Annotated in this window: 60 protein-coding genes and 2 pseudogenes (2 of these 62 only partly in view); 28 read left to right on the forward strand and 34 right to left on the reverse strand. The window is 63.7% G+C overall.

The annotated features are described in order from the left end of the window. Window positions 1–95, forward strand: partial view of a hypothetical protein gene (locus FJ941_RS08980; RefSeq protein ID WP_140504876.1) — the 3' portion only. It extends 184 nt beyond the left edge of the window; only the last 95 of its 279 coding nucleotides appear in the window; its start codon lies beyond the left edge, outside the window; its stop codon occupies window positions 93–95. A 23-nt stretch (window positions 96–118) separates the two neighbouring features. Here FJ941_RS08980 and FJ941_RS08985 read toward each other — a convergent pair whose 3' ends face one another. Both FJ941_RS08985 and FJ941_RS08990 read right to left on the reverse strand, forming a co-directional pair. Further along, complete coding sequence (locus FJ941_RS08985; RefSeq protein ID WP_140504878.1) at window positions 119–1528, reverse strand: ATP-binding protein; 1410 nt, start codon at window positions 1526–1528, stop codon at window positions 119–121. Beyond that, on the reverse strand, window positions 1525–2241 hold the full coding sequence (locus FJ941_RS08990) for a response regulator transcription factor (RefSeq protein ID WP_140504880.1): 717 nt from the start codon (window positions 2239–2241) through the stop codon (window positions 1525–1527). The genes FJ941_RS08985 and FJ941_RS08990 overlap by 4 nt, the downstream gene beginning before the upstream one ends. A gap of 280 nt (window positions 2242–2521) precedes the next feature. Here FJ941_RS08990 and FJ941_RS08995 point away from each other — a divergent pair, with 280 nt between their 5' ends. The 4 genes from FJ941_RS08995 to clpS all read left to right on the forward strand — a co-directional run bounded on the left by FJ941_RS08995 (window position 2522) and on the right by clpS (window position 4063). Beyond that, the gene (locus tag FJ941_RS08995) at window positions 2522–2821 is read left to right on the forward strand and encodes a hypothetical protein (RefSeq protein ID WP_015316050.1); all 300 of its coding nucleotides are present in this window, start codon (window positions 2522–2524) and stop codon (window positions 2819–2821) included. Between the two features lie 38 nt (window positions 2822–2859). After that, complete coding sequence (locus FJ941_RS09000; RefSeq protein ID WP_140504882.1) at window positions 2860–3150, forward strand: hypothetical protein; 291 nt, start codon at window positions 2860–2862, stop codon at window positions 3148–3150. A 163-nt stretch (window positions 3151–3313) separates the two neighbouring features. Next, entirely contained in the window at window positions 3314–3628 is a 315-nt protein-coding gene (locus FJ941_RS09005) for a hypothetical protein (RefSeq protein ID WP_140504884.1), read from the forward strand. A 129-nt stretch (window positions 3629–3757) separates the two neighbouring features. After that, a complete protein-coding gene (gene clpS / locus FJ941_RS09010) occupies window positions 3758–4063 on the forward strand; it encodes an ATP-dependent Clp protease adapter ClpS (RefSeq protein WP_027143390.1) in 306 nt (101 codons plus the stop codon). Between the two features lie 130 nt (window positions 4064–4193). On the opposite strand, the gene FJ941_RS09015 is transcribed toward clpS, so the two are convergent. The 4 genes from FJ941_RS09015 to FJ941_RS09030 form a co-directional block, all read right to left on the reverse strand. Next, entirely contained in the window at window positions 4194–6266 is a 2073-nt protein-coding gene (locus tag FJ941_RS09015; RefSeq protein ID WP_140504886.1) for a hypothetical protein, read from the reverse strand. 60 nt (window positions 6267–6326) lie between these two features. Then, window positions 6327–9149 (reverse strand): DUF4159 domain-containing protein, encoded by a 2823-nt coding sequence (locus tag FJ941_RS09020; RefSeq protein ID WP_140504888.1) that lies wholly within the window; start codon window positions 9147–9149, stop codon window positions 6327–6329. Next, on the reverse strand, window positions 9146–10228 hold the full coding sequence (locus FJ941_RS09025) for a DUF58 domain-containing protein (RefSeq protein WP_348640741.1): 1083 nt from the start codon (window positions 10226–10228) through the stop codon (window positions 9146–9148). Before FJ941_RS09025 ends, FJ941_RS09020 begins: the two co-directional genes overlap by 4 nt. Before the next feature lie 265 nt (window positions 10229–10493). After that, window positions 10494–11498: a MoxR family ATPase gene (locus FJ941_RS09030; RefSeq protein WP_027143386.1), complete on the reverse strand. Its 1005-nt coding sequence runs from the start codon at window positions 11496–11498 to the stop codon at window positions 10494–10496. 157 nt (window positions 11499–11655) lie between these two features. Here FJ941_RS09030 and FJ941_RS09035 point away from each other — a divergent pair, with 157 nt between their 5' ends. Genes FJ941_RS09035 through FJ941_RS09045 form a run of 3 tightly spaced genes read left to right on the forward strand, consistent with a single transcriptional unit; the run spans window position 11656 to window position 14176 of the window. Further along, window positions 11656–12285, forward strand: coding sequence for a DUF1285 domain-containing protein (locus tag FJ941_RS09035; RefSeq protein ID WP_140505185.1), 630 nt, complete (start codon window positions 11656–11658; stop codon window positions 12283–12285). Then, window positions 12285–12917, forward strand: a complete 633-nt coding sequence (locus FJ941_RS09040; protein WP_140505187.1) for a CoA pyrophosphatase — start codon at window positions 12285–12287, stop codon at window positions 12915–12917. Before FJ941_RS09035 ends, FJ941_RS09040 begins: the two co-directional genes overlap by 1 nt. Next, complete coding sequence (locus FJ941_RS09045; protein WP_140504890.1) at window positions 12914–14176, forward strand: CCA tRNA nucleotidyltransferase; 1263 nt, start codon at window positions 12914–12916, stop codon at window positions 14174–14176. The genes FJ941_RS09040 and FJ941_RS09045 overlap by 4 nt, the downstream gene beginning before the upstream one ends. Before the next feature lie 48 nt (window positions 14177–14224). Here the strand turns inward: FJ941_RS09045 and FJ941_RS09050 are convergent, their stop codons facing one another. The 5 genes from FJ941_RS09050 to hemF all read right to left on the reverse strand — a co-directional run bounded on the left by FJ941_RS09050 (window position 14225) and on the right by hemF (window position 18000). Beyond that, entirely contained in the window at window positions 14225–15022 is a 798-nt protein-coding gene (locus tag FJ941_RS09050) for a S8 family serine peptidase (RefSeq protein WP_246673755.1), read from the reverse strand. A gap of 276 nt (window positions 15023–15298) precedes the next feature. Next, window positions 15299–15877 carry a hypothetical protein gene (locus FJ941_RS09055; RefSeq protein ID WP_140504893.1) on the reverse strand — a complete coding sequence of 193 codons (579 nt, stop codon included), beginning with the start codon at window positions 15875–15877 and terminating at the stop codon, window positions 15299–15301. 245 nt (window positions 15878–16122) lie between these two features. Continuing rightward, a complete protein-coding gene (locus FJ941_RS09060; protein WP_140504895.1) occupies window positions 16123–16308 on the reverse strand; it encodes a DUF1059 domain-containing protein in 186 nt (61 codons plus the stop codon). A gap of 214 nt (window positions 16309–16522) precedes the next feature. Further along, window positions 16523–16783 (reverse strand): DUF1344 domain-containing protein, encoded by a 261-nt coding sequence (locus FJ941_RS09065; protein WP_140504897.1) that lies wholly within the window; start codon window positions 16781–16783, stop codon window positions 16523–16525. Between the two features lie 302 nt (window positions 16784–17085). After that, a complete protein-coding gene (hemF, locus tag FJ941_RS09070; protein WP_140504899.1) occupies window positions 17086–18000 on the reverse strand; it encodes an oxygen-dependent coproporphyrinogen oxidase in 915 nt (304 codons plus the stop codon). 168 nt (window positions 18001–18168) lie between these two features. Here hemF and FJ941_RS09075 point away from each other — a divergent pair, with 168 nt between their 5' ends. Beyond that, window positions 18169–18426 (forward strand): hypothetical protein, encoded by a 258-nt coding sequence (locus tag FJ941_RS09075; RefSeq protein WP_023770299.1) that lies wholly within the window; start codon window positions 18169–18171, stop codon window positions 18424–18426. Between the two features lie 94 nt (window positions 18427–18520). On the opposite strand, the gene soxR is transcribed toward FJ941_RS09075, so the two are convergent. Both soxR and FJ941_RS09085 read right to left on the reverse strand, forming a co-directional pair. Next, on the reverse strand, window positions 18521–18991 hold the full coding sequence (gene soxR, locus FJ941_RS09080; protein ID WP_140504901.1) for a redox-sensitive transcriptional activator SoxR: 471 nt from the start codon (window positions 18989–18991) through the stop codon (window positions 18521–18523). Between the two features lie 129 nt (window positions 18992–19120). Further along, window positions 19121–19579 carry a tRNA (cytidine(34)-2'-O)-methyltransferase gene (locus tag FJ941_RS09085; RefSeq protein WP_140504903.1) on the reverse strand — a complete coding sequence of 153 codons (459 nt, stop codon included), beginning with the start codon at window positions 19577–19579 and terminating at the stop codon, window positions 19121–19123. Window positions 19580–19862: 283 nt separating this feature from the next. On the opposite strand from FJ941_RS09085, the gene FJ941_RS09090 reads away from it, so the two are divergent. The 5 genes from FJ941_RS09090 to FJ941_RS09110 are packed head-to-tail and all read left to right on the forward strand — an operon-like array spanning window position 19863 to window position 25002. Beyond that, entirely contained in the window at window positions 19863–20384 is a 522-nt protein-coding gene (locus FJ941_RS09090; RefSeq protein WP_181166045.1) for a hypothetical protein, read from the forward strand. Between the two features lie 28 nt (window positions 20385–20412). Then, entirely contained in the window at window positions 20413–22299 is a 1887-nt protein-coding gene (locus FJ941_RS09095) for an ABC transporter ATP-binding protein (protein ID WP_140504905.1), read from the forward strand. 10 nt (window positions 22300–22309) lie between these two features. Then, a complete protein-coding gene (locus tag FJ941_RS09100) occupies window positions 22310–24193 on the forward strand; it encodes an ABC transporter ATP-binding protein (protein ID WP_140504907.1) in 1884 nt (627 codons plus the stop codon). Between the two features lie 4 nt (window positions 24194–24197). Next, a complete protein-coding gene (locus tag FJ941_RS09105; RefSeq protein ID WP_140504908.1) occupies window positions 24198–24689 on the forward strand; it encodes a GNAT family N-acetyltransferase in 492 nt (163 codons plus the stop codon). A 1-nt stretch (window position 24690) separates the two neighbouring features. Further along, window positions 24691–25002 carry a DUF6665 family protein gene (locus FJ941_RS09110; RefSeq protein WP_140504910.1) on the forward strand — a complete coding sequence of 104 codons (312 nt, stop codon included), beginning with the start codon at window positions 24691–24693 and terminating at the stop codon, window positions 25000–25002. Here FJ941_RS09110 and FJ941_RS09115 read toward each other — a convergent pair. Further along, a complete protein-coding gene (locus FJ941_RS09115; RefSeq protein WP_140504912.1) occupies window positions 24983–25867 on the reverse strand; it encodes an alpha/beta hydrolase in 885 nt (294 codons plus the stop codon). The genes FJ941_RS09110 and FJ941_RS09115 overlap by 20 nt on opposite strands. Before the next feature lie 83 nt (window positions 25868–25950). Continuing rightward, a complete protein-coding gene (locus FJ941_RS09120; RefSeq protein WP_140504914.1) occupies window positions 25951–26295 on the reverse strand; it encodes a cupin domain-containing protein in 345 nt (114 codons plus the stop codon). 313 nt (window positions 26296–26608) lie between these two features. Here FJ941_RS09120 and petA point away from each other — a divergent pair, with 313 nt between their 5' ends. The 5 genes from petA to FJ941_RS09145 all read left to right on the forward strand — a co-directional run bounded on the left by petA (window position 26609) and on the right by FJ941_RS09145 (window position 31004). Then, complete coding sequence (gene petA, locus FJ941_RS09125) at window positions 26609–27169, forward strand: ubiquinol-cytochrome c reductase iron-sulfur subunit (protein ID WP_015316073.1); 561 nt, start codon at window positions 26609–26611, stop codon at window positions 27167–27169. A 16-nt stretch (window positions 27170–27185) separates the two neighbouring features. Then, the gene (locus tag FJ941_RS09130) at window positions 27186–28487 is read left to right on the forward strand and encodes a cytochrome b N-terminal domain-containing protein (protein ID WP_140504915.1); all 1302 of its coding nucleotides are present in this window, start codon (window positions 27186–27188) and stop codon (window positions 28485–28487) included. Window positions 28488–28514: 27 nt separating this feature from the next. Continuing rightward, complete coding sequence (locus FJ941_RS09135) at window positions 28515–29387, forward strand: cytochrome c1 (protein WP_140504917.1); 873 nt, start codon at window positions 28515–28517, stop codon at window positions 29385–29387. A gap of 148 nt (window positions 29388–29535) precedes the next feature. Next, entirely contained in the window at window positions 29536–30231 is a 696-nt protein-coding gene (locus FJ941_RS09140) for a phosphatase PAP2 family protein (RefSeq protein ID WP_140504919.1), read from the forward strand. Window positions 30232–30458: 227 nt separating this feature from the next. Beyond that, a complete protein-coding gene (locus tag FJ941_RS09145; protein WP_027143364.1) occupies window positions 30459–31004 on the forward strand; it encodes an adenine phosphoribosyltransferase in 546 nt (181 codons plus the stop codon). Between the two features lie 51 nt (window positions 31005–31055). On the opposite strand, the gene FJ941_RS09150 is transcribed toward FJ941_RS09145, so the two are convergent. From FJ941_RS09150 to FJ941_RS09180, 7 genes and pseudogenes are all read right to left on the reverse strand, one after another. Then, a complete protein-coding gene (locus FJ941_RS09150; protein ID WP_140504920.1) occupies window positions 31056–31514 on the reverse strand; it encodes a MaoC family dehydratase in 459 nt (152 codons plus the stop codon). Further along, a complete protein-coding gene (locus tag FJ941_RS09155; RefSeq protein WP_140504922.1) occupies window positions 31511–31981 on the reverse strand; it encodes a MaoC family dehydratase in 471 nt (156 codons plus the stop codon). Before FJ941_RS09155 ends, FJ941_RS09150 begins: the two co-directional genes overlap by 4 nt. Before the next feature lie 200 nt (window positions 31982–32181). After that, a pseudogene (locus tag FJ941_RS09160) lies at window positions 32182–32552 on the reverse strand (helix-turn-helix transcriptional regulator). Window positions 32553–32639: 87 nt separating this feature from the next. Next, complete coding sequence (gene ychF / locus FJ941_RS09165) at window positions 32640–33743, reverse strand: redox-regulated ATPase YchF (RefSeq protein WP_140504923.1); 1104 nt, start codon at window positions 33741–33743, stop codon at window positions 32640–32642. A gap of 98 nt (window positions 33744–33841) precedes the next feature. Continuing rightward, window positions 33842–34582, reverse strand: a complete 741-nt coding sequence (pth, locus tag FJ941_RS09170; protein WP_140504925.1) for an aminoacyl-tRNA hydrolase — start codon at window positions 34580–34582, stop codon at window positions 33842–33844. Window positions 34583–34606: 24 nt separating this feature from the next. Beyond that, on the reverse strand, window positions 34607–35248 hold the full coding sequence (locus FJ941_RS09175; RefSeq protein WP_027143359.1) for a 50S ribosomal protein L25/general stress protein Ctc: 642 nt from the start codon (window positions 35246–35248) through the stop codon (window positions 34607–34609). A 237-nt stretch (window positions 35249–35485) separates the two neighbouring features. Then, a complete protein-coding gene (locus tag FJ941_RS09180) occupies window positions 35486–35914 on the reverse strand; it encodes a MarR family transcriptional regulator (RefSeq protein ID WP_140504926.1) in 429 nt (142 codons plus the stop codon). A gap of 152 nt (window positions 35915–36066) precedes the next feature. Here FJ941_RS09180 and FJ941_RS09185 point away from each other — a divergent pair, with 152 nt between their 5' ends. Beyond that, entirely contained in the window at window positions 36067–36924 is an 858-nt protein-coding gene (locus FJ941_RS09185) for an alpha/beta hydrolase (RefSeq protein WP_140504928.1), read from the forward strand. A 73-nt stretch (window positions 36925–36997) separates the two neighbouring features. Here the strand turns inward: FJ941_RS09185 and FJ941_RS09190 are convergent, their stop codons facing one another. Next, window positions 36998–38239: an MFS transporter gene (locus FJ941_RS09190; protein ID WP_181166047.1), complete on the reverse strand. Its 1242-nt coding sequence runs from the start codon at window positions 38237–38239 to the stop codon at window positions 36998–37000. Window positions 38240–38377: 138 nt separating this feature from the next. Here FJ941_RS09190 and FJ941_RS09195 point away from each other — a divergent pair, with 138 nt between their 5' ends. Then, window positions 38378–39274, forward strand: coding sequence for a helix-turn-helix transcriptional regulator (locus tag FJ941_RS09195; RefSeq protein ID WP_140504931.1), 897 nt, complete (start codon window positions 38378–38380; stop codon window positions 39272–39274). Window positions 39275–39281: 7 nt separating this feature from the next. Here the strand turns inward: FJ941_RS09195 and FJ941_RS09200 are convergent, their stop codons facing one another. From FJ941_RS09200 to FJ941_RS09230, 7 genes are all read right to left on the reverse strand, one after another. Further along, window positions 39282–40217: a ribose-phosphate pyrophosphokinase gene (locus FJ941_RS09200; RefSeq protein ID WP_019860650.1), complete on the reverse strand. Its 936-nt coding sequence runs from the start codon at window positions 40215–40217 to the stop codon at window positions 39282–39284. Between the two features lie 237 nt (window positions 40218–40454). Then, window positions 40455–41084: a hypothetical protein gene (locus FJ941_RS09205; protein ID WP_140504933.1), complete on the reverse strand. Its 630-nt coding sequence runs from the start codon at window positions 41082–41084 to the stop codon at window positions 40455–40457. 43 nt (window positions 41085–41127) lie between these two features. After that, a complete protein-coding gene (locus FJ941_RS09210) occupies window positions 41128–42279 on the reverse strand; it encodes a Xaa-Pro peptidase family protein (protein WP_140504935.1) in 1152 nt (383 codons plus the stop codon). Beyond that, complete coding sequence (pgeF, locus tag FJ941_RS09215) at window positions 42279–43073, reverse strand: peptidoglycan editing factor PgeF (RefSeq protein WP_140504937.1); 795 nt, start codon at window positions 43071–43073, stop codon at window positions 42279–42281. The genes FJ941_RS09210 and pgeF overlap by 1 nt, the downstream gene beginning before the upstream one ends. 102 nt (window positions 43074–43175) lie before the next feature. Then, window positions 43176–44264: a class I SAM-dependent methyltransferase gene (locus tag FJ941_RS09220; RefSeq protein ID WP_140504939.1), complete on the reverse strand. Its 1089-nt coding sequence runs from the start codon at window positions 44262–44264 to the stop codon at window positions 43176–43178. Continuing rightward, window positions 44261–45121: a prolipoprotein diacylglyceryl transferase gene (gene lgt, locus FJ941_RS09225; protein ID WP_140504940.1), complete on the reverse strand. Its 861-nt coding sequence runs from the start codon at window positions 45119–45121 to the stop codon at window positions 44261–44263. Before lgt ends, FJ941_RS09220 begins: the two co-directional genes overlap by 4 nt. A 127-nt stretch (window positions 45122–45248) precedes the next feature. Beyond that, window positions 45249–45491 (reverse strand): BrnA antitoxin family protein, encoded by a 243-nt coding sequence (locus FJ941_RS09230; RefSeq protein WP_027143349.1) that lies wholly within the window; start codon window positions 45489–45491, stop codon window positions 45249–45251. Window positions 45492–45714: 223 nt separating this feature from the next. On the opposite strand from FJ941_RS09230, the gene FJ941_RS09235 reads away from it, so the two are divergent. From FJ941_RS09235 to FJ941_RS09255, 4 genes and pseudogenes are all read left to right on the forward strand, one after another. After that, window positions 45715–46017 (forward strand): accessory factor UbiK family protein, encoded by a 303-nt coding sequence (locus tag FJ941_RS09235; RefSeq protein ID WP_027143348.1) that lies wholly within the window; start codon window positions 45715–45717, stop codon window positions 46015–46017. A gap of 319 nt (window positions 46018–46336) precedes the next feature. Next, a complete protein-coding gene (locus tag FJ941_RS09240; protein WP_027143347.1) occupies window positions 46337–46837 on the forward strand; it encodes a YbjN domain-containing protein in 501 nt (166 codons plus the stop codon). 16 nt (window positions 46838–46853) lie between these two features. After that, a complete protein-coding gene (locus FJ941_RS09245) occupies window positions 46854–47213 on the forward strand; it encodes a tRNA-binding protein (protein ID WP_140504942.1) in 360 nt (119 codons plus the stop codon). Window positions 47214–47437: 224 nt separating this feature from the next. Then, window positions 47438–47592 (forward strand): annotated as a pseudogene (locus tag FJ941_RS09255) (integrase core domain-containing protein); the annotation flags it as partial. A gap of 58 nt (window positions 47593–47650) precedes the next feature. Here the strand turns inward: FJ941_RS09255 and FJ941_RS09260 are convergent. The 4 genes from FJ941_RS09260 to FJ941_RS09275 form a co-directional block, all read right to left on the reverse strand. Continuing rightward, entirely contained in the window at window positions 47651–48673 is a 1023-nt protein-coding gene (locus FJ941_RS09260; RefSeq protein ID WP_140504944.1) for a glycosyltransferase family 1 protein, read from the reverse strand. A 259-nt stretch (window positions 48674–48932) separates the two neighbouring features. Further along, window positions 48933–50348, reverse strand: coding sequence for an ATP-binding protein (locus FJ941_RS09265; RefSeq protein WP_140504945.1), 1416 nt, complete (start codon window positions 50346–50348; stop codon window positions 48933–48935). Between the two features lie 146 nt (window positions 50349–50494). Continuing rightward, on the reverse strand, window positions 50495–51214 hold the full coding sequence (locus tag FJ941_RS09270; RefSeq protein WP_140504947.1) for a response regulator transcription factor: 720 nt from the start codon (window positions 51212–51214) through the stop codon (window positions 50495–50497). Then, window positions 51201–51734: a MarR family transcriptional regulator gene (locus FJ941_RS09275; RefSeq protein ID WP_181166050.1), complete on the reverse strand. Its 534-nt coding sequence runs from the start codon at window positions 51732–51734 to the stop codon at window positions 51201–51203. Before FJ941_RS09275 ends, FJ941_RS09270 begins: the two co-directional genes overlap by 14 nt. A gap of 263 nt (window positions 51735–51997) precedes the next feature. On the opposite strand from FJ941_RS09275, the gene FJ941_RS09280 reads away from it, so the two are divergent. From FJ941_RS09280 to FJ941_RS09290, 3 genes are all read left to right on the forward strand, one after another. Next, on the forward strand, window positions 51998–52891 hold the full coding sequence (locus tag FJ941_RS09280) for a branched-chain amino acid aminotransferase (protein WP_140504948.1): 894 nt from the start codon (window positions 51998–52000) through the stop codon (window positions 52889–52891). 147 nt (window positions 52892–53038) lie between these two features. Then, window positions 53039–53353: a hypothetical protein gene (locus tag FJ941_RS09285; protein WP_140504950.1), complete on the forward strand. Its 315-nt coding sequence runs from the start codon at window positions 53039–53041 to the stop codon at window positions 53351–53353. 136 nt (window positions 53354–53489) lie between these two features. Beyond that, window positions 53490–54086 carry the 5' portion of an MBL fold metallo-hydrolase gene (locus FJ941_RS09290; RefSeq protein ID WP_140504951.1) on the forward strand. 42 nt of this gene lie beyond the right edge of the window, so 597 of the gene's 639 nt are visible here — the first part of the coding sequence; it begins with the start codon at window positions 53490–53492; the stop codon falls past the right edge of the window.

The following is a 54086-nucleotide window of genomic DNA, read 5'->3' on the forward strand; positions in this document are numbered from 1 at the left end:
TTCTGCATGCGTTCGGGCGGCATCGCTGGGCAACAATGCTCGCGGTGGCGGTCATCATCGCGCTGTTGGCCTGGAAGATCATCGCGACAAGTTGACGTTCGATGCGGCCTGATCAGTCTCAAACCGCCAGCGGCAGGCGCAGCTCCGTCAGCAGGCCGCCGTCAGGATGGTTGGACAGGCGGACTTCGCCGCCCGCGGCACGCGCGATGTTGCGGGCGATGGTCAGCCCGAGCCCGAGGCCGCCGGTCTGGCGGTTGCGGGACTGTTCGAGGCGCACGAAGGAGCCGAACACGGCGTCGATCTGGGCCTGGGGTATGCCCGGCCCTTCGTCGCGGATGGCGAGCGTGATCGTGCCGTCGGAGCGGCGCAGGCTGAGATGCGCCTTCTTGCCATAGGTGACGGCGTTCTGTACCAGATTGGTGACGCAGCGCTTCAGCGCCACCGGTCGCGCCATGCAGATCAGGCCGCGTGAGCGGGTGTCGTCATTGTCGAACGAGACGTCCGGATAGGCGTCGGCGATCGATTCCACGAGCGACCAGAAGTCGATGCGTTCGCTCTTTTCCTCGTTCACCTCGAAGGTGGCGAAGTCGATCACCGAACTGGCGATGCTCTCGACATCGGCGAGATCATGCGCCAGCGCCTCGCGAACCGCCGATTTGCGCAACAGCTCCAGGCGCAGCCGCATGCGCGTCATCGGCGTGCGCAGATCATGCGCGAGTGCGGCGGCAAGATGTTCACGGTCCTCGACATATTCGCGCAGCCTGGTCTGCATGGCGTTGATCGCCCTGGCGGCAGCACGCACCTCACGGCTGCCGCTCTCGGCGATCGGCGGGCTCTTCAGGTCCTTGCCGATCCGGTTGACGGCGGTTTCCATCATCCGGTAGGGCGCGGTCAGCCGGCGCAGCGACCAGATCGACATGATCACCACCAGCCCCGCGATCAGCGCATAGAGCGGCAGACTGTCGACGCTCAGGATCGGGCCGACGGGGGTGATCGGTTCGGTGAAGTTCAGCCATTGGCCGTCGGCGAAGCGCAGCGAGGCCGTCAGCTTGTCGCTCTGGGCGAAATTGGCGGCCAGCACCAGAAGGTCCCGCTCGACCTGGCCGATATCGGGCGCCGGCGCCGCGCCGTTGGCATCGTCGGCTTCGCGCGTCGCCGGATCGCGGCGCACGCGCGCGTCGGTGATGCCGAACTTCGACAGCCGGCCGACGAGGATGTCCTCGAGCTCGGCCAGTTCATCGTCGCCGGCGATCGAGGAGGTGACGGCGGGCGTGTCCGAGACGGTGAGCGCGTATGTCGAGTTGAACAGGCCTGCGGCGGTCGCCTTGCGCTCCTCCGGCGAGGCGCCACTCATCAACTGTACGAGCGAGAAGGCGCGGTCGTTGAGACGGTAGAGGTCGACCACGTCATTGGCGGCGGCGCGGTCGCGCGACACGATGTAAAGCGTCGCGACCTGGCTGATCAGCAGGCCGGCAATGACGATCAGCAGCACCCAGACAGGCAAGGTCTGCGGCAGGAAACGTCTCATTCGGAGGTCGTCTCGGGCAGGAACTGGTAGCCGCCGCTGCGCACGGTGAGGATCAGTTTGGGCGTCTTGGGGTCATCTTCCATCTTGCGCCGCAACCGGCTGACCAGGATGTCGATGCTACGGTCGAAGGAATAGTCGCTGTCGCCGCCGGACAGTTCGATGAGCTGGTCGCGGGTCAGCACGCGCTGAGCGCTCTTGACGAAGGTCTGCAAGAGGTTGAACTCGGCCATGGTCAGTTCGACCCTGACGTCGTCGGGCGCGGTCAGCCGGCGGCGCGAACAATCCATGGTCCAGCCGGCGAAACGGTAGATCTGCTTTGTGGTGGCGCGCTTCGGCTCGGCGGCGCCGTTGCGCCGCAGCACGGCGCGGATGCGCGCCAGCAACTCGCGCGGGTCGAAGGGCTTGGGCACATAGTCGTCGGCGCCCATCTCGAGGCCGACGACACGGTCCGTTGTCTCGGTGACGGCGGTCAGCATGATGATAGGCGTCGTATACTGGGCGCGCAGGTCGCGGCACAGTTCCAGCCCGCTCCTGCCGGGCAGCATCACGTCGAGCACGATGAGATCCACCTGGGAACGGCGCAGGACGGCCTCCATCTCGGCGCCGTCGGCGGCAACCGAGGTGTGCAGGCCCCGCTTCTGGAAGAACTCCTGAAGCAGGTCGCGGATGCCCTTGTCGTCGTCGACGATCAGTATGTGTGTCTCGGATTTCACAGGTGCTCTGTCCCGGTTGCCGGCCAAGCCATGATTGGCTGGTGAGCCACACGATAGAATTCGGGCCATATGTTGGCCAGTACCTTGCTTTTCAAGGGAGAATTAATTCCGCCTTCCCCACATGGAAAGCGACGGCAGCTTAGCGTGGCCTGGCCAGACACAATCCAGAAACAAAATTCTACAATCGGGAAAAACTCCTGAAAAAGTAGGCCGGCATAACGGTGCCGTGGCGGTCAGGTCATCGGCTGCGACGCTAGTCTCCGGGTTTGCGGATAAACCAATGCCAAGATTGTCGATCAGTTTGTTGGGAGTTCTGCTGGGCCTTGGCCTGCTCACTGCCGCTGTCGACCAATCGGATGCAAAGGCGCCGCTCACCCGGAGCGAACGGTGCGCCAATCTCAGCCACCAATTTGATGAAGCCCTCGAAACCCATGCCACGGCAACGCAGGTCACCGCGGCAAAGGCACTTCAGAGAAAGGGCAACCGGTACTGCGCCGCCAAGAAACAGGCGCAGGGCATCCGGATGCTCGCCAATGCTTTGAAGCTGCTTGGAGTGACACCGAACGACCCGGTCCAGTGACACTCAAAAACGACCCGCAGAAAAAAGGAAATGAAGCCATGAACAAGTCCATCCTGTCCGCCCTTGGTCTCGCCGTCGCTCTCGCCTTCTCGATGCCGGTTCTCGGCAACGCAGCCGCCACCACGACCGCTGCCCCGGCTGCCGCCACCACGACCACCGCTCCGGCTGCTGCCGCGACCACCGCTCCGGCCAAGGCTGCTCCGAAGAAGGTCGCCAAGAAGACCGTCTGCAAGGTGACCACGAAGCACAAGTGCCCGGTCAAGAAGGCTCCCGCGATGGCTGCTCCCGCGAAGGCGGCCCCTGCGAAGGCTGCTCCCAAGAAGCCCTGATCAGCTTCGAGGTTAGTTCAACCAAGGCCGCCCCAGCCGCAAACCGGCTGGGGCGGCCTTCTGCCAAGGGCACGGTCGATAAGCTGAACACCCGGCGGCTTCCAGCCACGCATCTCGATCGTGCTCAACCCGTTTGCAATGCCGGCCCTGTAGGACAATCCGCATGAAGAAGCGGCTTTCGGCCATTTTTCGCTCCATGGTGATCGGCGGCCTGGTTGCCACCGGCGTCGCCAGAGTGCTGATTCTGCTCACCGCCAGCCCCGTGCCGGACCCTGCAAGCGGGCGCACCGAGCCTTCGCTGTTCGCGCCGGCGATTTCCAGCAACTGGGATTACATCACGCCCGTGCAGGCGTGGCTTTTGATCGTGCTCGCCGGCGTGACGCTGATCTGCGTTGCCGGATGGCCGATCGCGGCATGGCTGGAACGCCGGGCGGATGCCGACGCAAGTCGCCGGATCTTCGGCCGTCAGGGCCGTTGAACCGCGACAGACCATTTCCCACATGATCGTGAAGGACCGGGCGTGCCCGCCGACGGTCCGCAAATGGACGGTCGCTGCCACCCGTGGCAAAATGCGGGCTTAAGTTTGATCGCGAAACAGTCGGTTCGAATGCCTGAAATCACCACAAAACCGCGCGTCAAGGTGAAGCCGCAGACAGAGCGGCCGAAGCTCTACAAGGTCATCCTCATCAATGACGATTTCACCCCGCGCGAATTCGTCGTGACGGTGCTGAAGGGCGAGTTCAAGCTCAGTGAGGACCAGGCGCACCGGGTCATGATCACCGCGCACCAGCGCGGCGTCTGCGTGGTCGCGGTCTTCACCAGGGATGTCGCCGAGACCAAGGCGACACGGGCCACCGACGCCGGCAAGGCCAAGGGCTATCCGCTGTTGTTCACGACGGAACCGGAGGAGTGAGGAGCGGTCGCCCGCAGGGCGATTAGTCGACAACGATTTGTCGACTAAAGCGACGAACGCCCGGAGCCATAGCGGAGGGCAGGAGCAGGGCGCTTTTTCCTTCTCCCACAAGGAAGGGAACAACGCCCCGCTACCGTCCCTCGCGGTACCACATCGAGCCCATTGCCAGAAGCAGCAGGCCGAGGCCGAGGAAGCCGCCGAACAGCGGTACGCGCGACACGGCCTTCAAGACGCTGTCGTCGGTGGTGCGCAGGCCGATCCAGTCGCTGCCCGACGCTTCGCCGGCCGAACGCACCGGTACGATGGAGGGCAGCGTCAGGTCGCTGGCCGTGGACGGGGCCAGCCGGCGCACGCTGCCGCCGGTGGCTTCCGCCGGCGCCTTCAGCCGCTCCTGCGTGGAGACGACGTCGGCGAATTCCGGCGCGTTGACCGGTCCGACATGGGCGAGCGCGGTGAGATCGCCATTGGCAACCTGGAAGAGGCCGATCTCGCTGGTCTGGACGCTGCCGAGGAAGACGCCGGGTTCGGATTTGTCGAGCTTTACGGCGAGTGTCTTGCCGGACGGGGTGATGATCTGCGCCGGGCCGGGATCGTCGGCCATCGTCTGGCGGCGGATCTCCAGCACCATGCCGCGCCCCTCGGCGGTCAGCCGTTCTTCCTCGAGCTCGGGCTCTTTCATCAGCCAGTGGGCAATGCGCCGGTAGAGCTGGACATGCGGACCGCCGCCCTCGAAGCCGCGCGCCCACAGCCAGCCCTGATCGGACAGAAGCATGCCGACGCGGCCTTCGCCCTTGCGGTCGAGCAGCAGCAGCGGCCGGTTGTCGGCACCTTTCATCACCACTTCGCCTTGCGGGTTCTGCACGCCGATGGTGCGGAACCAGCGGCTCCAGTGCGGTGGCTCGGTGGCCGAACCCTCGAGGCCGCGCGTCACCGGATGACGCTGGCCGAGTTCGGTCAGGCGCGGGTAGAACGCCTTGTCGACCACTTCGCCCGTCGGCATGGCCGGCAGGGCCGACATCAGCGGCGTGCGCGCGATCGAAGCCTCGCCGGCATATTCGGGGCCGGCGGCGATCAGCAGCGCGCCGCCCTTTTCGACATACTCGGAGATGTAATCGTAATAGAGGATCGGCAGCACGTCGCGGTGCTGGTAGCGGTCGAAGATGATGAGGTCGAAATCCTTGATCTTCTCGACGAACAGCTCGCGGGTGGGGAAGGCGATCAGCGACAATTCATTGATCGGCGTGCCGTCCTGCTTCTCCGGCGGCCGCAGGATGGTGAAATGGACGAGATCGACCGAGGCGTCGGATTTCAGCAGATTGCGCCACGTGCGCTCGCCCGCATGCGGTTCACCCGATACGAGCAGCACGCGCAGGTTTTCGCGGATGCCGTCGACCAGCGCGATGGCGCGGTTGTTGGCATCGGTCAGTTCGCCCGGTTCGCGGTCGATGGCGAGTTCGATGATGTTGCGGCCGGCACTCGGGATGGTCACCTGCAGCGGCATGGTCTGGCCGACGGTGGCATGCTCGACCGAAACCTGCTCGCCGTTGACGGAGACGCGGACATCGACCGGCCCGGTTTCGTTTTCGGTCGAGATGACGCGGTATGTCATGTCGAGCGGCTTGCCGACAAGGCCGAAACGCGGCGCGTTCTCGAAACGTATGCGGCGGTCCTTCTCATGCTCGTTGCCGGTGATGAGGGCATGCAGCGGGGCGTTGAAATCGGGCGTGCCCGAAGGCGTGTCATGCACCTCGCCGTCAGTGATCATGATGGCGCCACCGATACGCGAGGGCGGCACGTCGCGGAAGGCGCCTTCCAGCGCGCCGAACAGCCGCGTTTCGGTGCGCTCCTCGGCGGCGTCGGACTTGCCGGCCTCGACGACGCGGACATCGAACTGCTTGAAGCGGCCAAGACGCTGCTGCAGCCCGGCCACGGCCTCGTCGGTCTGTTTGGTGCGGTCGCCAATGTCCTGGCTCTGGCTACGGTCGACGATCAGCGCGACGACGCTCTTTAGTGGCTCGCGCTCCTCATTGAGGAACACCGGGTTGAAGAGGGCGGCGGCGAGCGCCAGCAGGGCGACGAAGCGCAGGACCGCGCCGCGCTGGCGAAACCCAAGGCCGACAAGCGCGAGCAACGCCAAGGGCACCAGCACCAGGGCCAACAGCGGCCAGGACAAAAGCGGTTCGAAGGAGATCGACCAGTTCATGCCTTATCCTCCCGCATCAGGACAGGGTCGATCGGCGTGGGTGCAAGAAAGAGCATCATCCTACTGCCCTAACCGTTCGAGCAGGATGGGAACATGCACCTGGTCGGATTTGTAGTTGCCGGTCAGCATGTACATCATGATGTTGACGCCGGCGCGCAGCGCGTAGACCCGCTGCATCGGGTCGGCCGGCACGGTCGGCAGCAGCGGATCGCCATTCTCGTCGACCGCCCAGGCGCCGGCGAAATCATTGGCGGTGATCATGATCGGCGACACGCCGTCGCCGGTGCGCACCGGCCGGTTGTCGGCATTGCTGGCGTCGAGGGATGCCTCGACCCAGAGCGGGCTGCCGGCGAAACGGCCGGGAAATTCGGGCAGGATGAAGAAGGACTTGGTCAGCACATGGTCCGACGGCACCGGCTCCAGCGGCGGTACGTTGAGGTTGCCGAGGATGTCGCGCAGCCGCTCGGTCGCCGGGCTGGTGGAATCGGCGCCGATGCCGTTGGCGAACTGGTCGCGCGTGTCGAACAGCACAGTGCCGCCCTGCTGCATATAGGCGTCGATGCGGGCGATCGCGGCCTGGCTCGGCATCGGTGCCGATGGGTCGATCGGCCAGTAGATCAGCGGATAGAAGGACAGCTCGTCCTTCGAAATGTCGACGCCGGCCGGCGCGCCCGGTTCGAGCGCCGTCTTCTCGATCAGGAAACGGGTCAGGCCCTCGAGCCCGGCGCGGCTGATCGAATCGACGCCCGGCACGCCGGTCAGCACATAGGCGATGCGGGTTTTTGAAATCGCCTCGATAGCGACCTGGTCACCCGGCTTGGCATCGTCGGCGCGCGCGACATCGGCATGGCCGAACAGTGCGCCAAGCCCGATCAATACAGCGGCGGTGGTTGCAGCGGCACCGGCCCGGCGCGGCCGGCGCGAAAACAGGCCGCCCATCCACAACACCGCCAGCGTGTCGAGCAGCATCAGCAGCAGAGCCGCCGCGACCAGCGCACCCTTCAGGTTGCGCGATTCATCAAAGGCATACTGGACCGTGGTGACCGGCACCGACACTCGCGGGCGCGCCAGCGGCTCGAACGTGCTTGCGGCGTCGAGCAGATTGTGGGCGTAGACGCCGGTCTCCGAGCCATAGAGGCCGGGCGGGTTCTCGAAGGTGACCGGCAGTGCCCCGGCGCCCGGCACCAGCGGCCGCGCATCCGGTGTCGGCGGCACCAGCGAACCGTCGGCCGCGATCATGCGATAGGGTGCCAGCGACGTGGCGGCGGCTTCGGCATTGGCGATCGCCGCGCCCTGGTTGCGGGACAATTGCACGATGCGGCGCAGCATCTCGACGAAGCTGCCCGAGATCGGCAGGTTCGACCATGTCGCCTCGGGCGTGACATGGAACAGCACCAGCGTCCCCTTGCCCTTCTTCAGCCCGGTGACCAGCGGCGTGCCGTCGGCAAGGGCTGCCCAGGTGCGCTCGACGATGTCGGGTGTCGGCTCGGCCAGCACCTGCCTGGTCACCGTGACCTCGGTCGGCGGCGCCAGGTCAGCGAAAGGGCCGGCTTTGGGAAATTCGGTGACCGGCTGCGGCGAGGTCCATGACAGCGCGCCGCCGAGCGAGCGCTCGCCGGTGCGCAGGCGGACCGGCAGCAAATCGTCGTCATTGCCGGCGGCCGCCAGCCGTGAGCCGGCGAAACGCACCAGCGTGCCGCCATTGTCGACCCAGTCGACCAGCCTTTGCCGAACCTGCGCGGGAATGGTGCCGATATCGGCCATGACGATCATCGCCGGCTTCTGGTCGAGGATCTGCGGGATGGCGTCGGCGAGATCGGCGCTGGAGGGCTCGACCAGATCGGCGAAGGGCTGTAACGCGCGCCTGATGTAGTAGAGCGGCGACAGAAGCGGCTGCGCCTGGTCGGCCTCGGCTTGCGACAGCAACCCGACGCGGCGGCGTTTGGAGCTTTCGTCGAGCACGCGCACCGCACCCGCATGGCGTTCGCCATCGAGCGCGATCGAGGCGAAGTCGTTGCGCAATTCGAACGGCACCGCCATGGTGCCGGTGGCCGTGGCCTCGCCCGGCGCGAAGGTCAGGGTCGCATCGGCGATGCGGCGGCCCTTGTCGTCGAAGGCGCCGGCGGTGACCTGCGCCGGGGCGGGATCGCCGGGCGCGCGGACGGCGGTCAGACCAAAGCCGTCGACCTGGTTTTCAGCTGATCTCAGGCCGGTCAGGGAAAGCCGGTCGGCCACCGCCCATACAACGCGGGCGGCATTTTTGGACAACAGCGTGTTGAAAGCGGCCTCGTCGCCCTTGGCCGCCAGGCCATCCGCCAGCACGGCGACGCTGGCGCCGGGCAAGCTCTCCAGCACACCAGCGACGCGGGCATAGACGGCCGGCCGGTCGGTTGGGATCGGCCGCGGCTTGGCGGCGCGCAGCCGGTCGAGCGCGGCGGCGGCGTCAAAAGGGCCGATCTCCGCATTGGGCTTTTCGGCGGTGAAGGCGATGATAACAGGCACGCCGTTCGAGCCGGCGTCGTTGATCAGCCGCTCGGCGGTGGCGATGCGCTTGTTCCAGTCGGCGGCGCTGGCCCAGTCATTGTCGATGACCAGCGCAAGGGCGGCGCCCTCGGCCGGTAGCTTTTCGCGCGGGTTGAACACAGGTTCGGCCAATGCCGCGACGACGAGGGCCGCCATCAGCAGCCTGAGCAGCGTCAGCCACCAAGGGCTACGCTGCGGTGTTTCCTCCCGTCTCAGCACACGGGCCAGGATCTTCAGTGGCGGGAACACCTCGGTTTGCGGCTTGGGCGGCGTCAACCTCAGCAGCCACCAGATCACCGGCAGCGCCAGCAGGCCCCACAGCACCATGGGAGCGCCGAAGGAGAGCGGCAGCCAGCTCATGCGGCGGTCTTCCCAGGCTTGCCGCCACCGGCGGTAATGTCAGGCTTACCGCCACCGGCGGTAATGTCAGGCTTACCGCCACCGGCGGCAATGTCAGGCTGATTGTCACCGGCAATCATGCCGGGAGTGGCGCTCGGCCCGGCATGACCAGAGGTCAGCCCGGCATGACCGGAGGTCAGCCCGGCATGACCGCCATCGGCGGTCATTGCCATGTGCAGGCGAACCAGTGCGTCGGAAGCCAGCCGGTCGGTGTGGTTGACGGTAAAGCTCCAGCCGAGCCGCTTGCACCAACTGGCCAGTTCCTGGCGGCGGGCGGTGTAGAGCAAGCGGTATTCGTCGGCCAACACCTCGGCTCGGCCGGCGGTCAGCTTGTCGCCGGTCTCTGGATCGGTGAACTCGGTGCGGCCGGCATAGGGGAAAGTTTCCTCGGCCGGGTCGGCGACCTCGATCAGATGCGCGCGCACACCGTGGCGGGCGAGCACGTCGAGCCAGGCCATGGTTTCCTCGACAGGATCGAGGAAATCGCTGGCGATGACGATGTCGCAGAAGCGCCTGATGTCGGACAGATCGGGTTTTGCCGGCATCTCGCCGGCATGCATGAGTTGGGCCGCGATGCGCTCGGCGCCATTGCGGGCAGTGAACGGATCGGTCAGCCCCGGCCAGGCGATGCGCTCGCCGCTGCGTGACAGGAGCTCGGCCATGGCCAATGTCAGCACCAGCGCGCGCGATTGCTTGGAAACGCCGGCACCCGTCGATTTGTAGAGCATGGACGGCGAGGGGTCGGCCCACAACCAGACTGTATGAGCGGCTTCCCACTCGCGATCCCGCACATAGGTGTGATCGTCGCGGGCCGAGCGGCGCCAGTCGATGCGCGAGGAATCGCCTTCGACATAGGGCCGGAACTGCCAGAAATTCTCGCCGATGCCGCGCTTGCGACGGCCATGCCAGCCGGCGATCACGGTGTTGACGATACGGCGCGCCTCGACCAGCAGGTCGGGGACAAGCGAAGCCCGCAACCGGCCGCGGGCGAGCGCGTCGCGCGTCGCTGCCGGAGCCTGGACTTCGCCGATACGCGCCATTAGGGTCTGGACCCGCTAATATGATCTAAATGGTGTGAGGCCATCTGTTCGGATACGCGGAGCGAAGGCGCAGGAAGCCATTCGGCTTTCAAGTCCTTCGCGACAAAGTAGGCGGGCAGATGGACCACATCCTCCGGACGCCGAAATGGCTGCAAGCTGCGTCGTCGAACCGCTTGGCCGGGGGAAAGACCCCGACCTTCGCGGTTCTCCTCGCATTTTTTTGCCATTTCAGGCGCCATTTCGATCATATTAGCGGGTCCCGACCCTAAACGCCTTTCACGAGTTTCGCCACGACGTCGCGCACGCTGGTGCCCTCGGCACGGGCGGCGAAGGTCAGCGCCATGCGATGCTGCAGCACCGGCTCGGCCAGTGCCCTGACATCGTCGACCGAGGGCGCCAGCCGTCCGTCGTAGAGCGCGCGTGCCCTGGTGCACAGCATCAGCGCTTGGCTGGCGCGCGGACCCGGGCCCCAGGCGACATGCTTGTCGGTGTCGGCATTGCCCTGGCCCGGACGCGCCGAACGCACCAGGGTGAGGATCGCCTCAACGACGCTTTCGGGCACCGGCATTCGGCGGATCAGCGTCTGGATCTCCTTCAGCCGTGCCGGCTGCAGCACGTTCTGGGCTTTCGCGTCCTCGACGCCGGTGGTTTCCAGAAGGATGCGGCGCTCGGCCTCGATTTCGGGGTAGAGGATGTCGACCTGCATCAGGAAGCGGTCGAGCTGGGCTTCGGGCAGCGGATAGGTGCCTTCCTGCTCCAGCGGGTTCTGCGTCGCCAGCACATGGAAGGGCGAGGGCAGATCGTAGCGCGCGCCGGCAATGGTGACATGATATTCCTGCATCGCCTGCAGCAGCGCCGACTGCGTACGCGGCGAGGCGCGGTTGATCTCGTCGGCCATCAGCAGCTGGGCAAAGATCGGGCCGGAGATGAAGCGGAAGGAGCGCTTGCCGGTTTCGTCCTGCTCCATGACCTCGGAGCCGAGGATGTCGGACGGCATCAGGTCCGGCGTGAACTGGATGCGGCGTGAATCAAGCCCGAGCACGACACCCAGCGTCTCGACCAGCTTGGTCTTGGCCAGGCCCGGCACGCCGACCAGCAGCGCATGTCCGCCGGCCAGCAGCGCCACCAGCGTGCGCTCGACGACGTTTTCCTGGCCGAAGATCACCCGGCCAACCCCGTCGCGGATCCTGGAGATGTCGGCAAGCGCCTTCTCGGCCTCGGCGATCATGTCCGTTTCGCTGATCGGGCTTTCCTTGACCATCACGCTCATGCCGCATCGATCCCTTTGGTTAGAATGTCATGGTTTGGAAATACTGGTCCGCACCATACCATAGACCGCCGCGATTCGGCCTCGCGGAGCGCCTATGGTTGAACTTAAATCACAGACTTAGGCTGACAAGCGGAACAACAGTGACTATTTCGTGACGATGACGGAACACCACGAACATCGCCAACAAAGCCTTACGCAGGCCACCGAGGCTCGAGGCCTCGAGGCGCTGATCTCGCGCGCGGCCCGTGCCGGCAAGGGCGCGGCGCCGGTCGAGCGCTGGAATCCCGACTTTTGCGGCGATCTCGACATGGAGATCAGGGCCGACGGTACCTGGTTCTACCTGGGCACGCCGATCGGCCGCATGCCGCTGGTACAGCTTTTCTCCTCCGTGCTGCGCAAGGACGCCGACGGCAGGACCTATCTGGTGACGCCGGTGGAAAAGGTCGGCATCCGCGTCGCCGATGCGCCGTTCATCGCCGTCGAGATGGATGTTTCGGGCGAAGGCGAGGATCAGGTCATCACCTTCCGCACCAATGTCGGCGACGTGGTCGAGGCCGGACCGGAGCGGCCGCTGCGCTTCGTCGACGAGAACGAGACCGGCGGTTTGAAGCCCTATCTGCTGGTGCGCGGCAGGCTGGAGGCGCTGGTGGCGCGGCCGGTCATGTACGAACTGGTCGGGCACGGCGAGGAGATCGAGATCGACGGCAGGGCGATGTTTTCGGTGCGCTCGAAGAACGCCGTTTTTCCGATCATGCCGGCGGATCAGTTGGAGCGGTTGAGCGCATGATGGACCAGGTGTCGCCGGCACCGTTCTCATCGGCGGATTTTCGCGCGCGCTTTGCCGCGCAGCCGGACGCGCATGCCGGCGACGACTATGGCGATCACCGCTTCAATCCCGGCCACCCGCGCCTCAACCCAGGCAAGCCGCTCCGCAACGCGGCGGTGCTGATCCCGGTGGTCGACCATGACGGCGAGGCGACGGTTCTCCTGACCAAACGGGCCGAGAAGCTGCGCAATCATTCCGGCCAAGTGGCTTTCCCGGGCGGCACGATCGATGCGACCGACGCGAGCCCGGAGGCGGCGGCGCTGCGCGAGACCTTCGAGGAGATCGGTCTTGCCCCGGATCGCATCGAGATCATCGGCCGCATGCCCGATTACGTCGCCGGCAGCGGCTATCGCATCGCGCCGGTGCTCGGCATCGTGCGGCCGGGTTTCCAATTGGCTTTGAACGTCGACGAGGTCGATGCCGCCTTCGAAGTGCCGCTGCGCTTTCTGATGGACACCGCCAATCACAAGCGCGACAGCCGCATGTGGAACGATCTCGAATGGTTCTTCTACGACATGCCCTATGGCGACCGGCGTATCTGGGGCGTCACCGCCGGTATCATCCGTACGCTCTATGAAAGGCTCTATGCGTGAGTGTTTCGATCGCGGGCAGGGCCGACTGGCTCTCCGACAAGCATTTGCAGCGCCTGCTGGGTGTGCTTACCGACGGCGGTGAAGAGGCACGCATCGCCGGCGGCGCCGTGCGCAACGTGCTGATGGGCCAGCCTGTCACCGACATCGACATCGCCACCTCTTGCCTGCCGCAGGAAACCATTCGTCGCGCCGTGGCGGAAGGCTTCAAGGCGGTGCCGACCGGTATCGAGCACGGCACCATCACGGTGGTCGCCGGCGGCAAACCCTACGAAATCACCACCTTGCGCGCCGATGTGGAGACCGATGGCCGCCGCGCCAAGGTGTCGTTCGGACGCGACTGGAAGCTCGACGCCGAGCGGCGCGATTTCACCATCAACGCGCTCTACGCGGAGGCCGACGGACGGGTTGTCGACCTTGTCGGCGGCATTGCCGACATCGAGGCGCGCCGGCTGCGCTTCATCGGCGATCCGGAGGCCCGCATCCGCGAGGATTATCTGCGCATCCTGCGCTTCTTCCGTTTCTTTGCCTGGTATGGCGATGGCCGGCCGGACGCCGAGGGACTGAAGGCCTGCGCCCGGCTGAAGGAGGGCCTCGGCCAACTCTCGGCGGAACGCATCTGGTCCGAACTGAAGAAGCTCTTGTCGGCCCCCGATCCTTCGCGGGCGCTGCTCTGGATGCGGCAGGCCGGTGTCCTGACCGCCGCGCTGTCGGAAAGCGAGAAATGGGGCATCGACGCGATCCACGGGTTGACCAAGGCCGAGAAGGACCTGAGCTGGGCGGTGGATCCGATGCTGCGGCTGGAGGCAATCGTGCCGCCGGATGCGGCGCGCATGAAGACGCTGGCCGAGAGGCTCAGGTTCTCGACCGCCGAAGCCGACCGCATGCTGCACTGGGCGCTCTCCACGGCCATCGAGCCGAAGACGACCGAGGGCGAACTGGCGAAAAAACTCTATCGCGGCGACCGGCAAGGGTTTGTCGACCGCCTGCGGCTTGCGCTTGCCGCGGCGCGGGTGCGCGCTGTCGAGGACAATAATGCATTGCTTCAAGCGGGCGGCTTTTCGCGCCTGCTTGCCTTTGCGCTCAAATGGGAAAGGCCCGAATTTCCGCTGCGTGGGGCCGATCTGACCGCGCTCGGCGCAACGCCAGGGCCGAAGCTCGGCGAAATCCTAAAAAACATCGAGGCGGAATGGATCGAAGCGGGATTTGCGCCTGATCGCGCCGCGCTGCTCGAACGCGCCGCGCAGGCCCTTGAAACGTAGGCCAGAACCGCTGGGTCTCTGCCGGTGCCACCCTGCGGTTCCGTGCCGCTACCTGATCGACAGCGGAGCGAGGGCACGCGAAAGGCTTGCCTCGCCCTTGCCATAGACGGAGGCGCTATAGTTGGCCAGCGTGTCGGTACGGGCCGTGTTCAGCAACTGGTTGGTGATCTGGGTCGGCGTTGCCTTGGTGAACTTGCTGCCCACGATGGCGGCGTAGCCGGCAACGATCGGCGCGGCGAAAGATGTGCCGTAAAGGCCGGTCTTGTCCCCGGTGACACCCACGACCAGGAAATGGCTCTGCGCAGCCTGGTTGGAGCCGGCGATGTTGGAGTACCAGGCCATGCTGGCCTTGTTCGACGTCGTGCCGTTGCTGTTGAGCGCGCCGACGAAAATCGCGGATGCCTTTCCGACCAGGGCGAGGTCGAGATAATCCTGCTGGCCGCTGGTGACGCCGCCCACGGCAACCGCGTCGTTGCCCGCGGCCTTCGAAACCACGGCCGTTCCCTTGGTGGCATAGGAGATGATGGAGGCTTCCTCGGCGCTCCATCCGATCTGGCTGGGGCTGTAACCCGCATTGGTGTACATGCCATAGCTCAGATTGAGCACGTTCAGGCCCGGCGACAGCGCGACCGATGAGCTGGTGGAAAAGTCTTTCGACCTTATGGTTGCCAAGGGCGCAACCATGCTGGCTTCTTCGCGGGTCCATTCGCCGTGGCGCTGGGTCTGCGTGCCGATGCCGAAATTGCCGCTGAACTTCGATGTGCTGGAGAAATCGTCGACGATCGTGATGGTGACGCCTTGGCCCTTGTAACCGGCACTCCATGCGGCTCCGACATCCGGGCTCATCCAGCCCTGCAAAGTCTGCGATGTGGCCGCCGGCAAGGTTGCGCTCAGGCATATGGAAGCGTTCGTCCGACCGCCCAGGCAGAGCGCGGATAGCGGATCCGGACCGCCAGCTTCTTGAGCCGCCGCCATGGAAGCCGGCAGAAGGGCGAGGGCCGTGGCGACACCGAACTTCCAACGCGCATTTGACATGATCTTACCTCGGTTCAAACGGAAGCTAGGACGGACGACCGCGTATGTCCGGCGGCTACGCCACATCTCGTGCCCGGCCCCTCGCGATCAGAAAGTAACACGGTAATTCAGCCAGAGATGCTGGCTCTCCGGTTTAGCGTTAACCAGATATTTCAAGGTTTCCTCGGGCGCCATCTCGCCGGCGGCGAGCCGGCAATTGACGCTGTAGGTGCCCAGATCGCCATAATCGGCCTGGCAGGGCTTTTCGGTGAGCTTACCGCCGAAGGTCGTGGTGAACGACAGGGACAGTATGCTGTTCGCACTCGGATGCAGCTGTGTGAGGAAACCAAGCTTGAGGCTGGGCTCGATCCGATACTTCTCGCCTTGTTCCCCGGTGCCAACCCCCCAAAGAATACCGGTGTCCTGCGTGATCTGCGTCATCAGGTCCACATGCATGTCGACCCAGTTTGTCTGGTACCACTGATTGAACGATATCCGGCTTCCGGTCTGCAACTCATACCCGCCGTCACCCAGACCTCTCGCCTTGTCGCTGAGCGGCGAGCCCTGGTGGATGTCGATGAGCGATGTCGCCCATTCCTGGGCAACCGCCGGCGGCGCGCCGAGGAGCGCCCACGGCAGGAGCGCCGTTGCGCACAAACTCGCACGATTGCCGAACTTTTCGCGCATCCGCGAAACACCTCGCCCCACCGATTCCGGACCAGCGCCTGACGGCGACGGGCTCCTCTGGCAGCCCCTGTAGTCTGGCATCAGTCTGAACGATCGCACGGGTTCGGTTACCGCACGGTTTATTTTAGCTGGAGCAAATATGATTTTTGGAGGCGCAGGCGATACGTCGAAAGAAACCGATGCGACGCGCGTTACCCGAGCGCCACCGCGGTTCCTTTGTTAATACCGACAGCCCCCGCCGCGCCCTACGCCGCGTCGCGGGCCTTCTCAATTCGGGAGCGGATAGCCTCGATCATCGTCTCGCGGATGATCGTCTCGCCATGCGTTTCGCGCATATGCTCGACGGCACGGCGCATGATCTCGGCCTCCTCGTCGGCACGGGTGTGCCAGTCGCAGCCGGGAACCAGCGATCCGCAGTGGAACTGCTTCATGGGATTTCTCCTCTTCCTCCATGGAGCCGGATCGACTGCCCTGCAGGGACAGGCCGGAGCTCCGCATCTTCTTGGCCCGCTGTGCGGCCTCGAAACCGGACCACGGGCAGGGTGAAGACCATAACACAGATGGGGTGGTATTGGTTGCGGTCAACGGTGAAAAGGCGGAGCAGCGCTGCTCCGCCCTCTTTACGCTAGCCCTGCGGGCAGGCCATCACTTCACGATCTTGACTGCCTCGGCAACCTTGTTCTTGCCGCTCATGTCCCACGTAATTCTGACCTTCTCGCCGACCTTCAGGCCAGGATCCTTGAAAGTCTCGGGAAGCGTAAAAGACGATCCATTGTCGAGAACCAGGCTCTTGGACGCCGTATCGAAGGTCTTGACCGTTCCGGTGGTATGCTTGACGGCGGCGAACGCCACCGAACCGGAAGCAAGAAGAGCGGCGGCGGCAGCGGAAACAATGATCTTTCTCATGCTGATATACTCCTGGAAGAGCGGGCATCCTTTTTGACGAGGATAATCCGCATCGTCTTTGGGCCGTCCGGTCGCGTCGAGTCGCGGCCCGCCTCGTTCCGACGCAATTCCGAAGGGAAAGCGGTTGCATTTCCTGGAATTGCCCTCAGGCAAACCACCGGCGCTTCCCGACCCAAATGCGACAAATAACCCAATTTTTTCAGATGGATATTAGACGAAAAAGATATTCCTGGCGTCACATTCCGCGCCCATTTTCGACAAATGGGACATCAATGCGGCTTCACGTCGCGCTCACCATCTTGTTACGGCCAGCGCACCTCCGGCGGCAGGCTGGACAGGATCGAGGCGACATTGCCGCCGGTCTTCAGCCCGAAGATGGTGCCACGATCGTGAAGAAGGTTGAATTCGACATAGCGGCCGCGGCGGATGAGCTGTTCGTCGCGGTCGCCATCGGTCCAGTTCTCGTTGAAGTTGGCGCGCACCAAATGGCCGTAGACGACGAGGAACGAACGTCCGACGTCCTGGACGAAATTGAAATCGGCGTTCCAGCCGCCCTTCTCCTCAGTCGAATGCAGCCAGTCGAAGAAGATGCCGCCAGTGCCGCGCGGCTCGTTGCGGTGCGGCAGGAAGAAGTACTCGTCGCACCAGGCCTTGAATTTCGGATAGTCGGCGACGCCGGCGTTCTTCTCGCAAGCGAACTGCATGGCACGGTGGAAGGCTGTCGTGTCGGGATCGTCCTGCGTGCGGCGGCGGTCGAGCACCGGCGTCAGGTCGGCGCCGCCGCCGAACCAATGCCTGGATGTGACGACCATGCGCGTGTTCATGTGCACGGCCGGAACGTTCGGGTTCCACGGGTGCGCGATCAGCGAAATGCCCGATGCCCAGAAACGCGGGTCTTCCTCGGCGCCAGGCATCTGCTTCCTGAATTCGGGCGAGAACTCGCCATAAACGGTCGAAGTGTGGACGCCGACCTTCTCGAAGACACGGCCATGCATCATCGACATGGTGCCGCCGCCGCCCGTGCCTTGATCGCGCTCCCACGGCGTTTTTTCGAAACGGCCCGGCGACCACGAAGCCAGTGGCCCGCCGAGATCCTGCTCGATCTGCTCGAAGGTGGCGCAGATGCGCTCGCGTAGCGCCTCGAACCAAAGCCGGGCCTTCATCTTCTTCTCTTCGATGTCGGCGGGCAGCCCCGCCGGTATTTCAGGTCGTTCCAAGTGCCGTCTCCGGTTGCGGGGCGGTGAGTCGACAAAAGACTCGTCTTTTCCGGGCGCGATCCCTAATCTCTTAAGGGACAGGGTCAAGTCACTTTGGTTTCGCGCATGATCCTTTCCGAACCTCGATTCCGATTTCGGGGTCATGCGCCAGGTGCAAGGAGTTGTTTCGTGCGCACCCCGGCAAGACCGCCGCTGGATGGACTGAAGAAAAGGCTCGACCAAAGCCGGGCCGAGCGCGCGCGCATGCCGCGCGACGGTTTCCTGCGCGAGACCTTCGTCCTGCCGCGCTCGGATGCCCGCCTCAAGGCCAAGGAATGGTTCGAACGCTTCCCAAAGCAGGCCTACTGGACCGAGATCGAAAGCTGGTTCGAGCGCCCGGGGGATTTGATCGAGTTTACGATCAGGCGCTTGCCGGCGGCGGATTAGGATTTCCTCGCCCCGTTTGCGGGGAGAGGATGCCGGTAGGCAGGTGAGGGGCGGCGCGAACCTTCGAGTGCTGGCGCTGCCCCTCATCCGCCTTTCAGGCACCTTCTCCCCGTGCACGGGAAGAAGGAAGAACCAGCCGCCGCGCGCCAGTTCCCTCCCGGGCCAGCCGATCCTCCTTATTGCGCAGCGGACATTTGTCGATCGACATGCAGCCGCAGCCGATGCAGTCGGTCAGCCCGTCGCGCAGTTTCTTCAACTGGGCGATCTTGTGATCGAGCCCGTCGCGCCAGGCTGTCGACAAAAGGTTCCAGTCGTCGCGTGTCGGCGTCCGGCCCTCGGGCAGGGACGCCAATGCCTCACCGATCTCGGCCAGCGAGATGCCAACCTCCTGCGCCACCTTGATGATCGCCACCCGGCGCAGCACGTCGCGGCCGTAGCGGCGCTGGTTGCCTGACGTGCGGTGGCTGCGGATCAGCCCGCGGGTTTCATAGAAATGCAGCGCCGACACCGCCACACCGCTGCGCGCAGCCACCTGGCCGACCGTCAATTCCAACGCTGGTGCCATCTCTCGATTTTCCGCTTGACCTCAAGTTAAGTTGAGCTTGTAGCCAAGAAAGCCTGGATGTGCAAACGAAGGAGAAGGCGGATGTGCGCCTGGGCAAAAATCACCGCGGACCGCGCTGCCGCCGGTCCCCTAGCCGAGCTGCCGGATGGCTTCGCCCGCCACCATGGCCACGGAAAGGGCGACGTTGAGGCTGCGCGCGGTGGGCCGCATCGGGATGGTCAGCCGAACATCCGCCGCCTGATGGACTGGATCCGGCACGCCCGCGGATTCGCGGCCGAACAGGAGGATGTCGCGGTTGGTGAAGCTGAAGTCGGTGTAGGGGGTCGTAGCCTTGGTCGACAGCAGCACCAGCCGATCCGCGCGCGCGTTGCGCCACTCCTCGAAGGCGTGCCAGTCGACATGCCGGGTCAGGGCAGCCATTTCGAGGTAGTCCATGCCGGCGCGCTTGAGCGCTTTGTCGGAGAGCGGAAAGCCGGCCGGCTCGATAATGTCGACGCCAAGCCCGAGACACGCGGCGAAGCGCAGGATTGTCCCGGTATTGCCGGCGATGTCAGGCTGGTAGAGCGCGATGCGGAGACCACGGTTCACTTTCGCGTCCTTCTAATAAGTGGCAGATCGGCCACAGCTGCTTCGCGGTTTTGGAAATTCCTGGACCTGCGGGTGGCCATTTTCTGCGAAGTCGAGTATACGACCAGCATTGTCAACCCGAACCGATGGAGGGGTAATTCATGATGGCCATGTACATCCAGCGCCCCACCCGTGGGCTTACTTGCGCCCTGGCGGTTTCGGTACGACGTTTCTCCTGATCTTTTAGACACTTCCGCACCGATTTCCGCCGAAACCATACCCTGGTCTTCGAAGGAATCCTGCGATGTTTTTTAAGCTGCCGAAGGGGCCGATGGCCCCGTCCCAACGCGTCCCGACTGATCCGCCGCCGATCCCGCGGCACGATGTCGATCATCCTTTTCATCTCTATTTTCACACGGAGGACGGACCGATGTTCGATCCCTACAGAATACCGGGCTCGAGGAGCCTGCATGTCCACCGGCTGCCGACCTGGGCGCTGCTGATCGGCGACACCTATTCGTCGGCGGTTCATGCCGAAGTGCGCAGGCGTCCGCATCGCGGCATGCTGCCGGATGTCGATTTCTCGCACGCGGTTCCCGATCCGAGCCGGCCGTCGCTGGTGCGCCGGATCGTCCGGCTGATCCGGCCGGGCGCGAAGAACCGGACTGGTGGCGCCGTGTCGTCAGGATCGACAAAGGTGCCTGTCGGCGAAAAGCCGGCGAACCCCTATATAGCGCGAAGCAGGGCCGACGCTCCGGATGATTCCGGAGCGTCGGCCCTCGACGCCATGCGGTCCGAGGACTTTGTACGTCGCCAAGCCGCGTAAGCGGAAAACAGATTTTAAGGCGTATCCTATGTTTTTGTTTAGCTGGTTTGAAAGAAGGCTCGATCCGTTCCCGGCCGCGGAACCGGTCGAGCCGCCCAAGACGCTGGTTGCCTTCTGCCTGCATTATACGCGCGGGGCATGGCCCTATATCCTTGTCGATGCGGTGCTGGTGGCGGCCATCGCCATCGCGGAAGTGTGGATGTTCGGCTTCCTCGGCCGCATCGTCGACTGGCTATCGGGGCAGAACCGCGAGACTTTCCTGCAGACGGAGGGCTGGAAGCTCGCCGGCATGGCCTTCATCGTCTTGTTTGCGCTGCCCGGCACGGTTTGGCTGCATTCGCTGCTCAACCAGCAGACGCTGATGGGCAACTATCCCATGCGCATCCGTTGGCAGGTGCATCGTTACCTGCTCAAGCAATCGATGAGCTTCTATCAGGACGAATTCGCCGGCCGCATCGCCACCAAGCTGATGCAGACCGCGCTCGCCGTGCGCGAATGCGTCATCAAGGTGATCGACGTCCTGAACTACGTCATCGTCTATTTCCTCGGCATGCTGTTGATCGTCGGTTCGGCCGACTGGCGGCTGGCGGCGCCGCTCGGCGTCTGGCTGGTCGGCTACATCCTGTTGCTGCGCTTTTTCATCCCGCGCCTGGGCAAGGTCGGCGAGGAGCAGGCCAATGCGCGCTCGACCATGACCGGCCGCGTCGTCGACAGCTACACCAACATCCAGACGGTCAAGCTGTTTTCCCATTCGCGCCGCGAGGCCGCCTTCGCCAGGGAAGGCATGATGGGCTTCCTCGACACGGTCTACCGGTCGATGCGGCTGGTGACGGTGCTGTTCGGCTCGCTCTACATACTGAACGCGCTGCTGCTGTTCTCGGTCACCGCCATCTCGCTGTGGCTGTGGATGGGGCAAGCGGTGACGATTGGCGCGGTTGCAGTGGTCATCGGCCTGGTGCTCCGGATGTGGGGCATGTCGCAGTGGATCATGTGGGAAATGTCGGGCCTGTTCGAGAATATCGGCACGGTGCAGGACGGCATTGCCTCCATCTCGCTGCCGCGCCTCGTAGAGGACAGGCCGGATGCCAAGGAGATCAGCGTTTCCAAAGGCGATATCCGCTTCGAGGACATCCGCTTCCACTACGGCAAGCAGAAGGGCGTCATCGAAAACCTGTCGCTGACGGTGAAGCCGGGCGAAAAGGTCGGCATTGTCGGACGCTCGGGCGCCGGCAAGTCGACGCTGGTCAATCTCCTCTTGCGCTTCTACGATCTGGAGTCCGGCCGGATCCTGATCGACGGCCAGGAGATCGCCGGCGTGAAGCAGGATTCGCTGCGCGCCCAGATCGGCATGGTCACACAGGATACCTCGCTGCTGCATCGTTCGGTGCGCGAGAATATCCTTTATGGCCGGCCCGATGCCAGCGACGACATGCTTGTCGAGGCGGCGCGGCGGGCAGAGGCGCTGGATTTCATATCGGCGCTTTCGGACCATAGCGGCCGCCAGGGCTTCGATGCCTATGTCGGCGACCGCGGCGTCAAACTGTCCGGCGGCCAGCGGCAACGCATCGCCATTGCTCGCGTTATGTTGAAGGACGCGCCCATACTTATCCTTGACGAGGCGACGTCGGCGCTCGATTCCGAGGCGGAAGCCGCCATCCAGGAGAATCTCTACAGGCTTATGCAGGGCAAGACCGTCATCGCCATCGCGCACCGGCTGTCGACCATCGCGGCGATGGACAGGCTCGTCGTGATGGACCAGGGCCGCGTCATCGAGGAGGGTTCGCACGAGGAACTGGTCGCCAGAGGCGGGCTCTACGCGCAGCTCTGGCAGCGCCAGTCGGGTGGATTCCTGCTCGAAGACGGCCCGCTCGACGCCGCCAACGACGCAGTTGTAAAGGGGCAAGCCGCAGAATGATGGCCGCCGCATGATGACAGCCGTCTACCGCTGGTTCGAGACCTGGGTCTACCCGTTCAGAGAGCCGGCGAATCTTCGGCCACCGGCCAGCGTCGCCGGCTTCCTCCGGCACTATGTCGGGCAGGCGAAGTTCGCCTTCTTCGCCATGCTGGTCATCGGCGGCATCGCGCCGCTGGTCGAGGCCGGCCTGTTCTATTTCGTCGGACGGCTGGTCGATATTCTCGACCAGTTGCCCGGCGAGCGGAGCTGGCACGCGCTGTGGACCGCCGCCGGCCCCGAACTTATGTTCATGGTCGCGGTGGTGCTGGTCATCCGCACCGTGGTCGTCGGACTGTCGGCGCTGGTCGACGAACAGACGATCACGCCCGGCTTCTACAATCTGGTGCGCTGGCAGGCGCACCGGCACGTATCGCGCCAGTCCTATGCCTTCTTCCAGAACGATTTCGCCGGCCGGATCGCGACGAAAGTCTGGCAGGCCGGGCAGGCGACCGGCGACCTGATGGAAAGCTTCATCGAGGTCGTCTGGTTCATGATCGTCTATACGGTGACGACGCTGGCGCTGGTCGCGGGGCTCGACCTCAGGCTCGCGGTGCTGGTGATGATCTGGATCACCGCCTTCGGATTTCTGGCCAAGCTCTATCTGCCGGCTATCCGCAAGCACGCCGAAGCGACGGCCGAGGCGGGCTCGATGATCAATGGCCGCATCGTCGATTCCTATTCCAATGTACAGACACTGAAACTGTTCGCGGCCGACGGAGACGACCGCTACATCAGGAACGGCTTCGACATCTATCTCGACGCATTGCGTCCCTTCACCCGCCGGTTGACTGGCGTGCGCATGGCGTTGACGACGCTGTCGGGCATCATGATCACGGCGATCGGCTGCTTTGCCGTCTATCTGTGGATCGAGGGCTCGATCACCGTCGGCGCCGTCGCCTTCACGCTGTCGCTGGTGCTGCGCCTCAACATGCTGCTCGGACGGCTGATGATGCAGATGAACGGTATCTTGCGAAACCTTGGCGTGCTGGAGAACTCCAAGGCGCTGATCTCGCAGCCGCTCGGCCTGACCGATGCACCGGGCGCGAAAGAGCTGGTGGTGACGGGCGGACGCATCGACGTGAAGAATGTCGAATTCCACTACGGCAACGGGTTTGGCGTGCTGAACGGCATCGACCTTGTCGTCAAGCCGGGCGAGAAGGTCGGGCTGGTCGGGCCATCGGGCGCCGGCAAGACGACGCTGGCCAACCTGATCCTGCGCCTCTACGATCTCGAAAGCGGCCGGATCACTATCGACGGACAGGACGTCTCCGGTGTGACGCAGAATTCGCTGCGCGCCAATATCGGCGTCGTCAGCCAGGACACCGCTCTGTTCCATCGGTCGCTGCGCGACAACATCAAGCTCGGCATGCCCGATGCGACCGACGCGCAGGTGATCGCGGCGGCCAGGAAGGCCGAGGCCCATGAATTCATCCTGACCTTGCGCGACAACAGGGATCGCCAGGGCTACGAGGCCTTCGTCGGCGAGCGCGGCGTCAAACTGTCGGGCGGCCAGCGCCAGCGCGTGGCGATCGCCCGCGTCTTCCTCAAGGATGCGCCGATCCTGATTCTCGACGAGGCGACGTCGGCGCTCGATTCCGACATCGAGGCGGCGATCCAGGAGAATCTGACGCGGCTGATGGAGAACAAGACCGTTATCGCCATCGCGCACCGGCTGTCGACGATCGCGGCACTGGATCGCCTTGTGGTACTCGACGGCGGCCGCATCGTCGAGCAAGGCACGCATGACGAACTGGTGGCGCTCGACGGGCTCTATGCCCGGCTGTGGAAGCGCCAGTCCGGCGGCTTCCTCTATCACGAGGAAAGCGTGCTGGAAGAGACGCGGCCGGCGGAGTAGGCGCATGGTTGGATCGCCAGAGTTCGGCCCAGAGGTCGGCCCAGAGGTCGGCTATGTCCTCAAGCGTTTACGACCAACCGTGGTGGCCTTCGACGCGTTGAAGGAAGAGAGCCGGCTGGAAGGCTATTGGATGCTGGTGCGCCTGGGCGATGGCTGGGCAAGCGGCCGCAACAAGTTCCTGAAGCGGGGCGAGGGACTGTTCGGGATGTGGCATGGCCGGGAACTCGCCGGCGTGTGCGGGCTGAACATCGATCCCTATTTCGAGGGCAGGGACCAGGGCCGGGTCCGGCACCTGTTCGTCAGTGCGCGCCACCGCCGCAACGGCCTTGGCCGCATGCTGGTCGAGACCGTGATCGGCCGGGCCGGCCAATATTTCGCTGTGTTGAACACCCGCGCGCCGCCGGAAGCCTTCGGTTTTTATGAACGGCTTGGTTTTCAGCGCGTGGAAGGCGAAGAATTCGTCACCCACCGCATGGTGCTCGGGAAGGGGAACTGAAATGTCCTTGAGTCCGCCATCTCATCTTGCCGGCGCGTCGGCCGCCGACGCGGCCTTCGACGCGCTTGGCCATGAAATCCTCGCCGAGAAGGCGGCGGCACTCGGTCGCGCGGGGCAGCGCGTGGAAGAAACCTTGGCCCGGCTGCGCGACAATGGCGACGATGAGTTGCGCCCCCGTCTGCTCAAGGAGGCCGCCGCCGCGGTGCATGGCTATTTCATCCAGCGCGAATTGTGCGGCTTTCGCAAGCATGACGCCGTCATCCGCGAATACAACATCCCGAAAGCCGTGCTGGTCAGGCTTGGCGCCATGTAGAGTTGGAGCTTGCCGCGCTGATTTCCCTGTGGAAGCGCGCCAGGCGGGCGGCAAGCGCTTCGGGATTTTCATCGGCAACGAAGTGTCCGCTGCCGGCTATGATGTCGCCCTCGACATTTGAGAGCCCGGCTGCACGCAAGCCATCGACATAGTCGCCGATGTCGCCGGACTCGGCCGCACCCCTCAGATACAGCACCGGAACCGCAATCGGTTTCGCGGGCCGCGCGGCATTGACCTTGGCATCCTCGGGAAAGGCACGATACCAGTCGAACCCCGCCTGGAGGCTTTCCGGCCGTGAATAGGCCTTGGCGTAGATTTCCCTGGCGTCGTCAGGGATCGAGGCTCGATCCTTCGAAAGCACATTGAAGAAGAAGTCGAAATAAGCGCTCTGATGGCCGCTGACCAGCGTTTCCGGCAAGGCCGGGACGGCATGGAAGGCGAAGTGCCAGATCCGCGGATCGCGAATGACCTTCTCCCACGGCGCGATGCCTGGAATGACGACATCCATGATCGCCGCGCCGGAAAGGATGTCCGGATGGTCTCTCAACAAGGCAAACACGATCTGGCCGCCGACATCATGGCCGGCGGCCACGAGCTGGCGTAGTCCGCAAGTCTCTGCGACGCCTCTCATCAGTCTCGCCAGGGTTCTCTTGTCGCCAGCCCCGGGCAGGCCTTGCGAGCCGCCGATGCAGGGCAGGTCAGGGGCGACGACCCGGTAGTCGGCCGCCAACCGGCCGATCACCCGCTCGAAGGCGTAGGAGCTTTGCGGCCATCCGTGCAGCAGGATGAAAGCCGGTGCTTCGGCAGGGCCTGCCTCGCGCGTGGCAATGCTCAGGCCTTCGATTTCGATGGTCGAGGTTTGCATGTCCTGGCCCTGGCGGCTTTCCGGTTGGCTGCCATGCCGTAGATCTAGGCGCCGACCGGGAAGCCGCCAGGGTTATGCAGGAATTACTCCAGCCATTCGGTTATGAAGCTGCCGTTCTCGTGGATGTCGGTCGTTTCCAGCGGACCCGGGCCGAGATTGGAGAATTTGTGCGGCGTGTGCGGCGGCACGATGACGATCTGACCGGCGGTGGCCTCGATTTCCTGGTCGCCGACCGTGAACAAGGCGGTGCCCTGGCGGATGATGAAGATCTCCGCATAGGGATGGGCGTGCAGCCGCGGGCCGCCGCCGACGTCGGGCAGGTAGTTGAAGATCAGGCAGGAGTTCGAGCCGTAGGCGCCGCATTGCAGTTCGCCCTTCCAGTGGTTCGAACGAACAGCCCATTCCTCGCGATCGATGACATGCGCCATGCGGCCAAGGATAGATCACGCCGATGCTCCGTGTCGAGGCGAAGCCAGGCATCGGATTTGCGGTTGTTTCCCGGTTGTTTAGCCGCCTTTCGCCGCGCCTGGCCGTCCCGCCCGGCGACAGGGTATTTCGTCCCCGCGACAATCTGCCCTTGTGCCTTCACCCGTCTGGACAAAAACGGGCTTCACGCATAAACCGAAGTCCAAATGCCGGAGGAATTCGCTAGCCTGTTCGCCATGCGCTGTCGGGTTGGCGTGATTGAGCGGGGACAAGGCTCGGCCACCGGCGCGGAAGAGGCGAAAGGATCAGGCACCCGTGAGCGCAACCGACATCCACGATCCCAACCGTCGAGATTTTCTCTACGTCGCCACCGGCATGGCCGCCGTGGTTGGCGCCGGTGCCGTCGCCTGGCCGTTCATCGACCAGATGCGCCCCGACGCCTCGACACTGGCGCTCGCTTCGGTCGAGGTCGATGTCTCCTCGCTGACGCCTGGCAGCTCGCTGATCGTCAAGTGGCGCGGCAAGCCGGTCGTGGTGCGCAACCGCACCGAGAAGGAAATGAAGGACGGCGAGGCCGTCAGCCTCTCCGATCTCAAAGATCCGATCGCGCGCAACGCCAATTTGCCATCCGATGCGCCGGCAACCGACGCCAACCGCACCACGCCCGGCAAGGAAGCCTGGATGGTGATGGTTCAGGTCTGCACCCATCTGGGCTGTATTCCGCTCGGCCAGGAGGGCGATTTCGGCGGCTGGTTCTGCCCGTGCCATGGCTCGCAATACGACACTGCCGGCCGCATCCGCAAAGGCCCGGCGCCGGAGAACATGGCGATTCCGGTATTCAAGTTCGTTTCCGACACCAAACTCCTTATCGGTTGAGGCAGGGGATATTTCGATGAGCGAGGGACACTCGACCTATACGCCGAAGACCGGTATCGAACGCTGGTTCGACGCCCGCATGCCGCTGCCCAGGATGGTCTATGACAGCTTCATCGCCTATCCGGTGCCGCGCAATCTGAACTATATGTGGACCTTCGGCGGCATCCTGGCGATCATGCTGGTGGCGCAGATCCTGACCGGCATCGTGCTGGCCATGCACTATACGGCCGACACCAATCTCGCCTTCGGTTCGGTCGAGAAGATCATGCGCGACGTGAATTCGGGATGGCTGTTGCGCTACATGCATGCCAACGGCGCCTCGTTCTTCTTCATCGCCGTCTACCTGCACATCTTCCGCGGTCTTTATTATGGCTCCTACAAGGCGCCGCGCGAACTTCTGTGGATCCTCGGCTGCATCATCTACCTCCTGATGATGGCGACCGGCTTCATGGGCTATGTGCTGCCATGGGGGCAGATGAGCTTCTGGGGCGCCACCGTCATCACCGGTTTCTTCAGCGCCATTCCGCTGGTCGGCGACTGGATCCAGCAGCTGCTGCTCGGCGGCTTCGCCGTCGACAATCCGACGCTGAACCGCTTCTTCGCGCTGCATTACCTGCTGCCGTTCATGATCGCCGGCGTCGTGGTGCTGCATGTCTGGGCGCTGCATGTCGTCGGCCAGTCGAACCCGACCGGCATCGAGGTCAAGTCGAAGACCGACACCGTCGCCTTCACCCCCTACGCGACCATCAAGGACGCGTTCGGCATGATCGTGTTCCTGTTCGTCTTCGCCTATTTCGTCTTCTACCTGCCGAACTATCTCGGCCATCCGGACAACTACACGGTCGCCAACCCGTTGAAGACCCCGGCCCATATCGTCCCGGAATGGTACTTCCTGCCGTTCTACGCGATCCTGCGCGCCATCACCTTCAATGTCGGGCCGATCAATTCCAAGCTCGGCGGCGTGCTGTGCATGTTCGGTGCCATCGTCATGCTGTTCCTGGTGCCGTGGCTCGATACTTCCAAGGTGCGCTCGGCGGTCTACCGGCCATGGTACAAACTGTTCTTCTGGCTGTTCGTGGCCGATGCCATCCTGCTGGGCTGGCTGGGCTCGCAGCCGGCGGAAGGCAGCTATGTGTTCATGGCGCAGATGGCGACGCTGTTCTACTTCGCCTTCTTCCTCATCGTCCTGCCGGTTCTTGGCCTGATCGAGACACCGCGCAGGCTGCCGAACTCGATCACCGAGGCGGTGCTCGAAAAGAACAAGGGTGGCAGCGGACATCCGGTGGGCGCCACGGCAGCACCTGAGACCAAGGGCTGAGCGGTAGAGAATCTAAGGGGATTTGGCATGAAGAAGATTCTCACCTCGCTGGCGCTGATCGGCCTTGTGGCCGCCGGCACCGGAGTAGCAGGCACTTGGGCGTTAGCGGCTGAAGAAGCGCACAACGCGGCGGCACCGACGCATTTCCCGATCAACGAGCCGAAGGAAATGAGCTGGAGCTTCACCGGCCCGTTTGGCACCTATGACAAGGCGCAGCTGCAGCGCGGCCTGAAGGTCTACAAGGAAGTCTGCTCGGCCTGCCATTCGATGAACCTGGTGGCGTTCCGCACGCTGTCGGACCTCGGCTATAGCGACGCGCAGATCAAGACGCTGTCAGCCGAATACACCATCCACGACGGCCCCAACGATGCCGGCGACATGTTCGACCGTCCCGGCAAGCCATCCGATCATTTCCCGGCGCCGTTCGCCAATGAGGAAGCCGCCGCTGCCTCCAATGGCGGCGCGGCGCCGCCGGATATGTCGCTGCTGGCAAAGGCGCGCGGCGTCGAGCGCGGTTTCCCGCAGTTCGTCTTCGACATCTTCACCCAGTATGATGCCGGTGGTCCCGACTACATCCATTCGCTGCTGACCGGCTATGACCAGACGCCCCCGGCCGGAATGGTCATCCCGGAAGGCACGCACTACAACCCGTATTTCATGTCGGGCGTGTCGCTGAAGATGCCCAAGCCGCTCTCCGACGGCCAGGTGACCTATGACGACGGTTCGCCGCAGACCATCGACCAGTATTCCCGCGACGTGGCTGCCTTCCTGACATGGGCGGCCGAGCCGCACATGGAAGACCGCAAGAAGATGGGCTTCCGCGTGCTGGTGTTCCTGCTTCTGTTCGGCGCCCTGGTCTACATGACCAAGCGCAAAGTATGGGAAGCCGTCGCACATTAGGCGTTGGGCCGTTCAAGGCACGACATGGGGCGCCGCGAGGCGCCCTTTTCTGTTTTTCGGGTGGATTGCACCGCCACGTCTCGGCGGTGTCACATGGCCGTCACCACACATCGCGATCCTGCGGCGCTCTCATCAAAGGATCACGCCCATGAAAAGATACGCATCGCTAGCGGCAGGCCTGCTGCTGCTCGTCGTTGGTTCCACGGCCCGCGCCGAAGACGCAAAGCCCTTCATCACCAACAAGGACGTCGACCTGACGATGATCCTGCCGCCGCCGCCGGCCAATGATTCGGCCGAGACCAAGGCCGAGCTTGGCGAGGTGCTGACCATGCAAGTCACGCGCACACCTGAAATGGAAGCCCGCGCCATCGCCGATGCCGAGGAAAACGTCTGGCGTTTCGCCGACGTCATGGGACCGAATTTCAACAAGGACAAGCTGCCGAAATTCAGCGCCTTCTTCGATCGCGTGGTGGAGACCGAAGGCGCCGTCGTCGATCCGGCGAAGGACGTCTGGAAGCGCCCGCGTCCGCACCAGCTCAGCGATCTCGTGAAGCCGGTGGTGAAGCTGTCGAGCTCCGGTTCCTGGCCGTCGGGCCATGCGACCGTCGGCACGATGATGGGCATCATCCTGGCTGACATGGTTCCGGAGAGGCGTGCCGAGATCATGGCCCGCGCGGCCGAGTTCGCCCATAACCGCATCGTCGGCGGCATCCACTATCCGTCCGACGTCGAGATGGGCAAGATTTCCGGCAGCGTCATCGCCGCGGTCTTGCTCAACCGCGATGACTTCAAGGCCGAGTACGAAGTAGCCAGGGCGGAGCTTCGTTCCGATCTCGGCATGTAAAATTGGCCGATAGCATCTGTTCGAGCGGGGCGCCTTCGGGCGCCCCTTTTCGTGTCGGCCAGGGCCTGCGGCCCAGGGCAAGGAAATCGCCTGGCATCGCTGCCAAATCCTTTGTCGGATGCGCTTGTCTCGATCGTCACATCGCGCTAGCCGTTGTCGGTCGCGCCGGGTTACGATCGGCCCCGCGCCGTTTCGCTTCTGTCAGCTGGATCATCCGGAGCCGCTTCATGAAATCCTCGCTCGAAGACACGCTGCTGGCGTCGATCCGCACCATCCCCGACTATCCCAGGCCCGGCATCCTGTTTCGCGACATCACCACACTGCTCGGCAACGCACGCGCTTTCCGCCGCGCCATCGACGAGCTGGTGCATCCCTATGCCGGGCAGAAGATCGATAAGATCGCCGGCATCGAAGCGCGCGGCTTTATCCTGGGCGGCGCCGTCGCCCACCAGCTCTCGGCCGGCTTCGTACCGATCCGCAAGAAGGGCAAGCTGCCTTATGAGACCGTGCGCGTCGCCTACAGCCTGGAATACGGGCTGGACGAGATGGAAATGCACAAGGACGGCGTCGCGCCCGGCGAGAAGGTGATCCTGGTCGACGATCTGATCGCCACCGGCGGCACGGCGGAAGCGGCGGTCAAGCTGCTGCGCCAGATCGGGGCGGATATTCTCGCCGCCTGCTTTGTCATCGACCTGCCGGATCTGGGCGGGCGCGCCAAGCTCGAGGCGCTCGGCGTGCCGGTGCGGACGCTGATCGGCTTCGAGGGACATTGAGGGGTCGAGTCTCTTCCTTCTCCCCTTGTTGTGGGAGAAGGAAGAGACGCCTCACCCAACCCTCACCAGCACCGCACTTTCGAATTCCAGTACCTTGCCGCCGGTCGAATCGGAGGCCTCGCAGAGCAGCGCCAGCAACCGCCAGCCGGGGCGGGACGCGATGGGGCGGTGGGAAAGGGCCGTGCGCGTGAAGGTGATGGTTTGCCCGGCGTAGACGGGCTTCAGCCATTTCAGGTTCTTGAATCCGGGCGAGGGGCCGAATTCGGGCACCGGGCCGTCCCAGCCTTCGGCGTCCAGGCGGGTCTCCAGGTTCAGCTTCATCCAGGTGGCCGCAGTGTGCCAGCCGGAGGCGCAGAGCCCGCCGAGCACGCTCTTCCTCGCCGCCTCCTCGTCGATATGAAAAATCTGCGGGTCGTATTTGCGGGCGAACGCCTTGATCGCCTCGGGTTCGAATGTGTGCGAACCGAGTGTGACGGTCGTGCCGATGCGGAAGAATTCATCCAGCGTCATGACGCATTCCCCGCGGCATCGCGCGTCAGGAACATGACGGAGTTCTCGAGTTCGAAGACGCTTTCGCCGCGCTGGTTGACGAGTTCGCTGCGCATGGTCACGAAGCCGAGCTGCGGCTTCGACTTCGACAGGCGTCTGGCCAGAACCACGAGGTTGCCCCGCAGCGTATCGCCGGCGAGCACCGGCTTCTTCCATTTGACCTGATCGACGCCGGGCGCGCCCTGACAGGTGGAGTCCAGCAAGAAGGCATCGCACAGCATGCGCATGAACATGGCGCAGGTGTGCCAACCCGAAGCCGAGAGGCCACCGAGGATGCTGGCCTTGCCGGCCTCCTCGTCGAGATGCATCGGCTGGGCGTCGAACTCGCTGGCGAACTCGATGATCTCGGCCGCGCTCACCTGTTTGGTGCCGAGGTCGAACTTGGCCCCTTCGACGAAGTCCTCATAGGCCCATGTCTTTCCGGTCATGGTCTGCAAATCCGGTTGTAGAATGCGCGATCCCCTTGGATCGGAAAATCCGGATGCAGGCCGCGGGCGGTTTGGTCAAGCCCTTTCTGGTGAACCAGCCCGCGTGATCGGGCCCGCCGCGTCGGTCAGAGCCCAGCCGCCGCGCCTCCGATCGATGAGCATGGAGCACGACAGGTCCGGTTTCGTTTTCGCAACGGGCGCTACGCGAGATCGTCAACCGAGACATTGAGGGCGGCGGCGATGCGCTTGATCGTGTCGAAGGTACCGTCGCGGGTGCCCGTCTCAATCTGCGAGAGATAGCCTGCGCTGATCTCTGTCTTTTCAGCGAGGTCGCGAGCCGACATCCCGCGATGCTCGCGCCAGACGCGGACCTTATTCTCGCCGTCCAGGATGCGGTTGACGACGGCGGCCGGGATAAGCTCTTCCTCGCCGGCAGCAATCTTTTGCTTGATCTGATCTAGGTTTGAATGTCGGCCGCGTCCTCCGCCGCTTCAACAAGGCTCTCGTAGTCGGCGAGTGGCAGAATGGCCATACGGTCCCCGTTCGGCGTAATGATGGTGGGCTTGTTCATGTCCTCAGTCCTCGTAGACAGCCCGCGACAACCATGCCGCAGGGATGGTGCTATCCAGCCGAAGGGGGCCGCTCTATGACGACCTCCTCACGTGTTGAACTTGAACATCATGACGTCGCCGTCCTGGACGACGTATTCCTTGCCTTCATCGCGTGCCTTGCCGGCTTCCTTGGCCGCCACTTCGCCGCCCAGCGTGACGAAGTCGTTGTAGGCGATGGTCTGGGCGCGGATGAAGCCGCGTTCGAAGTCGGTGTGGATGACGCCAGCGGCCTGTGGGGCCTTGTCGCCCTTGTGGATGGTCCAGGCGCGCGTTTCCTTCGGCCCGGCGGTGAAATAGGTGATCAAATGCAACAGGTCGTAGCCGGCGCGGATGACCTTGTTCAGGCCAGGCTCGTCGAGCCCAAGCGAGGACAGGAACTCCATCTCTTCCTCATCCGAGAGCTGGGCGACTTCGGCCTCGATCGCAGCCGAGATCACCACGGTGCCGGCGCCCTGCGCGGTGGCCATCTTCTCCACGGCCCTGGTGTGCTCGTTGCCGGTCGCGGCATCGACCTCGGCGACGTTGCAGACATAGAGCACGGGATGCGAGGTCAAGAGGTTCAGGCCCTGCAGGATGCGCAGGTCCTCCGCCGAAATCCCCTTGAGCAGGATGCGGGTCGGCTTGCCGGCCTGCAGCAGCTCGAGTGCCGCCTCCATCATCGGCAATACGGTCGTCGCTTCCTTGTCCTTGCTGCCCGCGCGCTTGCGGATCTGGACGATGCGGCGCTCGATGCTGTCGAGGTCGGCGAGCATCAGCTCGGTCTCGACCGTCTCGGCGTCGGCGACAGGGTCGATGCGGCCCTCGACATGGGTGATGTCGTCATCCTCGAAGCAGCGCAGCACATGCACGATGGCGTCGACCTCGCGGATGTTGGCGAGGAACTGGTTGCCCAGCCCTTCGCCCTTGGAGGCGCCGCGCACCAGGCCGGCAATGTCGACGAAGGAGATGCGCGTCGGGATGATCTCCTTCGATTTGGCGACCTCGGCGATCTTCTGCAGGCGCGGATCGGGCACCGCCACCTCGCCGGTGTTCGGTTCTATGGTGCAGAAGGGATAGTTGGCGGCCTGCGCGGCGGCCGTCCTCGTCAGCGCGTTGAAAAGCGTCGACTTGCCGACATTGGGCAAGCCAACGATGCCGCATTTGAAACCCATTTTGTCCGGTCCTATCGGGAAAAAGCGAAATTTGATGAGGGCTATGGGCGATAGGGGTTAGGAACGTCAAGCCCTGTAAGGCCACATGCGCCTACGCTTCAGTCCTTGTTGCCGAAGAGTTTCTTCAGCATGGCGGCCATCGGGCCGGTCTCGGGCAGTTTGGCGGGCGCCTGCTGGGGGCGGGCCTGGCGGACATGGCTTTGCTGTTTCGGGCTTTGCTGTTTCGGGCTCGACTGCTTCTGCGCCGGCTTTTCCGGTTCGACGCCCGCCTTACCCTGGACGGCAAGGGCGGCCTTGTTCATGAAGCCGGATTCGTCGCCCTTGACGATCATCGCCGCATTGTCGGCGATCGCGTCGAGCAGCGGGTCGAGCCAGTCGCGGTCGGCCTTGGCGAAGTCACCGAGCACATGATGCTGGACCATTTCCTTGACGCCGGGATGGCCGACGCCGATGCGCACGCGCCGATAGGCGTTGCCGACATGGCCGTCGATCGAGCGGATGCCGTTGTGGCCGCCGGCGCCACCGCCGGTCTTGATGCGCAGCTTGCCTTCGGCAAGATCGATCTCGTCATAGAAGACGGTGAGGGCGGAAAGGTCGAGCTTGTAGAAGCGCAGCGCTTCGCCGACGGACTGGCCGGACAGGTTCATGAAGGTCTGCGGCTTGATCAGGATGATCTTTTCGCCGCCGAGCGTGCCTTCGGAAATCAGGCCCTGGAACTTCTTCGACCAGGGCGAAAAGGAATGGCGGCGGGCGATAGCGTCCGCCGCCATGAAGCCGACATTGTGCCGGTTTTCAGCGTATTTCGCGCCCGGATTGCCGAGGCCTGCAAAGACAAGCATCGTCGCCTCCGGGCGTGAAAAGAGTTACTTCTCTTCGGCGGCGGGAGCCGCTTCGGGAGCCGCAACCTCAACCGTCTCTTCCGTCTCCGGCTTCATCGCCGAAGAGCCGGCAACGGTCGCGATGGTGAAGTCGCGGTCGGAGATGACCGGCTTGACGCCGGCCGGCAGCTTGACCGCCGAGATGTGGATCGAATCGCCGATGTCGGCACCGGTGAGATCGACGGTGATGAATTCCGGGATCGCGTTGGCCGGGCAGTGGAACTCGACTTCGTGACGCACGATGTTGAGCACGCCGCCGCGCTTGATGCCGGGCGACTTGTCTTCATTGATGAAGTGCACGGGAACATCGACGTTGACTTCGGTGTCCTTGCCGATGCGCAGGAAGTCGACATGGACAGGGAAATCCTTGACCGGGTCGAGCTGGAAGTCCTTCGGCAGGACCTGGATCTTCTTGCCGTCGACATCGATCGTGGCGACCGTGGTCAGGAACCCGCCGCCATGGATCTTGTAGTAGATGTCCTTGTAGGTGAGCGCGATCGCCAGGGGAGGCTGTCTGTCACCGTAGATTACTGCAGGCACTTTACCGTTGCGGCGAACTGCACGGGCGGACCCCTTACCGACCTGTTCGCGCGCTTCGGCCTTGAGCTCGTAAGTATCGTGGCTCATGGCTTTTCCTTTCGCGTGTTATGGAGCGCCTACGGTTGGCGATGTGCCAGGCCGTAAACGTCGAAAGCCGCCAGACCTCGGTGCCCGAATGCCGGAAACCGCAGCGAGCGGATCTTTGTTCGGGATCACAAGGGGAAGGCAGCCTTCCGCCGCGTTGCCTCCAAGGGTGTCTACGCGGGTGGCGGCTCTATAGCGGAAGGCGGGCAGGCGTGCAAGCGGAGGTGGGAAAGGCCGTCGTTAACGGTCGCCGCTCAAGGCATCGCGCAGTGCCTGGACCTGCCGGTTCAGGGCGTCGAGCTCGGCCAACGTCATGCCCGAGCGCTCAACCAGGGTTTCGTTCAGGCAATTGCACTGGACGAGCAGCTTGCGGCCGGCTGATGTCAGGTCGACCTGTACCTGGCGCTCGTCGGTCTGGCTGCGCCGGCGGGTCACCAGGCCGGATTGTTCCATGCGCTTGACCAGCGGCGTGACCGTGCTCGATTCCAGAGCGAGCCTGTGCGCGATCGTGCCGACAGACATCCCGTCAGCCTCGCCCAGCACGTTGAGCACGAGATATTGCGGATAGGTGATGCCCATCTCGTCCAGCATCGGCTTGTAGGTGCGATTGATCGCCATGCTGGTGGCGTAGAGCGTGAAGCACAGCTGATTGTCCAACGGGAGAGGCACGACGCATTCCTTTGCCGATTAAACGCCTAAAATACGTACTGCAAAAAATGATATCGCGATACATATTTTTTGTAGACACGGGGATCGAGCTGCGCTAACGATATCTATATCGCGATATTGTTTATTGCGATACTAATCGAACGGAGATTGAGATGACCTCGCAGACCAAATCAGGCTCAGGCAGCGGCACGATCACCACCAAGGACGGCACGCAGATCTACTACAAGGACTGGGGAACCGGCCAGCCCATCGTCTTCCATCACGGCTGGCCGTTGAGCAGCGACGACTGGGACGCCCAGATGCTGTTCTTCCTGTCACAAGGCTACCGCGTCATCGCCCATGACCGCCGCGGCCATGGCCGGTCGACGCAGACGGATATCGGCAACGAGATGGACACCTATGCCGCCGATGTGGCTGAACTTGTCGCGCATCTCGACCTTAGGGATGCCATCCATGTCGGCCACTCGACCGGCGGCGGCGAGGTGGCGCGCTATGTCGCCCGGTATGGTGCGGGCGGCCGTGTTGCCAAAGCGGCCTTGCTCGGCGCGGTGCCGCCGATCATGCTCAAGACCCCAGCCAATCCCGGCGGCCTGCCGATCGAGGTGTTCGACGGCTTCCGCGCAGGCGTTGCCGCCAACCGCGCGCAGCTTTACGTGGATGTTCCCGCCGGCCCGTTCTACGGCTTCAATCGCCCGGATGCGCAGGTTTCGCAAGGTGTGATCGACAACTGGTACCGCCAGGGCATGATGGGTGGCACCAAGGCGCACTATGACTGCATCAAGGCCTTTTCGGAGACGGACTTTACCGAAGACCTGAAGAAGATCGACGTGCCGGTGCTGGTCATGCATGGCGATGACGACCAGATCGTCCCCATTGCCGACTCGGCGCTGTTGACCATCAAGCTGCTCAAGAAGGGCGAGCTCAAAGTCTACAAGGGCTTTCCGCACGGCATGGCCACGACCCACGCCGAAATCATCAACGCCGACCTGCTGGCCTTCTTCAAGGCCTGAATCCTTCCCGCCTGAATGGCAAAGGCACCCGCCATATGGCGGGTGCCTTTGCCTGGATACAGCTCGGATGATTTTATGCGGCTGCCTGCGCCTTGCGGGCTTCCTTCATGTTGGGCAGGAACACCGTCAGCAATCCCAGGAACGGCAGGTAGGAGCAGATCTGGAAGACGAAATCGATGCCCTTCATGTCGGCGACGACGCCAAGCACGGCGGCCGCGATGCCGCCGACGCCGAAGGCGAAGCCGAAGAAGATGCCGGCGATCGTGCCGACGCGGCCCGGCACCAGTTCCTGCGCGAAGACGACGATGTTGGAGAATGCCGACGACAGGATCAGGCCGATCAGCACGGTCAGCACCATCGTCCATTCCATGTTGGCGTAGGGGAGCGCCAGCGTGAAGGGCAGGACGCCGACGATCGAGAACCAGATCATCGCCTTTTGTCCATAGCGGTCGCCGAACGGACCGCCAAGCAGGATGCCCAGCGCCGAAGAGCCGAGGAAGAGAAACAGCATGACCTGCGACATCTGCACCGAAACGCCGAACTTATGGATGGAGTAGAAGGTGTAGTAGCTGGCCAGGCTGGCGATGTAGGCGTTCTTGGTCAGCACCAGCAAGGTCAGCACCACCAAGGCCCACATCACTTTGCGGCGCGGGAAGGGCGAGACGAAGCTTGCCGTCTTGCGATTGCCTTGCGCGGCGCGCAGACGGCTGTACCAGCCGCCGACCTGCCACAGGATGACGATGCCGATCAGCGAGCCGACGGCGAACCAGGCGATGCTGGTCTGGCCGAAGGGCACGACGATGAAGGCGGCCAGCAATGGGCCCATGGACTGGCCGAAATTGCCGCCGACCTGGAACAGCGACTGCGCCAGGCCAAACCGGCCGCCGGATGCGAAGCGGGCGATGCGCGAGGACTCCGGATGGAAGATCGCCGAGCCGATGCCGATCAGCGAGGCGCCGATCAGGAGGAGGTAGTAGTGCCCGGCATAGGCCAGCACGACCAGGCCGATCAGCGAAGACGCCATGCCCCAGGGCAGCGAATAAGGCATCGGCCGCTTGTCGGTAACCGCGCCGATGATCGGCTGCAGCAGGGATGCCGTCACCTGGAAGGTGAAGGTCAACAGGCCGATCTGCCAGAAGTCGAGGCCGTAATTGTCTTTCAGAAGCGGATAGATGGCCGATAGCAGCGACTGCATGATGTCGTTGATGGAGTGGCAGAGGCTCACCGCCAGGATGACGGTGAAGGCCGTCGCCTGGACTGAAGCGTGACTGGCGGTCGCAGGCGGCGCGACGCTGGTGGCTGTTGTATCGGTCAAGATAGGCTCCGTAGTCTTTTTGGCGGTTTTTCCCGCAGGCGGTGTGGCGGGCGCTTCCCGCAGGCTGCCTTATAGTCCGGTTGCCAAGCGACTTCTTTCGTGGTTTGGTCCAAGAGTTTCGCAAGTGGGCCATACCGAATGCCAAAAACCAGGGAGATTTTCGGCGCCGGCCACGCCGATCTCGAGCAATTGCACGGGCTGCGCTGGCAGTGGCTCGAGCAGGCGGTCGGGCCGGCGGTGGTGTTGCCGACCGAATATCCGGACGGCTACCACGTGCCGCACCACCACCACAGCCGCAGCCAGTTGCTGCATGCGCTGGTCGGCGTCGTGCTGGTGACGACGCGGCATGGCCGGTGGATGGTGCCGCCGGACCATGCGATGTGGATCCCGGCCGGCATCGAACATTCCGTCGAGATGCTGGGCGATGTCTCGATGCGCTCGGTCTATGTCATGCCGCAGGCGATTCCGGGCCTGCCGGAGGGCATGCGCGTCGTCGGCATCACCGACCTGATGCACAGTCTGATCGTGGAATCCGAGAAACTGCCGCAAGGCGGCGAGCTTGAAGGGCGCGGCGGCCTGATCATGAACCTTCTCCTGCACGAGATCCCGCAATTGCCGGAGCGGCCGCTCGGCCTGCCGTTCCCGTCGGATCCCAAACTGGCGGCGCTCTGCCGGCGTTTCGTCGCCGCACCCTCACCGCATGCGACGATCGACGAATGGGCCGATACGGTCGGCATGAGCCGGCGCTCCTTCACGCGCGCCTTCCAGCGCCAGACCGGCCTGTCGCTGTCAACATGGCGCCAGCAGGCTTGCCTGTTCGCGGCGCTGCCGAGGCTCGCCGACGGCGAGCCGATCACCCGGGTGGCGCTCGATCTTGGCTATGACAGCGTGCCGGCCTTCATCACCATGTTCAAGCGCATGCTGGGTTCCTCGCCGCGCGGCTATATGCGCGGCGCGCGCGATGCCGGCGAAGGCATGCGGCGAGCTCGGGCCCGCTCAGAGGCACCGACGCCATCGGCCTTGCCGCAGGGGTGACGGGTTTTCAGTCGAACAGGCTCGACACCGATTCCTCGGTCGCCGTGCGCGAGATGGCTTCGCCCATCAGGTCGGCGATCGAGATGACGCGGATGTTGGGCGCGTCGAGCACGCCCTGCGTCGGCTGGATGGAATCGGTGATCACCAGTTCCTGCAGCTTCGAGCCGCTGATGCGAGCGACCGCGCCGCCCGACAGCACGCCGTGGGTGATGTAGGCGGTGACGCTGGTGGCGCCGTTGGCCAGCAGCGCGTCGGCGGCATTGCACAGCGTGCCGCCGGAATCGACGATGTCGTCGATCAAAAGGCAATCCTTGCCGGCGACCGCGCCGATGATGTTCATGACTTCCGATTCGCCCGGACGCTCACGGCGCTTGTCGACGATGGCGAGCTGCGCGTCGAAGCGCTTGGCAAGCGCGCGGGCACGCACCACGCCGCCAATATCGGGCGACACGACGACGACGTTGCCAAGCTGCTTGTATTTTGCCTTGACGTCGCGGGCCATCACCGGCACCGAGAACAGATTGTCGGTCGGGATGTCGAAGAAGCCCTGGATTTGGCCGGCATGGAGATCCAGCGTCAAAACCCGGTCGACGCCGGCGCGGGTGATCATGTTGGCGACCAGCTTGGCCGAGATCGGCGTGCGGCCGGAGGCGCGGCGGTCCTGCCTGGCATAGCCGAAATAGGGGATAACGGCCGTAATGCGCTTGGCCGAGGAGCGCATGAAGGCGTCGATCATGATGAGCAGTTCCATCAGGTGATCGTTGGTCGGGAACGAGGTCGACTGCAGGATGAAGACATCCTCGCCGCGCACATTCTCCTGGATTTCGACGAAGATTTCCTGGTCGGCGAAGCGCCTGACACTGGCCTTGCCCAGCGGGATGTTGAGATAGCGAGCGACCGCTTCGGCCAGCACCCTGTTGGAATTGCCCGCGAAGAGTTTCATGCACCGTTCCTGGTGGAGGACGGAGAGGCCTGGCGGACTCTCCTGCGCCTTTTAACCGGGCTTTTAGCGGCCCGCGCCGGTATTGCAAGCGTCGAGATCGTGAATCCGCCGGCTAAGCTCACGAAAACTGTTAGCCATCACCGACTGGCAGCGGAGAGCTGCGGACTTCCGCTGCTCCCTCTGCTCGTTCGAGCATCCGGATTTTCCCAAAACCGTTTTCTACTTTTGGGTTCTGGACTAGCTCGCCTTGCCACTGAGAAAGGCCGCGAACTGGTCGATGGTCTGGTCGGCGATCGCCTGCATGGTGGCTGGCGAGACCGACTTCCAGCTGTCGGCGCCGGCGCCGGAACCGGTCGAAGGCGCCTTCATCTGGCCGTTGATGCGGTGCAGCCGGTTGCCGGATAGGTCGTAGACGTCCCAGACATAGATGACGGTGGTGTCCTTGCCCTCCGTCATCGCCGAGAAGTAACCCTTGAGCACATGGGTGGCGGTCTGGTCCTGGCTGCCGGCCAGCGTGATGCCGCGCTGCCTGGCGCGTGTCTGCAGTTCCGCCGTCAGCGGCGTGGCGGTTTCCACCGAAGCGCCGACGATCGGCGCGATCTGCAGCCGGGTCTTCGACAGGATGGCGGCAGCCTGGGCGGAGGTGACGGGCGCGGCGGCGGGTGCGCCCGCTGTCGTGGTGGCCGTCGCGGCCGTAGATGGCGCCGGGGCGGGAACGGTGGCCGCCGAGCTGCCCTGCGTTGCCGGCTGCGTCGAAGCCGCCGGCGGGGTGATGGCGGAAGGCTCGAGGACGTCCTTTGCGTTGGTGCAGGCAGCCAAAGCCAATGCCACAAGCAATGACACGGTCGTCACATGCGATCGTCTCATTTGCCTTCTAACTCCTTGGCGAAGAACGCCTCCCATTATGGATTCACTGCACGATCAAGTCGAGATCATGGCGGGACAGCGGCTTCGGCTGGGATTCGGTGGTCAGGTACGTGCGGCCAAGCGTCATCGCCGTCTCGGTCTCGGAATCCATGATGATCATATGGGCAAACAACGTCATGTTCGGCGCGATCGGTTCGGGATTACCCTGGTAAAACATCGGCATATCCATCCAGGACGGCGTGAAGCGGGCCCCGACCGAATAGCCGCAGGCGTTCAGCCGGTGCTTGGTCAGGCCGTGCGCTTCCATGGTGCGGGCGTGGGCGTCGAACACGTCGCCGAAGGTGTTTGCGGGCGTCATCGCCTTTTCGACGGCCAGAAGGGCGGCGCGTGCCGCATCAAACAGCTCCTGATGGCGCTTGGAGACCTTTCCGGTCAGCACCGTGCGCATCATCGGCGCGTGGTAGTGATGGAAGACCCCTGCCCATTCGAGCGTCAGCTGGTCATTCTTGGTGAGCTTGCGGCGGCCGGCCTTGTAGCGGCACAGCAGCGCATCGACGCCGGAGCCGATGATGAACTCGTTGGCCGGATAGTCGCCGCCACCGGCGAAGATCGCGCCCTGCATGGCGGCGAGGATCAAGGCCTCGTCGCCGCCCTGCTTGATCAGCGGCAGCGCCGCGTCCAGCGCGTCGTCGGACAGATTGGCGGCCTTCTCCGCCTTGGCGACCTCGGCCGGGCTCTTGAACAGGCGCAACCGCCCGACGATGCCGGAGGCATCGGCGATCTGGCCGAAGGTCTGCAACTGCTCGTCCAGGCGGCGGCCATTATAGGCGGTCAGACCGTGAGTGTCGTATTCGACGCCGATCCGGGCGCCGAGCAGGTCGAGTTCGTTGAGCAGGTTGCGCAGGTCGACGGCCGGATTGGCGCCGTCGCGATCGGTCCACAGCACGATGTTGTCGATGATCGAGGTCTGGCGCGCCTGGCGCAGGTCGGCCGAACGGGTCAGAAGCACCATGGAACCGTCGGCCTTCACCACCAGGCACTGGAAGAAGCAGAAGCCGAACGTGTCGTAGCCGGTCAGCCAGTACATGCTTTCCTGCGCGAACAGCAGGATGGCGTCGAGCTTCTTCTCGGCCATCTCGATCATCAGCCGGTCGCGCCGCGCGTCGAATTCCGATCGTTCAAAATGCAGCGCCATTATACCTTCTCCAAAACAATTGCCGAAACCTGCCGGCCATAATCGGGTTCCCTACGGTGCGTGGTGCGCCGGTAGGAGTAAAACAGATCTTCCTCGGCATAGGTGCAGCGGCCAAGGCCTTCGGCCGTAACGCCGGCCTTGGCCAGCCGGTCGATCGTATAGCCGTTGAGGTCGAACATCGAATGGCCGGCATGTGCCGAAGGCACGAAATATCGCGCATTTTCACTGTCGGCATCGACGAAGCGGGCGACGAATTCCGGCCCCACTTCGTAATTGTCGGGGCTGATCGAAGGGCCAAGCACGGCAACGATTTTTTCGCGACGGGCGCCGAGGCTCTCCATGGCGGCAACGGTGTTTTCGAGCACGCCCGTGAAAGCGCCTTTCCACCCGGCATGCGCCGCGCCGATGATGCGCGCGCCGGCATCCGCGAACAGAACCGGGCCGCAATCGGCGGTCGAGGCGCCGATGGCGATGCCCGGCCGGTCGGTGACGATGGCATCGGCCTTGGGACGCTCGCCGGCGAAGGGTTCCCTGGCGATGACGACGTCGGGTGAATGGGCCTGCCAGGCGGTCAGCAGATGGCTTGCGGGCACGCCCATCCAGGCGGCGACACGGGCCCGGTTCTCGGCGACCAGCGCCTGGTCGTCATCCGACCCAGTGCCGATGTTGAGGCCCCGGTAGATGCCCGTGGAGACGCCGCCGATGCGGGTGAAGTAGCCGTGGCGGATGCCTTGTGCCTGCGCCTGGTCCAGCAGCGGCGACCGAACGGGATCCGGTTTGGTCTGATTCAGCATGCGGGCGTTGTTGTCCGTGTGGGCGGTTTCGTCAAGGAAAAGCGGCCGGCGGTCCGGCCGTCTTTTACCGGACGGGAGATTGGGAGGGGTAGCGACGAAAAGTCAATCCGCCGTGGCGAAGGACCTGACGGCGACGCCGCGCGGAACGACGGCTAGGACCTTGAAGAGTTCGCCCATGGCTCGCGGGCCGGCGAGGCGCTCGACGGCATCTGATATCTTGTCGCGTGCTGCCTGGCCGGCATCGGCGCCCAACTGGCCGGCACGCTCCAGAATGCCCATGCCGAGCAGGAAATTGCCCTGCGTCGACAGGTAGGCGTCGAGACCGTACGCGCGCACGGTCGCTGCAAGGGCGGCGAAATCGACATGGGAGGTAAGGTCGGCTTCGCCGGGATTGGCCAGCACATCTTCGTGATTGTGCCGGCGCAAGGCCTGCAGCGTGTCGCCGACCCCGGGCCGCAGATGGCCGTAGTCGAGGAACAGCCCGGCGCCGCCATGAGCGGCTATGCGCTCGGCGATGGCCGCCATCAGGGCGGTGCGGGCGGGCGCGATTTCGACGATCGCGCCTTGCGGCGCGTCGGCTGCATCCCCGGGCAGCAGCGTCGGGTCGACCGAGCCGACGCCCGCGAAGAAGCAAAGATTGTCCGCGTCGTCCAGGCCGACCATGCGCTCGCGCCACTCGGCGCCGGCGCGGACGAACTGGCGGATGGGCATGGCATCGAACAGTTCGTTGCCGACGATCAGCAGTGGTTGCCGCGGCAGCGTGTCGATGGTTTCGTGCCATGAAACAGCGAATGGTGTCGCGCCGAGCGTCTGTTTCTGGATTTCCGTCAGGCGCGGGCTGGTCTCGATCATGGCGAAGGCGGCGCCACTGGCCAAGGCGGGGTCGAGCCGCGACAAGGTGCGCAGCATGTCCTTCATCAGCGTGCCGCGGCCAGGGCCGATCTCGGCGACGGTGACCGGCATCGGCCGGCCGATCGCTGCCCAAGCCTGATAGAGCCAGACGGCGACGAGTTCGCCGAACATCTGGCTGATTTCCGGTGCGGTGATGAAGTCGCCGGCCGCGCCGAACGGTTCGCGTGTGGTGTAGTAGCCGTCGCGCGGATCGAACAGGCACAGCGCCATGTATTCGTTGATGGGCATCGGACCCACCGCCTCGATCAGGTCGACGATACGGGATTTCAGTCGCGTCATGTCGCCTGCGGCTGCACTTGCTTCACCGGCTTGGCTGTGGCCATCGCCCAGATGCCTGCCAGCACCATCGGCGTCGACAGGATCATGCCCATGGTCAGCCAGTTTGTGCGGAGAAGATAGCCGAGCTGCTGGTCGGGCTCGCGGAAGAACTCGACGAAAATTCGTGACAGGCCGTAGCCGCAGATGAAAGCGCCGCCGACAAAGCGCGGCGTCTTCAGCTTGAGGCGCGAGTGGGTGAGGATGCGCAGCACCACAAACAGCACCAGCCCTTCGAGCAAGGCCTCGTAGAGCTGGCTCGGATGGCGGGTGAACGGTCCGCCATTGGGGAATTCGATCGCCCAGGGCACGTCGGTCGGCCGTCCCCAGAGCTCGGAGTTGATGAAGTTGGCGACGCGCACGAGGCCGAGGCCGACCGGCACGCCGGCCGCCACGACATCGAACAGCGACCAGGTGCGGATGCCGCGCTTAAAGGAAAACAGCGTCATGGCCAGGATGACGCCGAGCAGGCCGCCATGGAAGGACATGCCGCCTTGCCAGACGGCGAAGATATCGAGAGGATGGGCGATATAGCGCGCCAGGTCATAGAACAGGACATAGCCGGTGCGGCCGCCCAGAACCACGCCGACGGCCGCCCAGACGATGAAATCGTCGAGGTCCTCCAGCTTCATCGGCAGGACGCCGTCGGGCCAGAGTTTCGGATTTGCGGCGAGCCGCTTGGCATACCACCAGGCAAACAGGATGCCGACGATGTAACCGATGCCGTACCAGTGCACCGCCAGCGGCCCGATCTGGATGAGGATCGGGTTGATGTTCGGGAAAGGCAGTGAAGCCAGCGGCAGCAGGAAATACTCGTTCAACGGGGAGCTCTCGGTTGCGATCGGCGCGGACCATGCGGCAGGGTTTTGGCAGGGTCAAGGCAAGGGCACGGCCGTCCATGGCTCGTGAACGGGATCGCTTCAAGATCCGTCGCGCGGATGGATGTCCTCAACCCCTGGGCTTGCCGGCCACCACTTCACGCAAGGCGTCGTTGATCCTGTCCTGCCAGCCTGGGCCATCTTCCTGGAAATGCTCGAGCACGGCCCGGTCGATCCTGATCGAGACAAGCTCGCGGACATTCGGGGCGGTGGAGGGTTCGCGAGGCGGGGCCGGTGCCGGCTTCTTCACCGGCTTGAAGACAGCTTCGGCGGCTTCCATCGGATTTGTCGGTCTGCGCGGGGGCGTTGCCATTGGTTATCCCGGGTTGAACGTGCCTGAAGGGAGACGAGGGCGTCATAATAGGCGACTTGCCACCACCAAGTACAGCTTCGGAGCCGTTCAGGAGCCTTCCGCAGGACGCGGCAGTCGCCATGCGGTTGTGCGCCATAGCAACGCAGATGCCGCATCAGCTTCCAACGTTCTTGCATTCCTCGCGCCACGTCACTAATTCAAATCATGCAAGCGAGGATCTGCCATGTCGACCGGACCGAACCGCATTCTCGATGAATTCGCCAAGTTGATGACCGATGCCGCCGGTGCCGCTCAAGGTGTGCGGCGCGAGGTGGAGACGGCCTTCAAGGGCCAAGCGGAACGCATCCTCAACTCCATGGATGTCGTGCAGCGCGAGGAGTTCGAGGCCGCGCGCGAGATGGCGGCCAAGGCGAGAGAAGAGAACGGCAGGCTCGCCGAGCGCATCGAGACGCTCGAGGCCAGGATCGCCGAACTGACCGGTCAGGCTACACCTGCGGCTCCGGCGAAGCCCAAGCCGAAAAAATAATTCGTTAAACTTTTCCACAAAGCACCAGCCTGAAAATCGCTTTGCCGTGAATCGCTTACCGGCATTGCGTGACTCTTTGTGACAGGCACCTTTCCACATGCGAATGACGCAGTGCGAAAAATTGGGCTGTTCACGCGACTCCCGATCAATAGACTGAATTTGTTGCATGATTCGGAGCAGGGGTCATGCGCCGGGCGGTGGGGTCCGGTCTGGGGTCTTTGCGTTGAGAAGTCCCGGCCGTCCGAGTTCTAGACAAGATTGTTCGTCGTGTGTGCCCCGCGGAGCGTGTGGCGCTCCCCCTGAACACAGGAAGCATTCCATGGAACTTCTCGAACTCGAATTTTCCCGCGAAATCCATCCGGTGGATGTGATCGAGCAGGTGGCCCACAACAATGACTGGTCCTTCGAACGGGCCGGCGACGACGAAATCTCGATCTCGGTTGCCGGCAGCTGGACCGACTATCACGTCTCCTTCTCGTGGATGGAGGATTTCGAGGCGCTGCACCTGGCCTGCGCCTTCGACATCAAGGTGCCGGAAACCCGCACGCTGGAAGTGATGCGGCTGTTGTCGCTGATCAACGAACAGATGCTGTTCGGCCATTTCGACCTGTGGGAGCAGGAAGGCGCGATCATGTTCCGCCAGTCGCTGCTCCTGGCCGGCGGGGTCGAACCATCGAGCCAGCAGGTCGAAGTGCTTTTGTCCTCGGCGCTGGAAGCCTGCGAGTGTTACTTCCAGGCTTTCCAGTTCGTCGTCTGGTCGGGAACCTCGGCCAAGGACGCGCTGGCCGGCGTGCTGTTCGAGACTTTCGGCAACGCCTGAGCAAGAAGCGTTCGACATGAGTTCCAGCAACGAGCGCAAGCCCGAGATCAGTTTTGCCGACTTCGATCGTGTCGACATCCGCGCCGGCACGATCGTCGAGGCTGAACCGTTTCCGGAGGCGCGCAAGCCGGCCTTCAAGCTGAAGATCGATTTCGGCGCCGAGATCGGCATCAAGAAGTCGTCGGCGCAGATCACCAAATATTATACGCCCGAGACTTTGATCGGCCGGCAGGTGTTAGCGGTGGTCAATTTCCCGCCGCGCCAGATCGGCCCGTTCATGTCGGAAGTGCTGACGCTCGGTTTCCCCGATGAAGAGGGCGCAGTCGTGTTGGGCGCCATCGAACGCAAGGTGCCGGACGGCGGGCGGCTATTCTGAAATAGCGGGCAGGAAGCCCCGGCAGACGCCATCACGGCGTCGCGGCCGATTGAATTGACGCGATAGCTGGAGGCCGAAACGCGCCGAGAATGGTTCCGACCGTTGCGGCTGAGAGCACAAGATGCAGGACGTCGGACGGCCACGCCAGTCCAAAATGCATCAGCACAAGGTTCAGGAAGGAAGGCGATGCCGCATCCGCCGGAATCAGGAGCAAACCTCCGACTCTGCGCGAATGGGCTTATGCTCGATCCTACAACACTTCTCATGAACGCACCGCAGACTGCCACGATGGCTTCATCGCTACAATTGGCACCGGCCACACGGCAGCTTAAAATCAAGACCACCTATCAGCCGCCTCGGGCTAACCAAGGACAACCTGTTTGAGGCTCCACACCTAGCTAAAGCTCGCCGGCGGCGGCTCGGCTGTGTCGACCCTGTCAGGCCGCGATCGTGCGCTTCACGCCGAGCGCTTCCTCGACCGCGTCGAGAAACATTTCCGCGCTGGCCTTCCAGCTGTAGCGCATGGCGCGCTCGCGGGCTTGGTCGCGGCTGATGTCGAGCGCGGCAAGTGCCGCCTCGCGCAGGTCGTTCGAAACCGCGCCGCCAAAGCCGTCGCCAACGATGTCGATAGGCCCGGTCACCGGATAGGCGGCGACCGGCGTGCCGCTGGCCAGCGCCTCGATGATGACGTTGCCGAAGGTGTCGGTGCGGCTAGGGAAGACGAAGACATCGGCCGAGGCGTAGACTTCGGCCAGTTCGTCATTGGGACGATGGCCGAGAAAATGCGCCTGGGGATATTTGGCCTTGAGCTTGGCAAGCTCCGGACCTTCGCCGACGATCACCTTGCTGCCCGGCAGGTCGAGATCGAGGAAGGCGGAGAGGTTCTTTTCAATGGCGACGCGGCCGACGCACAGGAAAACCGGGCCGGGGAAGCCGAGGTCCTTGCGCTTGTCGGGCCGGAAATGCTCGGTGTCGACGCCGCGCGTCCAGGGCCTGAGCTTGTTGAAGCCGCGCGCCGTGAGATCGTCGGCGAGCGACTGGGTGGCGACAAGCGTGCCCTGGCCCGAATTGTGGAAATCGCGCAGCCAGCGATAGGTCCAGCTCTCGGGCACCGGCAGGCGGGCGCTGAGATACTCGGGAAAGCGGGTGTGATAGCTGGTGGTGAACGGCCGGCGGGCATTGCGGCAATAGCGCCGCGCCATGATGCCCAGCGGTCCCTCGGTGACGATGTGGATGTGGTCGGCCTTGTAGCCATCTATCAGGCGCGCGACATGACCGGGCGTGGTCAGCGCCAGGCGGATGTCGGGGTAGGTCGGCAAGGGCAGGGTGCGAAAGATGTTCGGGGTCAGGAATTCGACCGCGGCGTCGAAGGATTTCAGGGTCTCGGTTAGCCGCTCCAGCGTGTGGACGACGCCGTTGACTTGCGGGCGCCAGGCGTCGGTGACCATCAATATGCGCATGGCGGCCCTTTGCTCCGGAGGTCGGCGGTTGCCTTGAAACGATGCCGGAACGGCGACCATGCGGCCGTCCTCGCTTCGCTCCAGCGCACCCTGACGGGCACGAGGTCGAAGTGAGGCGGCAAGGACGAATCAAGTGCGGTCGCGCGCTTCATGCGCACTCTTGACCATGGTTTCATGACGGGCGGATGAAGCAGACGGTGATCCCGAAAAGTCGAAACCGGTTTTCAGGCAAGATCTTGCCCGGATAGTCAAATAGAAATCAGGCCGGAACCTTGATCACGACGCGCAGGCCGCCCATCGGACTGTCGTCGAGCGTGATGTCGCCGCCATGGCTGCGGGCGATGTCACGGGCGATCGACAGGCCGAGCCCGGTGCCGCTGGCGTCAAGGTTACGGGCCGCGTCGAGCCGCACGAAGGGCTTGAACACGTCTTCGCGCCTGTCGGCCGGAATACCTGGCCCATCGTCGTCGATGGTGACCAGAAGCGAGCCGCGGCCATGGTTGGCGGCGACCTCCACGGTGCGGGCATAGCGGAAGGCATTGCCGATGATATTGGACAGCAGCCGCGCGAAGGCGTTCGGCCGCACATGCACGGTCGGATCGCCGGAAAGCGTCGTCGACAGTCTGCATTTGCGCAAGTTCGCTTCTTCGCCGAGCTTCTGGAAATAGGCTTCGAGATCGAAACGTCCCGGATCCTCCGACGCCTCGCCCTTGGCAAAGGCGAGATAGCCTTCCAGCATCGACTGCATGTCTTCGATGTCCTGGTCCAGCGCCGCCTTGGTCTCGGCCTTGCCGCCGGCCAGCGCCAGCTGCAGCTTGAAGCGGGTGAGGATGGTCCTGAGATCATGGCTGACACCGGTCAGCATGGCCGTGCGCTGCTCGATCTGACGCTCGATGCGCTCGCGCATCTGGATGAAGGCAAAGCCGGCGCGGCGCACCTCCTCGGCCCCGCGCGGGCGGAAATCGCGCGGCATCGGCCGGCCCTTGCCGAAGCTTTCGGCCGCCTCGGCAAGCGCCAGGATCGGCCGGATCTGGTTGCGCAGGAAGGGGATGGCGATCATCAGCAGCACCAGCGAGGTGCCGACCATCCAGATCAGGAAAATGTGGGTGTTGGAGGCATAGGCCTGGCTGCGGCGCACGAAGACGCGCAGCACCTTGTTCTCAAGCTGGACGCGCACCTCGACGATGTTGGAATTCCCGACCGTGTCGATCCAGAAGGGCCGGTTGATCTGGCGGGTGATTTCGGCGGAGAGAACATCGTCGAGGATCGAGAAGAACGGTTTTGGACCGGGCGGCGGCAGCGGATCGGGCGGCAGGAGGTCGACCTTCAGCTGCATGCGGTCCTGCGCGATGCGGATGATGTTGGCGTAGTCGCCGTCGTGCGGGTAGGTTTCGATCAGGTCGATGATGGCGGCGATGTCGCGCACGGTGGCCTGCGACAGGCGTTGCGTCACGGTTGCCCAGTGACGTTCCATGAAATCGAAGGCGACGACCGACTGCAAAAGGATCATCGGCGCGATGACGATGATCAGCGAGCGCGCATAGAGGCGCTTGGGCATGTAAAGCGAAACGAGGCGCCAGAACCGGTTCCAGCTGCGCGGCACCGCCTTGAGCGTCCGCGCGGCGCGTGCGCTCAAGCCGTCATTGTCCGGCTGTTCCAGTTCCGTGGTCGCCATTGGCTCTTTTCATCCGTCGGCGGTATTAGATCAGCATGACGTTTGGCTGAATCGTCATCCTGATCTAACTCTTTGTTGAAGCATAATCTTTTCCGAAAACCGGTTCCCACTTTTCGGGATCATGCTCTTGGGCTGCGGCCGGTATTCTATTCCACGCTGAGCCGATACCCAATACCGCGCACGGTCTGCAGCCAGACCGGGTTGGACGGATCGCGCTCGATCTTGCGGCGCAGCCGGTTGATCTGGACGTCGATGGTGCGCTCGCCGACTTCCGAATCGTCGCCGACCAGCTCGTGGCGAGGGATGGTTTCGCCGGCGCGCGCGGCGAAGATCGCCAGGATCTCCTGTTCACGGTCGGTCAGCTTCAGCGCCTCGCCGCCGCGCTTCAGTTCGCGCCTGGCGATCTGGAAGGTGTAGGGACCGAACACCAACTGTTCGACCTTGGGCGTCGCCGCCGGGCCGCCCCGGCGCAGGATGTTGTTGATGCGCAGGATCAGCTCGCGCGGATCGAAGGGTTTTGGCAGGTAGTCGTCGGCGCCGGCCTCGAGGCCCGAGATGCGGCTGTCGGTCTCCGACAAGGCGGTCAGCATCAGGATCGGCACGTTCTTCTCGGCGCGCAGCGCCTTGGTGAGATCGACGCCGCTTTCGCCCGGCATCATGACATCGAGCACAAGCAGGTCGAAGTCGAGGCCGGCGAGCTTGCGGCGGGCCTCGTCGGCATTGCCGGCGACGGTGACGCGGAAGCCGTTTTCGGTCAGATATTGCTTGAGAAGATTGCGGATACGGGTGTCGTCGTCGACCACGAGCAGATGCGGCGCATCGTCGTCCGGTGCGGCCGCCTGGTCGATCCTCTCAGTGCTCTCCATGGCTTTTCCCTGACATTTTTGCGGACCCAACGTCGATCTGAGCTCTCAGTTCCGGATTGACCATCGCTTCGAGGAAGCGTTCCACCAAGGTCCGTTCGGCGGCACCGCAATCTTCCAATGCAGCACGGATGCGGCGCGACTGTGGCCGCGCCAGCGCCAGCGCCAGCGCACGGCCCTTGGCCGTCGGATAGAGTTCACGCTGGCGGCGGTCGCGCGGGCCCTGCAACTGCACGACGTGATCGGTGTCGATCAATTGTTTGAGCACACGCGCCAGGCTCTGCTTGGTTATCTTCAGCACATCGAGCAGTTCGGCGACGGTCAGGCCCGGCCGGCGGTTGACGAAATGCAGCACGCGGTGGTGGGCGCGGCCGAAGCCGTAATCAGCCAGGATCTGGTCGGGATCGGAAGTGAAGTCCCGATAGGCGAAGAAGAAGAGTTCGATGATGGCGAAGTCGATGCCGTCCTCGCTGGTGATCGCGGTCCTGATCGGTTTTCCGGCAGGTGGGCTTTTATCCGTCATCATTTCTCCATCGGAACGGGAGATTATGTCAGTACTATTGACGTAATTTCCCTGCAATGGTAATTTTTGACAAGCTTTTGGGCGGATTGCGAACGAAAAGGCAAGGCAGGCCGGTTTTTCCGGAACTTCCTGAGTTTGCCAGAGCGCGATTATCCGCCTACGCTTCGAGACACCGGCCGGCGTCGCCAATCGCAATAGCGCGGCCAAAAAAAGAACACGCAACGATACTGAGATATGCGGACGGAGGTCCGCGGGAGGTTACCATGGCATCCGTTCCCTTCGATCAACTGGACGGCTTCATCTGGATGAATGGCGAGTTCGTTCCGTGGGGAGACGCCAAGATCCACGTTCTGACCCACGGCCTGCATTACGCCAGCGCGGTCTTCGAGGGCGAGCGTGCCTATGGCGGCGAGATCTTCAAGCTCAACGAGCATACGGAGCGCCTGCATGAATCGGCGCGCCTGCTCGGCTTCAAGATTCCCTATTCGGTGGCCGAGCTCAACGACGCCTCGACCACGCTCCTGAAGAAGCAGGGCTTCCAGGACGCCTACGTCAGGCCGATCGCCTGGCGCGGCAGCGAGCAGATGGGCGTTTCGGCGCAGAACAACCGCATCAATGTCGCTATCGCCATCTGGCAGTGGCCGAGCTATTTCGACCCGGCGCAGAAGCTGAAGGGCATCCGTCTCGATGTGGCGGAATGGCGCCGGCCCGACCCGCGCACGGCGCCGTCGCGGTCGAAGGCTGCCGGCCTTTACATGATCTGCACCATGTCCAAGCATGCCGCGGAGGCCAAGGGCTATGCCGACGCCATGATGCTCGACTGGCGGGGCCAGGTCGCGGAAGCGACCGGCGCCAACATCTTCTTCGTCAAGGACGGCGAGATCCACACGCCCAAGCCCGACTGCTTCCTCGACGGCATCACCCGTCGCACGGTCATTGGCCTGGCCAGGGATCGCGGCCTGGAGATCATCGAACGCGCCATCCTGCCGGAAGAACTGGAAGGGTTCGAGCAGTGCTTCCTGACCGGAACGGCAGCGGAAGTAACCCCGGTTTCGGAGATCGGCCCTTACCGATTCGAAGTCGGCGAGATCGCCAAGAATCTCATGAACGACTATTCTATCGCCGTTCAACCCAAGCATGCCATCGCCGCAGAATAACGATAGTCACAGCTTTTCGGGCAAGCAGGGGCGGTTTTCGGGCCGCCCCTTTTATTTCAGCGTTTGTGCATTTGACTTTCATCGAATTCGGCGTCTCTCATGATGCTGTCGGCCCGGGAGGCTGGCAGCTATGGAGGGACTAATCATATGGACATGAACACGCTTCTTCCGATCATCATTCAGATCATTGCAGGCATTATCGGTGGTCAGGCGGTCGGGGCGGCGATCAAGACGGCGGCGATGGGTCAGCTTCCCAAAATCCTGGGCGGAGCCATCGGTGGTGTCGGCGGCGCGGCGATCCTCGGCAGCCTGCTCGGCCACGGCGTCGATCCGGCGGCGGCCGCGGCGGCGACCGGCGGCCTGGGCAGCGCGCTCAACCTGCAGAACATCGTCGGTGGCGCCGGCGGCGGCGCGATCCTGACCGGCATTCTGGGCGCGGTCATGGGCGCCATGAAGAAATAAGCCTGCCAATCTCGGGCTGGCAAATGGGCGGCTTCGGCCGCCCATTTCTTTTTGGACACGCACTGTTTGACCTTCCTGCTGTGGACGGTTTTGACCGATGTCTCTACATGATCGCTGACACAGCGAAAGGACGATCATGGGTCAGCTCAATGCCGGCATCGTGCCGGTCACACCGTTCCAGCAGAACTGCACCATCCTGTTCGACATGGATGACAAGCACGGCGTGGTGGTCGATCCCGGCGGCGACATCGACAAGGTGCTAGGGGTGTTGAAGGACAATGCGATCACGGCCGAGGCGATCTGGATCACGCACGGCCATATCGACCATGCCGGCGGCGCCATGGAGTTGAAGGAAGCACTCGGCATCGAGATCATCGGCCCGCATGAGGCCGATAAGATGCTGCTCGACAATCTGGAGAACCAGGGCAGGCGCTACGGTATCGGCGGTGTGCGCAATTGCGTGCCCGATCGGTTTCTTACAGAAGGCGAGACGGTGTCATTTGGCGGCCATGTGTTCGAGGTGCTGCATTGCCCCGGCCATGCGCCTGGCCATGTCGTCTACTACAACCGCGCCGGCAAATTCGCCCATGTCGGCGACGTCCTGTTTCGCGGCTCGGTCGGCCGCACCGACCTGCCGGGCGGCGATCACGCGGCACTCATCGCCTCGATCAAGAACAAGCTGTTGCCGCTTGGCGACGACATCGGCTTCATTTGCGGTCACGGTCCCGGCGGG

It is taken from the genome of Mesorhizobium sp. B2-3-13, assembly GCF_006442195.1.
Taxonomy (GTDB): domain Bacteria; phylum Pseudomonadota; class Alphaproteobacteria; order Rhizobiales; family Rhizobiaceae; genus Mesorhizobium; species Mesorhizobium salmacidum.

Coding starts and splice junctions, on each gene's coding strand:
- FJ941_RS08985 (WP_140504878.1), bottom strand. CDS start 1,528: ATGAGACGTTTCCTGCCGCAGACCTTGCCTGTCTGGGTGCTGCTGATC.
- FJ941_RS08995 (WP_015316050.1), top strand. CDS start 2,522: ATGCCAAGATTGTCGATCAGTTTGTTGGGAGTTCTGCTGGGCCTTGGC.
- FJ941_RS09000 (WP_140504882.1), top strand. CDS start 2,860: ATGAACAAGTCCATCCTGTCCGCCCTTGGTCTCGCCGTCGCTCTCGCC.
- FJ941_RS09005 (WP_140504884.1), top strand. CDS start 3,314: ATGAAGAAGCGGCTTTCGGCCATTTTTCGCTCCATGGTGATCGGCGGC.
- clpS (WP_027143390.1), top strand. CDS start 3,758: ATGCCTGAAATCACCACAAAACCGCGCGTCAAGGTGAAGCCGCAGACA.
- FJ941_RS09015 (WP_140504886.1), bottom strand. CDS start 6,266: ATGAACTGGTCGATCTCCTTCGAACCGCTTTTGTCCTGGCCGCTGTTG.
- FJ941_RS09020 (WP_140504888.1), bottom strand. CDS start 9,149: ATGAGCTGGCTGCCGCTCTCCTTCGGCGCTCCCATGGTGCTGTGGGGC.
- FJ941_RS09025 (WP_348640741.1), bottom strand. CDS start 10,228: ATGGCGCGTATCGGCGAAGTCCAGGCTCCGGCAGCGACGCGCGACGCG.
- FJ941_RS09030 (WP_027143386.1), bottom strand. CDS start 11,498: ATGAGCGTGATGGTCAAGGAAAGCCCGATCAGCGAAACGGACATGATC.
- FJ941_RS09035 (WP_140505185.1), top strand. CDS start 11,656: ATGACGGAACACCACGAACATCGCCAACAAAGCCTTACGCAGGCCACC.
- FJ941_RS09040 (WP_140505187.1), top strand. CDS start 12,285: ATGGACCAGGTGTCGCCGGCACCGTTCTCATCGGCGGATTTTCGCGCG.
- FJ941_RS09050 (WP_246673755.1), bottom strand. CDS start 15,022: ATGAGCCCGGATGTCGGAGCCGCATGGAGTGCCGGTTACAAGGGCCAA.
- FJ941_RS09055 (WP_140504893.1), bottom strand. CDS start 15,877: ATGCGCGAAAAGTTCGGCAATCGTGCGAGTTTGTGCGCAACGGCGCTC.
- FJ941_RS09060 (WP_140504895.1), bottom strand. CDS start 16,308: ATGAAGCAGTTCCACTGCGGATCGCTGGTTCCCGGCTGCGACTGGCAC.
- FJ941_RS09065 (WP_140504897.1), bottom strand. CDS start 16,783: ATGAGAAAGATCATTGTTTCCGCTGCCGCCGCCGCTCTTCTTGCTTCC.
- soxR (WP_140504901.1), bottom strand. CDS start 18,991: ATGGCACCAGCGTTGGAATTGACGGTCGGCCAGGTGGCTGCGCGCAGC.
- FJ941_RS09090 (WP_181166045.1), top strand. CDS start 19,863: ATGTTTTTTAAGCTGCCGAAGGGGCCGATGGCCCCGTCCCAACGCGTC.
- FJ941_RS09095 (WP_140504905.1), top strand. CDS start 20,413: ATGTTTTTGTTTAGCTGGTTTGAAAGAAGGCTCGATCCGTTCCCGGCC.
- FJ941_RS09100 (WP_140504907.1), top strand. CDS start 22,310: ATGATGACAGCCGTCTACCGCTGGTTCGAGACCTGGGTCTACCCGTTC.
- FJ941_RS09105 (WP_140504908.1), top strand. CDS start 24,198: ATGGTTGGATCGCCAGAGTTCGGCCCAGAGGTCGGCCCAGAGGTCGGC.
- FJ941_RS09110 (WP_140504910.1), top strand. CDS start 24,691: ATGTCCTTGAGTCCGCCATCTCATCTTGCCGGCGCGTCGGCCGCCGAC.
- FJ941_RS09115 (WP_140504912.1), bottom strand. CDS start 25,867: ATGCAAACCTCGACCATCGAAATCGAAGGCCTGAGCATTGCCACGCGC.
- FJ941_RS09120 (WP_140504914.1), bottom strand. CDS start 26,295: ATGGCGCATGTCATCGATCGCGAGGAATGGGCTGTTCGTTCGAACCAC.
- FJ941_RS09130 (WP_140504915.1), top strand. CDS start 27,186: ATGAGCGAGGGACACTCGACCTATACGCCGAAGACCGGTATCGAACGC.
- FJ941_RS09135 (WP_140504917.1), top strand. CDS start 28,515: ATGAAGAAGATTCTCACCTCGCTGGCGCTGATCGGCCTTGTGGCCGCC.
- FJ941_RS09140 (WP_140504919.1), top strand. CDS start 29,536: ATGAAAAGATACGCATCGCTAGCGGCAGGCCTGCTGCTGCTCGTCGTT.
- FJ941_RS09145 (WP_027143364.1), top strand. CDS start 30,459: ATGAAATCCTCGCTCGAAGACACGCTGCTGGCGTCGATCCGCACCATC.
- FJ941_RS09150 (WP_140504920.1), bottom strand. CDS start 31,514: ATGACGCTGGATGAATTCTTCCGCATCGGCACGACCGTCACACTCGGT.
- FJ941_RS09155 (WP_140504922.1), bottom strand. CDS start 31,981: ATGACCGGAAAGACATGGGCCTATGAGGACTTCGTCGAAGGGGCCAAG.
- ychF (WP_140504923.1), bottom strand. CDS start 33,743: ATGGGTTTCAAATGCGGCATCGTTGGCTTGCCCAATGTCGGCAAGTCG.
- pth (WP_140504925.1), bottom strand. CDS start 34,582: ATGCTTGTCTTTGCAGGCCTCGGCAATCCGGGCGCGAAATACGCTGAA.
- FJ941_RS09175 (WP_027143359.1), bottom strand. CDS start 35,248: ATGAGCCACGATACTTACGAGCTCAAGGCCGAAGCGCGCGAACAGGTC.
- FJ941_RS09185 (WP_140504928.1), top strand. CDS start 36,067: ATGACCTCGCAGACCAAATCAGGCTCAGGCAGCGGCACGATCACCACC.
- FJ941_RS09195 (WP_140504931.1), top strand. CDS start 38,378: ATGCCAAAAACCAGGGAGATTTTCGGCGCCGGCCACGCCGATCTCGAG.
- FJ941_RS09200 (WP_019860650.1), bottom strand. CDS start 40,217: ATGAAACTCTTCGCGGGCAATTCCAACAGGGTGCTGGCCGAAGCGGTC.
- FJ941_RS09205 (WP_140504933.1), bottom strand. CDS start 41,084: ATGAGACGATCGCATGTGACGACCGTGTCATTGCTTGTGGCATTGGCT.
- FJ941_RS09210 (WP_140504935.1), bottom strand. CDS start 42,279: ATGGCGCTGCATTTTGAACGATCGGAATTCGACGCGCGGCGCGACCGG.
- pgeF (WP_140504937.1), bottom strand. CDS start 43,073: ATGCTGAATCAGACCAAACCGGATCCCGTTCGGTCGCCGCTGCTGGAC.
- FJ941_RS09220 (WP_140504939.1), bottom strand. CDS start 44,264: ATGACGCGACTGAAATCCCGTATCGTCGACCTGATCGAGGCGGTGGGT.
- FJ941_RS09230 (WP_027143349.1), bottom strand. CDS start 45,491: ATGGCAACGCCCCCGCGCAGACCGACAAATCCGATGGAAGCCGCCGAA.
- FJ941_RS09235 (WP_027143348.1), top strand. CDS start 45,715: ATGTCGACCGGACCGAACCGCATTCTCGATGAATTCGCCAAGTTGATG.
- FJ941_RS09240 (WP_027143347.1), top strand. CDS start 46,337: ATGGAACTTCTCGAACTCGAATTTTCCCGCGAAATCCATCCGGTGGAT.
- FJ941_RS09245 (WP_140504942.1), top strand. CDS start 46,854: ATGAGTTCCAGCAACGAGCGCAAGCCCGAGATCAGTTTTGCCGACTTC.
- FJ941_RS09260 (WP_140504944.1), bottom strand. CDS start 48,673: ATGCGCATATTGATGGTCACCGACGCCTGGCGCCCGCAAGTCAACGGC.
- FJ941_RS09265 (WP_140504945.1), bottom strand. CDS start 50,348: ATGGCGACCACGGAACTGGAACAGCCGGACAATGACGGCTTGAGCGCA.
- FJ941_RS09270 (WP_140504947.1), bottom strand. CDS start 51,214: ATGGAGAGCACTGAGAGGATCGACCAGGCGGCCGCACCGGACGACGAT.
- FJ941_RS09275 (WP_181166050.1), bottom strand. CDS start 51,734: ATGACGGATAAAAGCCCACCTGCCGGAAAACCGATCAGGACCGCGATC.
- FJ941_RS09280 (WP_140504948.1), top strand. CDS start 51,998: ATGGCATCCGTTCCCTTCGATCAACTGGACGGCTTCATCTGGATGAAT.
- FJ941_RS09285 (WP_140504950.1), top strand. CDS start 53,039: ATGGACATGAACACGCTTCTTCCGATCATCATTCAGATCATTGCAGGC.